The organism is Ruegeria sp. R8_1, assembly GCF_017743815.1.
Lineage (GTDB): Bacteria > Pseudomonadota > Alphaproteobacteria > Rhodobacterales > Rhodobacteraceae > Ruegeria > Ruegeria lacuscaerulensis_A.
Genome location: NZ_JAGHRL010000012.1, coordinates 1 through 57,671, shown reverse-complemented (window position 1 = coordinate 57,671; position 57,671 = coordinate 1). Strand labels below are relative to the sequence as shown.

General features: G+C 55.9%; 54 protein-coding genes and 3 tRNA genes (1 of these 57 running past the window's edge). 31 read left to right on the top strand and 26 right to left on the bottom strand.

Annotation, left to right across the window (positions count from 1 at the left end; genetic code table 11):
- Window positions 1–204, top strand: a protein-coding gene (locus J7380_RS19845; RefSeq protein WP_247742669.1) for an IS5 family transposase; it begins 551 nt to the left of the window's first position. Within the gene, window positions 1–204 belong to an annotated coding region that runs on past the window's edge; the region does not span the whole gene.
- A gap of 339 nt (window positions 205–543) precedes the next feature.
- On the opposite strand, the gene J7380_RS19840 is transcribed toward J7380_RS19845, so the two are convergent.
- Window positions 544–618, bottom strand: a tRNA-Thr gene (locus tag J7380_RS19840).
- 83 nt (window positions 619–701) lie between these two features.
- Here J7380_RS19840 and J7380_RS19835 point away from each other — a divergent pair.
- From J7380_RS19835 to J7380_RS19790, 10 genes are all read left to right on the top strand, one after another.
- Window positions 702–857: a hypothetical protein gene (locus tag J7380_RS19835; RefSeq protein WP_170353278.1), complete on the top strand. Its 156-nt coding sequence runs from the start codon at window positions 702–704 to the stop codon at window positions 855–857.
- Between the two features lie 6 nt (window positions 858–863).
- A complete protein-coding gene (gene murA, locus J7380_RS19830; RefSeq protein WP_170353277.1) occupies window positions 864–2,132 on the top strand; it encodes a UDP-N-acetylglucosamine 1-carboxyvinyltransferase in 1,269 nt (422 codons plus the stop codon).
- A complete protein-coding gene (locus tag J7380_RS19825) occupies window positions 2,132–2,608 on the top strand; it encodes a DUF2948 family protein (protein ID WP_209198451.1) in 477 nt (158 codons plus the stop codon). The genes murA and J7380_RS19825 overlap by 1 nt, the downstream gene beginning before the upstream one ends.
- A 46-nt stretch (window positions 2,609–2,654) precedes the next feature.
- Complete coding sequence (locus tag J7380_RS19820; RefSeq protein WP_247742668.1) at window positions 2,655–3,158, top strand: GNAT family N-acetyltransferase; 504 nt, start codon at window positions 2,655–2,657, stop codon at window positions 3,156–3,158.
- A 23-nt stretch (window positions 3,159–3,181) separates the two neighbouring features.
- A complete protein-coding gene (hisD, locus tag J7380_RS19815; protein ID WP_209198449.1) occupies window positions 3,182–4,483 on the top strand; it encodes a histidinol dehydrogenase in 1,302 nt (433 codons plus the stop codon).
- A gap of 120 nt (window positions 4,484–4,603) precedes the next feature.
- Window positions 4,604–5,401 (top strand): hypothetical protein, encoded by a 798-nt coding sequence (locus J7380_RS19810; protein ID WP_209198447.1) that lies wholly within the window; start codon window positions 4,604–4,606, stop codon window positions 5,399–5,401.
- An 86-nt stretch (window positions 5,402–5,487) separates the two neighbouring features.
- Complete coding sequence (locus tag J7380_RS19805; protein ID WP_209198445.1) at window positions 5,488–5,967, top strand: UPF0262 family protein; 480 nt, start codon at window positions 5,488–5,490, stop codon at window positions 5,965–5,967.
- A 3-nt stretch (window positions 5,968–5,970) separates the two neighbouring features.
- A complete protein-coding gene (locus J7380_RS19800; protein ID WP_170353273.1) occupies window positions 5,971–6,423 on the top strand; it encodes a low molecular weight phosphatase family protein in 453 nt (150 codons plus the stop codon).
- A gap of 2 nt (window positions 6,424–6,425) precedes the next feature.
- The gene (locus J7380_RS19795; RefSeq protein WP_209198437.1) at window positions 6,426–6,824 is read left to right on the top strand and encodes a ketosteroid isomerase-related protein; all 399 of its coding nucleotides are present in this window, start codon (window positions 6,426–6,428) and stop codon (window positions 6,822–6,824) included.
- Entirely contained in the window at window positions 6,817–7,416 is a 600-nt protein-coding gene (locus tag J7380_RS19790; protein ID WP_209198430.1) for a GNAT family N-acetyltransferase, read from the top strand. Before J7380_RS19795 ends, J7380_RS19790 begins: the two co-directional genes overlap by 8 nt.
- 15 nt (window positions 7,417–7,431) lie before the next feature.
- Here the strand turns inward: J7380_RS19790 and J7380_RS19785 are convergent, their stop codons facing one another.
- Entirely contained in the window at window positions 7,432–7,647 is a 216-nt protein-coding gene (locus J7380_RS19785) for a hypothetical protein (RefSeq protein WP_209198423.1), read from the bottom strand.
- Between the two features lie 137 nt (window positions 7,648–7,784).
- On the opposite strand from J7380_RS19785, the gene J7380_RS19780 reads away from it, so the two are divergent.
- The 7 genes from J7380_RS19780 (at window position 7,785) to J7380_RS19750 (ending at window position 11,462) form a co-directional block, all read left to right on the top strand.
- Window positions 7,785–8,663 (top strand): carbon-nitrogen hydrolase family protein, encoded by an 879-nt coding sequence (locus tag J7380_RS19780; protein ID WP_209198422.1) that lies wholly within the window; start codon window positions 7,785–7,787, stop codon window positions 8,661–8,663.
- A gap of 87 nt (window positions 8,664–8,750) precedes the next feature.
- On the top strand, window positions 8,751–8,969 hold the full coding sequence (gene infA, locus J7380_RS19775; protein ID WP_005978431.1) for a translation initiation factor IF-1: 219 nt from the start codon (window positions 8,751–8,753) through the stop codon (window positions 8,967–8,969).
- Window positions 8,970–8,980: 11 nt separating this feature from the next.
- Entirely contained in the window at window positions 8,981–9,559 is a 579-nt protein-coding gene (locus J7380_RS19770) for a Maf family protein (RefSeq protein ID WP_209198420.1), read from the top strand.
- Window positions 9,556–10,578 (top strand): ribonuclease E/G, encoded by a 1,023-nt coding sequence (locus J7380_RS19765; RefSeq protein WP_209198418.1) that lies wholly within the window; start codon window positions 9,556–9,558, stop codon window positions 10,576–10,578. Before J7380_RS19770 ends, J7380_RS19765 begins: the two co-directional genes overlap by 4 nt.
- Window positions 10,575–10,757 (top strand): DNA gyrase inhibitor YacG, encoded by a 183-nt coding sequence (yacG, locus tag J7380_RS19760; protein WP_209198417.1) that lies wholly within the window; start codon window positions 10,575–10,577, stop codon window positions 10,755–10,757. Before J7380_RS19765 ends, yacG begins: the two co-directional genes overlap by 4 nt.
- A gap of 80 nt (window positions 10,758–10,837) precedes the next feature.
- A tRNA-Phe gene (locus tag J7380_RS19755) sits at window positions 10,838–10,912 on the top strand.
- A gap of 136 nt (window positions 10,913–11,048) precedes the next feature.
- Entirely contained in the window at window positions 11,049–11,462 is a 414-nt protein-coding gene (locus tag J7380_RS19750) for a hypothetical protein (protein WP_209198415.1), read from the top strand.
- Between the two features lie 36 nt (window positions 11,463–11,498).
- On the opposite strand, the gene J7380_RS19745 is transcribed toward J7380_RS19750, so the two are convergent.
- From J7380_RS19745 to J7380_RS19735, 3 genes are all read right to left on the bottom strand, one after another.
- Window positions 11,499–11,717 (bottom strand): hypothetical protein, encoded by a 219-nt coding sequence (locus tag J7380_RS19745; protein WP_209198412.1) that lies wholly within the window; start codon window positions 11,715–11,717, stop codon window positions 11,499–11,501.
- A gap of 92 nt (window positions 11,718–11,809) precedes the next feature.
- A complete protein-coding gene (locus J7380_RS19740; RefSeq protein WP_209198411.1) occupies window positions 11,810–12,106 on the bottom strand; it encodes a hypothetical protein in 297 nt (98 codons plus the stop codon).
- Window positions 12,107–12,319, bottom strand: coding sequence for a helix-turn-helix domain-containing protein (locus tag J7380_RS19735; RefSeq protein ID WP_209198407.1), 213 nt, complete (start codon window positions 12,317–12,319; stop codon window positions 12,107–12,109).
- 124 nt (window positions 12,320–12,443) lie between these two features.
- On the opposite strand from J7380_RS19735, the gene J7380_RS19730 reads away from it, so the two are divergent.
- From J7380_RS19730 to J7380_RS19710, 5 genes are read left to right on the top strand one after another with little or no spacing between them, the layout of a single operon-like run.
- Entirely contained in the window at window positions 12,444–12,872 is a 429-nt protein-coding gene (locus tag J7380_RS19730) for a helix-turn-helix transcriptional regulator (RefSeq protein WP_209198406.1), read from the top strand.
- A complete protein-coding gene (locus J7380_RS19725) occupies window positions 12,872–15,199 on the top strand; it encodes a class I SAM-dependent DNA methyltransferase (RefSeq protein ID WP_209198404.1) in 2,328 nt (775 codons plus the stop codon). The genes J7380_RS19730 and J7380_RS19725 overlap by 1 nt, the downstream gene beginning before the upstream one ends.
- Before the next feature lie 3 nt (window positions 15,200–15,202).
- The gene (locus tag J7380_RS19720) at window positions 15,203–17,038 is read left to right on the top strand and encodes a DUF262 domain-containing protein (protein ID WP_209198402.1); all 1,836 of its coding nucleotides are present in this window, start codon (window positions 15,203–15,205) and stop codon (window positions 17,036–17,038) included.
- Complete coding sequence (locus J7380_RS19715; protein ID WP_209198399.1) at window positions 17,038–18,342, top strand: restriction endonuclease subunit S; 1,305 nt, start codon at window positions 17,038–17,040, stop codon at window positions 18,340–18,342. Before J7380_RS19720 ends, J7380_RS19715 begins: the two co-directional genes overlap by 1 nt.
- Window positions 18,343–18,357: 15 nt before the next feature.
- A complete protein-coding gene (locus tag J7380_RS19710; protein WP_209198396.1) occupies window positions 18,358–21,315 on the top strand; it encodes a DEAD/DEAH box helicase family protein in 2,958 nt (985 codons plus the stop codon).
- A gap of 363 nt (window positions 21,316–21,678) precedes the next feature.
- On the opposite strand, the gene J7380_RS19705 is transcribed toward J7380_RS19710, so the two are convergent.
- The 11 genes from J7380_RS19705 to J7380_RS19655 form a co-directional block, all read right to left on the bottom strand.
- Window positions 21,679–21,903: a hypothetical protein gene (locus J7380_RS19705; protein ID WP_209198394.1), complete on the bottom strand. Its 225-nt coding sequence runs from the start codon at window positions 21,901–21,903 to the stop codon at window positions 21,679–21,681.
- A 100-nt stretch (window positions 21,904–22,003) separates the two neighbouring features.
- The gene (locus J7380_RS19700; protein WP_209198392.1) at window positions 22,004–22,561 is read right to left on the bottom strand and encodes a hypothetical protein; all 558 of its coding nucleotides are present in this window, start codon (window positions 22,559–22,561) and stop codon (window positions 22,004–22,006) included.
- A complete protein-coding gene (locus J7380_RS19695) occupies window positions 22,561–22,965 on the bottom strand; it encodes a hypothetical protein (protein WP_209198390.1) in 405 nt (134 codons plus the stop codon). Before J7380_RS19695 ends, J7380_RS19700 begins: the two co-directional genes overlap by 1 nt.
- Entirely contained in the window at window positions 22,946–27,022 is a 4,077-nt protein-coding gene (locus J7380_RS19690; protein ID WP_209198388.1) for a caspase family protein, read from the bottom strand. The genes J7380_RS19695 and J7380_RS19690 overlap by 20 nt, the downstream gene beginning before the upstream one ends.
- Before the next feature lie 567 nt (window positions 27,023–27,589).
- Window positions 27,590–33,133 (bottom strand): AAA family ATPase, encoded by a 5,544-nt coding sequence (locus tag J7380_RS19685; RefSeq protein ID WP_209198385.1) that lies wholly within the window; start codon window positions 33,131–33,133, stop codon window positions 27,590–27,592.
- Window positions 33,126–34,439, bottom strand: coding sequence for a tryptophan 7-halogenase (locus J7380_RS19680; RefSeq protein WP_209198383.1), 1,314 nt, complete (start codon window positions 34,437–34,439; stop codon window positions 33,126–33,128). Before J7380_RS19680 ends, J7380_RS19685 begins: the two co-directional genes overlap by 8 nt.
- A complete protein-coding gene (locus J7380_RS19675) occupies window positions 34,436–35,758 on the bottom strand; it encodes an FAD-dependent monooxygenase (protein WP_209198381.1) in 1,323 nt (440 codons plus the stop codon). Before J7380_RS19675 ends, J7380_RS19680 begins: the two co-directional genes overlap by 4 nt.
- Window positions 35,759–35,763: 5 nt before the next feature.
- Entirely contained in the window at window positions 35,764–36,285 is a 522-nt protein-coding gene (locus tag J7380_RS19670) for a hypothetical protein (protein ID WP_209198373.1), read from the bottom strand.
- Between the two features lie 24 nt (window positions 36,286–36,309).
- Window positions 36,310–38,505 (bottom strand): TOMM precursor leader peptide-binding protein, encoded by a 2,196-nt coding sequence (locus J7380_RS19665; RefSeq protein WP_209198371.1) that lies wholly within the window; start codon window positions 38,503–38,505, stop codon window positions 36,310–36,312.
- A gap of 86 nt (window positions 38,506–38,591) precedes the next feature.
- The gene (locus tag J7380_RS19660) at window positions 38,592–38,822 is read right to left on the bottom strand and encodes a hypothetical protein (RefSeq protein WP_209198362.1); all 231 of its coding nucleotides are present in this window, start codon (window positions 38,820–38,822) and stop codon (window positions 38,592–38,594) included.
- 167 nt (window positions 38,823–38,989) lie between these two features.
- Window positions 38,990–40,276, bottom strand: coding sequence for a cytochrome P450 (locus J7380_RS19655; RefSeq protein WP_209198359.1), 1,287 nt, complete (start codon window positions 40,274–40,276; stop codon window positions 38,990–38,992).
- 26 nt (window positions 40,277–40,302) lie between these two features.
- On the opposite strand from J7380_RS19655, the gene J7380_RS19650 reads away from it, so the two are divergent.
- Window positions 40,303–41,619: a SagB family peptide dehydrogenase gene (locus J7380_RS19650; protein ID WP_209198349.1), complete on the top strand. Its 1,317-nt coding sequence runs from the start codon at window positions 40,303–40,305 to the stop codon at window positions 41,617–41,619.
- A 458-nt stretch (window positions 41,620–42,077) separates the two neighbouring features.
- On the opposite strand, the gene J7380_RS19645 is transcribed toward J7380_RS19650, so the two are convergent.
- Together J7380_RS19645 and J7380_RS19640 are read right to left on the bottom strand one after the other, a co-directional pair.
- A tRNA-Val gene (locus tag J7380_RS19645) sits at window positions 42,078–42,153 on the bottom strand.
- A 62-nt stretch (window positions 42,154–42,215) separates the two neighbouring features.
- Complete coding sequence (locus J7380_RS19640; protein WP_209198339.1) at window positions 42,216–43,469, bottom strand: aminotransferase class V-fold PLP-dependent enzyme; 1,254 nt, start codon at window positions 43,467–43,469, stop codon at window positions 42,216–42,218.
- Between the two features lie 225 nt (window positions 43,470–43,694).
- Between J7380_RS19640 and modA the strand changes: the two genes are divergently transcribed.
- The 5 genes from modA to J7380_RS19615 all read left to right on the top strand — a co-directional run bounded on the left by modA (window position 43,695) and on the right by J7380_RS19615 (window position 47,310).
- Window positions 43,695–44,474 (top strand): molybdate ABC transporter substrate-binding protein, encoded by a 780-nt coding sequence (modA, locus tag J7380_RS19635; RefSeq protein WP_209198337.1) that lies wholly within the window; start codon window positions 43,695–43,697, stop codon window positions 44,472–44,474.
- Window positions 44,475–44,477: 3 nt separating this feature from the next.
- Complete coding sequence (gene modB / locus J7380_RS19630) at window positions 44,478–45,170, top strand: molybdate ABC transporter permease subunit (protein ID WP_209198335.1); 693 nt, start codon at window positions 44,478–44,480, stop codon at window positions 45,168–45,170.
- Complete coding sequence (gene modC / locus J7380_RS19625) at window positions 45,167–46,264, top strand: molybdenum ABC transporter ATP-binding protein (protein WP_209198332.1); 1,098 nt, start codon at window positions 45,167–45,169, stop codon at window positions 46,262–46,264. The genes modB and modC overlap by 4 nt, the downstream gene beginning before the upstream one ends.
- 84 nt (window positions 46,265–46,348) lie before the next feature.
- On the top strand, window positions 46,349–46,756 hold the full coding sequence (locus tag J7380_RS19620; protein ID WP_209198330.1) for a hypothetical protein: 408 nt from the start codon (window positions 46,349–46,351) through the stop codon (window positions 46,754–46,756).
- A gap of 140 nt (window positions 46,757–46,896) precedes the next feature.
- A complete protein-coding gene (locus J7380_RS19615) occupies window positions 46,897–47,310 on the top strand; it encodes a hypothetical protein (protein ID WP_348539133.1) in 414 nt (137 codons plus the stop codon).
- On the opposite strand, the gene hemF is transcribed toward J7380_RS19615, so the two are convergent.
- From hemF to clpS, 4 genes are read right to left on the bottom strand one after another with little or no spacing between them, the layout of a single operon-like run.
- On the bottom strand, window positions 47,311–48,195 hold the full coding sequence (gene hemF, locus J7380_RS19610) for an oxygen-dependent coproporphyrinogen oxidase (RefSeq protein ID WP_209198328.1): 885 nt from the start codon (window positions 48,193–48,195) through the stop codon (window positions 47,311–47,313).
- Between the two features lie 4 nt (window positions 48,196–48,199).
- Entirely contained in the window at window positions 48,200–48,997 is a 798-nt protein-coding gene (locus J7380_RS19605) for an SDR family oxidoreductase (protein WP_209198326.1), read from the bottom strand.
- A gap of 37 nt (window positions 48,998–49,034) precedes the next feature.
- Window positions 49,035–50,000, bottom strand: coding sequence for a class I SAM-dependent methyltransferase (locus J7380_RS19600; RefSeq protein WP_209198324.1), 966 nt, complete (start codon window positions 49,998–50,000; stop codon window positions 49,035–49,037).
- A gap of 24 nt (window positions 50,001–50,024) precedes the next feature.
- Complete coding sequence (gene clpS, locus J7380_RS19595) at window positions 50,025–50,366, bottom strand: ATP-dependent Clp protease adapter ClpS (RefSeq protein ID WP_170356801.1); 342 nt, start codon at window positions 50,364–50,366, stop codon at window positions 50,025–50,027.
- Between the two features lie 93 nt (window positions 50,367–50,459).
- Here clpS and J7380_RS19590 point away from each other — a divergent pair, with 93 nt between their 5' ends.
- Both J7380_RS19590 and J7380_RS19585 read left to right on the top strand, forming a co-directional pair.
- Window positions 50,460–51,161: an HAD family hydrolase gene (locus tag J7380_RS19590; protein ID WP_209198315.1), complete on the top strand. Its 702-nt coding sequence runs from the start codon at window positions 50,460–50,462 to the stop codon at window positions 51,159–51,161.
- Window positions 51,162–51,442: 281 nt separating this feature from the next.
- Complete coding sequence (locus J7380_RS19585; protein WP_209198306.1) at window positions 51,443–52,819, top strand: D-alanyl-D-alanine carboxypeptidase family protein; 1,377 nt, start codon at window positions 51,443–51,445, stop codon at window positions 52,817–52,819.
- A gap of 151 nt (window positions 52,820–52,970) precedes the next feature.
- On the opposite strand, the gene J7380_RS19580 is transcribed toward J7380_RS19585, so the two are convergent.
- From J7380_RS19580 to J7380_RS19565, 4 genes are all read right to left on the bottom strand, one after another.
- Complete coding sequence (locus tag J7380_RS19580; RefSeq protein WP_209198304.1) at window positions 52,971–54,218, bottom strand: hypothetical protein; 1,248 nt, start codon at window positions 54,216–54,218, stop codon at window positions 52,971–52,973.
- 150 nt (window positions 54,219–54,368) lie between these two features.
- Window positions 54,369–55,130, bottom strand: coding sequence for a 5-oxoprolinase subunit PxpA (locus J7380_RS19575; protein WP_209198302.1), 762 nt, complete (start codon window positions 55,128–55,130; stop codon window positions 54,369–54,371).
- 13 nt (window positions 55,131–55,143) lie between these two features.
- Entirely contained in the window at window positions 55,144–56,142 is a 999-nt protein-coding gene (locus J7380_RS19570) for a biotin-dependent carboxyltransferase family protein (RefSeq protein ID WP_209198300.1), read from the bottom strand.
- Complete coding sequence (locus J7380_RS19565; RefSeq protein WP_209198298.1) at window positions 56,139–56,894, bottom strand: allophanate hydrolase subunit 1; 756 nt, start codon at window positions 56,892–56,894, stop codon at window positions 56,139–56,141. The genes J7380_RS19570 and J7380_RS19565 overlap by 4 nt, the downstream gene beginning before the upstream one ends.
- Window positions 56,895–57,671 lie beyond the last annotated feature (777 nt).

Sequence of the window (57,671 nt, the reverse complement as noted above, 5' to 3'; positions counted from 1 at the left end):
GGCATCAATGCGTGTATTCCGCCACGCCGAGGACGACGGAACCCTGCCGATCATGATGCCAGGCTGTATCGCAAGTGGCACCGGGTTGAGAACTTGTTTGCTCGACTAAAAGACTGGCGTCGTATCGCGACCCGCTATGACCGATGTGGTGAACTGTTCCTGTCGACAATCTGCATCGCCGCGACCGTCATATTTTGGTTATGAGTCCTGACCCTAGCACGGCATCTGAGGCAGGATGAATGCGGCACCGAACGGTAAAAACGCGGGTGAAAATGTACCATTTGAGGCGGCAGGTATCTGGGAACGCTGGAAAAACCCCTCAGTACTCAGCACCTGCACCCGGTTTATGCTGCGTTTGGGGTTTTGGGGCTTGGGGCAAACGGCAAAACGCGGGGTGACACTGCCAGTTGAGGCGGCGCATGTGGCTGGGATTGCTAGGGAAAGCGCCGAGGGCGGAACCCTCATTTTTTTGGCGTGGTGTTACCCCGGTGTTACCCCAACGGCGCTGGGATTTGGCGGGCGGTGTATAAAGCATTGAAAAGATGGTGCTGCTGGAGAGAATTGAACTCTCGACCTCTCCCTTACCAAGGGAGTGCTCTACCTCTGAGCTACAGCAGCGCTGTGGGCGGGTGATTAGACTCAAACGAAACGCGGCGCAAGGGTATCTGGACGGTTTTTTTCGCCTCCTGTAGAGAAAGATCATGGCAGACAAAGATACACCAAAAAAACACGGCAAATCCGGCGATCCGCGCGAGGAGCGACTGAAGGCTGCGCTTAAGGCGAATATGGCGCGACGTAAGGCGCAAGCCAAGGCGCGGGCGGTATCCGGAGAGAAGACCGACAAGGACGAGGGATAAGAGCACATGGATTCGATTCTGGTTACGGGCAATGGTCCGCTGAACGGTCAAATACCGATTGCGGGGGCCAAGAACGCTTGTCTCACGTTAATGCCCGCGACGCTGCTGAGCGAAGAGCCGCTGACGCTGACAAACGCACCGCGGTTGAGCGACATCAAGACAATGACGGCCTTGCTGCAATCGCTGGGGGCCGAAGTGTCGGCGCTGCAGGACGGGCAAGTGCTGGCCATGTCCAGCCACAACCTGACCAGCCATACCGCTGATTACGAGATAGTGCGCAAGATGCGCGCCTCGAATCTGGTGCTGGGTCCGCTGCTGGCGCGCTTTGGTGAGGCCGTGGTCTCGTTGCCTGGCGGCTGCGCGATTGGTGCGCGACCTATGGATCTGCATGTTGAGGGGCTTGAGGCGCTGGGCGCTGAGATCGAGTTGAAGGACGGGTACCTGCACGCCAAAACGTCGGGTGGGTTGAAAGGGGCCGTGCATGAGATGCGGTTTGCCTCTGTCGGCGCGACCGAGAACATCGTCATGGCTGCCACGCTGGCCAAAGGCACTACCGTGCTGAAAAACGCCGCGCGTGAGCCCGAGATCGTCGATCTGGTAGAGTGTCTGCGTAAGATGGGTGCGCAGATCTCGGGCGAAGGGACTTCGACAATCGAAATTCAAGGCGTCGACCGGTTGCACGGTGCAACCCATCAGGTTGTAACGGATCGGATCGAATTGGGTACCTATATGCTGGCACCGGCGATCTGTGGCGGCGAGGTTGAACTCCTGGGCGGACGGATGTCTCTTGTCGACTCGTTCGCCGCCAAGCTGGATGCTGCAGGCATTGATGTCACGGAAACAGCAAACGGGTTGAAAGTTGCGCGCAAGAACGGACGCGTACGGTCTGTCGATGTTGTCACCGAACCCTTCCCCGGATTTCCGACCGATTTGCAGGCACAGATGATGGCGCTGATGTGCACTGCCGAAGGCGTGTCCGTTCTTGAAGAGCGGATTTTCGAGAATCGGTTTATGCACGCTCCTGAACTGGTACGTATGGGGGCCAATATCGAGGTCCATGGCGGTACCGCTACGGTAACGGGCGTCGAGCGTCTGAAAGGTGCACCGGTGATGGCGACGGACCTTCGCGCCTCGGTCTCGTTGATTCTGGCCGGTTTGGCGGCCGAAGGTGAGACGACTGTAAGCCGGGTCTATCATTTGGACCGGGGATATGAACATGTGGTGCGCAAGCTGGAAGGCGTGGGTGCAAAGATTGAACGGATCAAGGGCCAGTAATGACAGACGCAAGTTTCCACGACGGTCGTGAGGCCCCGCTGAACCTGGGGGCAGAGGATGCGGATGACCTTCAGGTGATTTCGACCCTGACGCAGGACGCGGTGTTCCCCATCACCGAGATGACATGGCGTCCGTCGGAGCGTCGATTTGGTCTGTTGCTGAACCGGTTCCGCTGGGAAGACAAAGATGCTGCAAGCCAACGCGACCGTCCGTTTGAACGGGTCCAAGCGCTGCTTGTTTTCGATTCCGTCCTGTCGGTTGCCAGCCAGGGGGTGGACCGCAGCGACAAGGACATGGTCATGTCCCTGCTGTCGGTTGATTTCGAGCCCGACGAAGATGGCGCGGGTCATATTGTTTTGACGCTGGCCGGGGACGGAGCGATCCGTTTGACGGTCGAGGCTCTGGACGTCACCCTCAAGGATGTGACCCGGCCCTATCAGGCGCCTTCTGGTCAGGCTCCGCATCATCCGGAATAAACGGGGCATAGCACAAGCCTTTGCCAGACCCTCAACGGGTCTGGTTTTGCGTCCGGCGACCGTGTTTGACGTGTTTCAGATCAGTCAGGTGTTGATCCGGTCGATTACCTACCTTGGTGCAGCAGATCATCGGAAAGATCCCGATCTGCTGGCGGCGTGGAGTGCGAACAAAGACCCCCAGACGATCCGACGCTGGTTGCAATCGGGAACCGAGCTTTGGTTGGCCGAAATGGACGGCCAAGTCTCGGGCGTCGGGGCTTTGCGTTTCGGGTCGGAAATCACGTTGTTGTATGTCGATCCGGCCTATGTTCGGCGCGGTGTCGGGTTGGCCCTGCTGGTTCGAATGGAGCACGAGCTTGCGCAGCAAGGCTGCACGATTGCGCATCTGAACGCCACCGCAACAGCGCGTGCATTCTATCGCCGATATGGTTGGCAGGATGCGGGTGGCCCTGAACAATGGTGCGGAATGCGACATTATCCTATGCGCAAATCGTTGCACCCACCCGACGAAGGGTTGAGACCATCTGCTGCGGGCGATATGTCCCGGTAAAATCCCGTTCGGAGTGCCTGCTCATGCCCGTTTTCCTTGATACGACCTCGCCCGAGTTCGAGCTCGCCTTTCAGGCGTTGTTGTCAGCAAAACGCGAGGACAGCCCGGACGTAGACGCGATTGTGGCTGAGATCATCGAAGATGTTCGCAATCGCGGCGATGCTGCGGTGATCGAGCTGACCACGAAATTCGACCGGCTTGAGTTGACGCCTGACACTCTGGCCTTTTCTGCCGAAGAAATCGCGGCTGCGGTGGCGCAGGTCTCGGATGAGGATCGCGCCGCGCTGGAGCTGGCCGCCGCGCGCATCCGCGCCTATCACGAAAAGCAGTTGCCTGAGGATCACGAATGGACGGATGAAGCCGGGGCGACTTTGGGCTGGCGCTGGTCGGCGGTGTCTGCTGCGGGGCTTTATGTGCCCGGCGGGCTAGCGTCCTACCCGTCCTCGGTTTTGATGAATGCGATTCCGGCTAAGGTGGCGGGGGTTGAAAGGCTGGCCATTGCGGTGCCGACGCCGGATGGGGTGGTGAACCCGCTTGTCCTGCTGGCGGCGCAGCTTTCAGGTGTGGATACGATCTATCGCATCGGTGGTGCTCAGGCGATTGCAGCGCTGGCTTACGGCACTGACTCGGTCGCGCCGGTGGACAAGATTACCGGCCCCGGCAACGCCTTTGTCGCTGCTGCCAAGCGTCGCGTGTTCGGCAAGGTGGGCATCGACATGATTGCGGGCCCGTCCGAGATTCTGGTCATCGCCGACAAGGACAACGACCCCGACTGGATCGCGCTGGATTTGCTGAGTCAGGCGGAACATGACGAAAGTGCACAGTCGATCCTGATCACCGATGATGCGGCGTTCGGGCAGGCTGTGGCCGAGGCCGTGGACAAACGGCTTGAGACAATACAACGCCGCGCAATAGCCGGCTCCAGCTGGCGTGATTTTGGTGCGGTGATCACTGTGTGTGATCTGGACGAGGCAGCAGCCCTGTCCAACCGGATCGCCCCGGAACATCTTGAGCTTTGCGTGGGCGACCCTGTGGCGCTTAGCAAGAAAACCGTTCACGCGGGCGCAATTTTTCTGGGTCAATACACTCCTGAGGCCATCGGCGATTATGTGGGTGGTCCTAACCATGTTCTGCCCACGGCGCGATCGGCGCGGTTTTCTTCGGGGCTCAGCGTGATGGACTTTCTCAAACGCACAACACTCAGCCAGATGACACCTGCTGCGCTGCGGGCCATCGGCCCTGCGGCCGAACAACTTGCGAAATCGGAAAGCCTTGAGGCACATGGCTTGTCGGTCACTGCAAGATTGAAACGCTTGAACGACTAATCGGCTATGGTTTGAGGGTCACAACGCCCTGCACCATTCTTATTCAATAAACAATAGGTCTTGATCTTACTCACGGAACTGAGGCGACTTTCTGACGTGACAACGTCGGAAGAAGTAAGTTTGGAACGTGTAGCAACATTGTGGATCGGCAAGCGGTTCAGCTATCTGGAGCACCTTTGCCTGAAGTCCTTTGCGGATGTCGACCAGACGCCCATTGTTTACCACTATGGCGAGCTTGAAGACATTCCGGACTATGTCGAAGCGCGTGATGCGCGGGAAATCTTTGATGTTTCTGAAATCTACCGTGACCCGATCACGCGATCAGTTGCCGTTCATGCCGATCTTTTTCGTCTAAAGCTCATGCAACAGACCGACTATATCTGGGTCGATGCGGATGCCTATGCCCTTCGGCCATTCGAAACCAACGCAGGATATCTTTTTCCAAAAGCGAATTTGGCGCGGCAGCGCATGATGAACGGCGTTGTCGCGTTGCCGCGCGACAGTTCTGCGCTGCAAAAGATGTGTCGCTTTGCCTTTGAAAGCGATCTTGTTCCATTCTGGTGGTCGGAGGATCATCAGAAGGTGTATCGCGAACTCTACGGCCGCTCCTCATATTGGAGCCTCCCCTTGTCGACTCTGGGGCCACCACTTTTTTTCCATTGCATTTATGGCTCGCCAGAACACGACATGAGTTCGGCTCGAACCGAACTGTATGCTGTGCCTTTAAGGCATCGCAGGTTGTGGAATGACCCGGATATGTCAAAGCTCGATTTTTTAGAGTGGCAAAACAAAATGTCGATCCATTTCTTTGGTTCGTGGTTCCGAAAGATGTTTCGTGAAATGGAGATCAACCGGGGGTCTTTGGTCGATACACTCCTGTCAAAGCACGGGATTGACCCCTCCAAACATCCTTTGTGACGAATTGGCCTAGACCGATTTTCTGCGCGTTGCCCATTCACTTTTCTTAGGATATGGCTGTCTCAACCCTTATGGACCAGACACCCATGACCCGCATTTCGCATATCGAACTGGACGACCGAAACCTGCCTCCGCCGACGCCCGAGATCGAACAGGAGCGCAAGGTCGCGATCTATGATCTGCTTGAGGATAACAGCTTCGCGCTGCCCGCGCGCGACGACCGCGTGGTGCCTGACGGCCCCTATCATCTGCAACTGTCCATTCGGGACAAACGGTTGGTTTTTGACGTTGCCACCGAGGCCGAAGAAAAGGCGGCCGAGTTTCACCTTTCGCTGGGGCCCTTCAAGCAAGTTGTCAAAGACTATTTCCAGATTTGCGAAAGCTATTTTGATGCAGTGAAGTCGCTGCCACCCAGTCAGATCGAAACCATCGACATGGCGCGGCGCGGCATACACAACGAAGGCAGCCGGGTTCTGCAGGAAAGGCTTGATGGCAAAGCCGAAGTGGACACCGATACAGCCCGCCGCCTGTTCACGCTGATTTGCGTATTGCACTTTGGGGGCTGACGGGTGACGTCTCTGCCGCAGTCCATTCTGTTCTGTTGCGACCACAACTCGGTTCGGTCCCCGATGGCCGAAGGCATCATGAAAAAGTTCTACGGCACCGGTACCTATGTGCAATCTGCCGGTGTCCATAACGATCTGGAGATCGACGGTTTCTGCGTCGCCGTCTGCCAGGAAATCGGCGTTGAGCTTTCGCGACACAGGTCGCGTTCCTTCGACGAGATGCAGGAATGGGGCGATGACCTCAGCTCGTTCGACCTGATCGTCGCGTTGTCACCCGCCAGCCAAAGGCGAGCGTTGGATTTGACGCGGATTTTTCATCTGGATGTCGATTATTGGCCAATAATGGACCCTACCGGACTGGGCGAAAGTCGTGAAGACAAGCTAACTCACTATCGACAGACCCGCGATCAGATTATCAAACATCTGAAGGACCGCTGGGGCGAACCGACGGAGTGACCATGAACCAGACCGTGAAAACCTATTTCGATGCCTTCAACGCAGGCGATGTCGACGGCATGTTAGCCTGCCTGTCCGATGGCATTGCCCATCACGTGAATGAAGGGCAGATTCGTGTGGGTAAAGAAAAATTTGCTGCCTTCTGCGCCCATATGAACCGCTGCTACCGCGAGAACCTGACCGATATCGTGGTGTTCGACGCCGAAGGTGGAACCCGTGCTGCAGCGGAGTTCATTGTGAACGGTACCTATCTTGAAACAGACGACGGCCTGCCCGAGGCGCATGGTCAAACCTACCGCCTGCCCGCCGGGTCGTTCTTTGACCTCAAGGACGGCAAAATCACCCGGGTCACCACCTTCTACAATCTGGCTGATTGGACCAAGCAGGTCTCGAATGGCTGAGGTCTCGGCCGTCCACCCTCTGACCGGCGCGGCGCTTGAGGCCGTTCTGGACGATGTGGCCCGGTTGCGCATCAAGGTGTTTCACGCGTGGCCCTATCTCTATGATGGGGATCTGAGCTATGAGCGGAAGTACCTGCAAGCCTACCGCGACAGTGCCCGATCCATCGTGGTCGGGGCCTTTGACGGCGACCGTCTGATCGGGGCCTCGACCGGCGCGCCGCTGGCCGATCATGCCGAAGACTTTGCTGCGGCCTTTGACGGGTCAGGTGTGGATTTGTCGGATGTTTTCTATTGCGCGGAATCCGTTCTGCTGCCGGACTACCGGGGGCAGGCTGTTGGTCATAAATTCTTTGATCACCGCGAAGCCCACGCGCGCGCTTTGGGTTTTGCGAAATGCGCCTTTTGCAGCGTGCAGCGCCCTGTCGATCATCCGATGCGTCCAGAAAGCTACCGGCCCCTGGATGCGTTCTGGCGGGCACGCGGGTATGAACCTTTACCCGGTGTCGTGGCGCAGTTTTCGTGGAAGGATATCGGAGAAAACGGCGAGACGCAGAAACCGTTGCAGTTCTGGATCAGGGATCTGAACGCATAACTGCGCCGTTCGGTCTCAGCGTGTCTGTTTGCGGCTGAGAAGGCCGTACTTCACCGCCCATCCGCGAAAGGACCGGCGTTTGGGCTTTTCCAGACGAACTTCGGTTTTTGTTTGTGCCCCGCCTTTGCGATTGAATTCGAACACGTCAATGACACGTTCGGCGCAGCCGCAGGCCTCGCCCATACCGACCTTGGCGAAATAGAACTTTTCGAAGCTTTCGGGGTTTTGCATGGTGATCCTCCTGACCTATTGAACCAAGTCTGGGCCGGTAAGCCAATTCACTTTCCCGTCGGATCTCGGCCGGGTCTATACATATCGCGCGATCCTGTCTTAGGGTCGCGCCAATCCAATGCTGAAGGACGCAGCCCATGAAAGTCGCAACCGCCGCCTATGACCTCGACTGGCTCGACAGTTGGGCGCAGTACGAAGACAAGATGGACCACTGGGTGGCCGAGGCCGCCGGGCAGGGGGCCGAGTTGCTGGTCTTCCCCGAATATGGCGCGATGGAGCTGTCGACGTTGGACGGGACCGATGTGGCAGGCGATCTGGAACGTTCGATCCGCGCCGTGTCGGATCGGATGGTTGATGCGCAGGCCCTACATCAACGGCTGGCACGCGAATATGGCACCTATATTTTGGGCGCGTCTGCGCCGGTTGTGGATGGGCCGGGCCGCCCGGTGAACCGAGCGACGCTTTATGCGCCCGATGGCCAGAAGGATCACCAAGACAAGCAAATCATGACCCGGTTCGAGCGTGAGGCTTGGGATATCGCGTCCGGGGGCCCGCTGAAACTGTTCGACACGAAGTTGGGCAAGATCGGCGTTCTTATCTGCTATGACAGTGAATTTCCCCTGCTGGGTCGCGCGCTGAGTGAGGCGGACCTGATCCTTGTACCGTCATGCACCGAGGCGCTCTCGGGCTATTGGCGGGTGCGGATTGGCGCGATGGCGCGCGCGCTGGAAAACCAGTGTGTGACGGTCATGGCCTCGCTGGTCGGCAAGAACGAGTGGTCCGAGGCCGTGGATATGAACACAGGCACCGGTGGCATCTTTGGCCCGCCTGACAAAGGGTTCCCCGGCACCGGCGTGTTGGCCGAAGGACAATTGAACCAACCCGGCTGGACTTACGCCGATATCGACCTGTCGGCTATTGCCGAAGTCCGCGCCGATGGCCATGTGCTGAACCGAACCCATTGGGATGAGCAAACGCCCCGAGTCGAATCGGTCACAATCTCTGCTCTTTCGTGATTCCGGCCTTGAAATAAGCCCGAAATAGGCTCATTTAAGCGCACATCCTCGCAGATTCTGCGAGTGCAACGTAAATGTGGAGACAACATGGCCAAGGAAGATACGCTCGAATTTCCCGGTGTCGTGAAGGAACTCCTGCCTAATGCGACGTTTCGGGTCGAGCTGGAAAACGGCCATGAGATCATCGCACATACGGCGGGCAAGATGCGCAAGAACCGCATCCGTGTTCTGGCTGGCGACAAAGTTCAGGTCGAGATGACCCCTTATGATCTGACCAAGGGTCGGATCAACTACCGCTTCAAGTAACGCCTTATCTCATGGCGTTTATCCTCGGATCGGGCAGCCCAAGGCGGCTGGACCTGTTGGCCCAGCTTGGCGTGCAGCCCGATGCGATCCGCCCCCCTGACATCGACGAAACCCCGCTGAACGGCGAGTTGCCGGTACCGTACTGCAGCCGCATCACGCGCGAAAAAGTGCAGGCGGTGCAGGCGGATAGTGACGATATCACTTTATGCGCGGACACCACCGTGGCGTTGGGCCGCCGCATTCTGGGCAAGCCCGAAAATGCAGGCCAAGCGGCCGAGTTTCTGCACGCCCTGTCCGGGCGTCGTCACCGGGTGATCACTTCGGTCGCAGTGCGGCGCGGGGATCGGGTGCTGCAACGCGACGTGGTCTCGCAGGTCAAGGTCAAGCGCCTGTCGGATGTTGAGATCAACGCCTATCTGACAACCGGAGACTGGCAGGGAAAGGCGGGCGCCTACGCCATCCAAGGCCCCGCTGGCGCCTTCATCCCGTGGATTTCGGGCTCGTTCACCGGTATCGTCGGTCTGCCCCTGTCTGAAACCGCCGCCCTTTTGCAAGGTATCGGCTATCCCCTGTATCGTGAGGCATCATGAAGGGTCGCACCATCGTTCTGGATCACATCAACGACCGCGAGGCGGCCGCGTTGATGGTCGACGGCAAGCTGGATGATTTCCTGATCGCCGCCGATGCGCCCGCACCGGGCACGATCTACCGCGCCCGCGCAGATCGGCCCGTGAAAGGGCAGGGCGGCATGTTTCTGTCCACACCCGACGGCCCGGCGTTTCTGCGGCAGGTCAAGGGACTCGCCCCCGGAGCGCTGCTGCTGGTGCAGGTGACGGGCTATGCCGAGCCGGGCAAAGCCCTGCCCGTGACCGATCGTGTCCTGTTCAAAAGTCGCTACGCGATTGTCACCCCCGACGCGCCCGGTCTGAACATCTCGCGCTCGATCCGAGATGAGGATGAACGTGACCGCCTGCTTGAGATCGCGCATGAGGTGATGGAGGGCAGCGGTTACGGCCTGATCCTGCGCTCGTGTTGCGCGGGTGAGGACGCGGGCGAGATCGCCGAAGATATCAGCGCCATGCTGGCCCATGCCGATCAGGTGATGAATGATACAGGGACCGAGCCCGAATTGCTGCTTGAAGGCGACGGCCCTCATGTTCTGGCCTGGCGCGACTGGACAGACCCGGCCGAGGTCGTAACCCAAGCCGGAGGGTTCGAGACACAGGGCATTCTGGACGCTCTGGACACAGCGCGTGGGATCGCCGAGCCTTTGCCCGGCGGAGGGCATCTGTACATTCAACCCACCCGAGCACTTGTTGCGGTGGACGTGAACACTGGCTCGGATACGTCTCTGGCGGCGGGCACCAAGGCCAATTTCACCTGTGCCAAAACGCTGGCCCGCGCCTTGCGGGTACGCGGCTTGGGTGGACAGATCACGCTGGACCTAGCGCCGATGCCCAAGAAGGACCGCCGAGGGTTCGAGTCCGCCCTGCGCGCTGCCTTCAAGTCCGACCCGATCGAAACCACACTGGCAGGCTGGACGCCGCTAGGGCATTTTGAATTGCAGCGCAGACGGGCTCGGTTGCCGCTGAGCGAGGTGCTGAAATGACCTGTCCGATTTGTGCTGAAGACACTGTTCAGACGTACCGCCCGTTTTGCTCAAAACGTTGTGCTGATCTGGACCTTGCCAAGTGGTTGAACGGTTCATATTCGGTCCCGTCTCAGAGGGAGGAGGACGTTGACGCCGATGTCGAGACGGAAGAAACTGATCATTCTCGTCCGCATTGAAAAAATGTTGAAAAAGGCTCTGGACACTGCCAGTGGCAAGTCATAGAACGCCTCCACCCAACGATGAACATCGTTCCCATGCCCGGGTAGCTCAGGGGTAGAGCAGTGGATTGAAAATCCTCGTGTCGGTGGTTCGATTCCGCCCCCGGGCACCACTTCCTAGATTTAGATCAAATCTAGTGTTAGACGTTTCGAGAACATCCTTGAAAACATTGGGTTATCCATAACTAGATTCAATCTAGTTCTCCGAGGCGGGGTTGTCGATTACGCACGAACTCCCACATTTGCGCTATGGCAAGTATTTCAAAGCATAAGAACGGTTGGCGTTCTCAAGTCTACGTCAATGGGATTCGCCGATCCAAACTGTTCGACACCAAGACTGAAGCCAAGATTTGGGCGACCTACACCGAGGCGGAACTGCGGCAGCAGCGTGATGATGCACGTGATGGTGTGATCAAGTTTTCAGCTTTGCTTGATGAGTACGACAGGCGGGTAAGCGTCCACAAAAAGGGCCATGATTGGGAACTGAAGCAGTTCGTTGTTCTCAAGCGGACAAAGATATCCAGCATGATGGTCCATGACATTACTAAGGCCGACATCAGCCGGTGGAAGGACGACCGGCTAAGCGAGGTGTCAGGATCGACGGTAAACCGACAGATGAACTTGCTTTCACATATATTCACCAAAGCCGTGGAATGGGGTTAAGCGAAAGATGCATTCATTTGGTACTATGCAACGCAGTCAACGCTCATACGCTGCTGCCAGGTGCGGTTCTATGGCGGCGTGGTAACGCTGATCTTCAAGGTTCTGCACCTGCCGTGCATAGCTGGCTTTGATTTCTAAGGGCGGCAAACCCGTTTCACGTCGGATGAGATTGCGTTTGAGCAGCCTCTGGTAGATGGCCTGCTTTTCCTCATTGGTGACCTCGATATCCACCATGACTTCAACTTCATTTGTCACGAAAAAACGCTCCCTCGACTTTTTGTCACGAACGGTGACCCACCTCTATTTGGGGAAAGAGGTGGGCCGATGGGGTAGATTTCCGTAAGGGATCAGCAGCCAGTATTGGCGATCTGGGCCTGGGCATCACGCTCCAGCTTTTCCACCAGATCAGGATTGGCGTCTTTCCAGGCCACGTAGGCCAAATAGGCGGTCTGGTTTACTTCGACTTGTTCACGGGTGGACAATGCGTCGTAGTCATCACGGGTCACACCATCGACGAACAACAGTTTAACGTCGGTGTAGGTATCAACACAGGCTACGGCTTCAGCCTGGTTGAGAACTCGTATCTCGGCAGTTTTCGAGCACAGGAAATATGCGGCAATCAGGGCAAGGGCTTCAGCGGTCAATCAGGTCTCCTTCTTTGTCGGTTGATCGACTTGCACAAGGTCTTCAACGCTGATGTCACCACCACTCGCCGCGATGATGGCCTGCATTGTTTGGCGATGCGGCACCACCTGGCCACGCCTGATCCTGTAGATCGTGGCGGGATCGACATTGATCCGCTGAGCGAACTTTGGCCCAGAAATCTTGTTGGCGGTCAGGTAATCATCCAGCGTCATAATGTGCAATTTGCATATTATGCATGATTCGGAAATCCTTAAAGTTGTACTATTTCCCAGTTGCACTTCAATCTCATTGCATTTCGTGCATTATTAATGAGGCGCAGATGTTCTGGGGGTTTTGGTGCTTCACGATGATCTCAAAAAGGCGAGGCTGGATGCGGGCCTGACAACGGCTCAGGCCGCTGAAAAGCTTGGTATCAACCAAAGCTCGTTGAGCCGCATTGAGACCGGGGATACCGCCGTATCCTCGCAGCGGCTGATTGATCTGGCACGGCTTTATGGTGTGTCGCCATCGAAGCTCTTAGATGGGGCCGTTGTGAATGCACTTGCCGAGGAAGACCTGAACCGTCTGGGTCAGGTCATCACCTTCGTTGAAGACGTTCTTCAGGGCCAAGAAACCCGACCATCACCGGAAACTATACGCGATACCATCCTGGCAATCTTTCGTCAGGAATCTGAGGCGGCATGGGAAACCGGAGCCGAGTTCAATCCGGCACGGTACCGAGACCTCATCAGTATTTTAATCAAGAAAAGAATTGAGCGGGAATAATGGATCATACGTCTCACAACAAAATCGTCAGCTTCATCTGGTCCATTGCGGATGATTGCCTTCGCGATGTCTTTGTTCGCGGCAAATACCGCGATGTCATCCTACCAATGTTTGTGCTGCGTCGTCTGGATTGCCTGCTGGAACCAACTAAGCAAGAAGTCCGCGATGAGATGAAATTCCAGACCGAAGACGCCGGTCTAACTGAATTGGATTCAGCGGGTCTCCGTGAGGCTTCCGGCTATGTCTTCTACAACACCTCGGAATGGACGCTGAAGTCATTGCTGGGCAACCCTTCGCAGCTAGAAGCCAACATGGATGCCTACCTGAACGGTTTCAGCGACAACGTGAAAGAAATCATCGTCAACTTCGATCTGCGGACACAGGTGCGTAAGATGATAGCCTCTGACGTGCTCTTTGATGTGATTGAGAAATACGTATCTGAAGACATCAACTTAACACCCCATGACAAACGTGGTCCTGATGGCCGTATTCAGCCTGCCTTGACCAACCTCGGCATGGGGTATGTGTTTGAGGAACTGATCCGGAAGTTCAACGAAGAGAACAACGAAGAAGCCGGTGAACACTTCACACCACGTGAGGTGATCAAGTTGATGACACACCTGTTGTTCGATCCGGTTAAAGACGATTTGCCACCCGTTTTGACGGTCTATGACCCGGCTTGTGGTTCCGGAGGTATGCTGACCGAGGCACAGAACTTCATTACTGATCCCGATGGCGGGATCAAATCCACTGCCGATGTCTACATCTATGGCAAGGAGGTAAACCCAGAGACTTTTGCTATCTGTAAGTCGGACATGATGATCAAGGGTAACAACCCAGAGAACATCAAACTCGGCTCCACACTGGCGACCAACGACTTCTCCACCATGAAGTTCGACTTCATGCTGTCGAACCCGCCCTACGGCAAATCTTGGAAGACCGACCAGAAGTACATCAAGGATGGTAAGGACGTTCTGGACCCCCGCTTCCAGGTCGATCTTGCCAACTATGACGGTGAAATCGAAACCTGTGATGCCACGCCACGCTCCTCGGATGGCCAGCTTCTGTTCCTGATGGAGATGGCCGATAAGATGCGAAAGCTGGCCAACAACCCGCAGGGTTCGCGGATCGCCTCGGTTCACAACGGATCGTCCCTGTTCACCGGTGATGCAGGTGGCGGAGAAAGCAACATCCGCCGCCACCTGATCGAAAAGGACATGGTTGAGGCGATAATCCAGCTTCCCAACAACCTATTCTACAACACCGGCATCACCACATACATTTGGGTCGTGACCAACAACAAACCCGCCCATCGCAAGGGTAAGGTCCAACTGATCAATGCGTCTGAGATGTACACCAAGCGACGCAAGAACCTGGGTGAGAAGAACTGTGATCTGAGCGATGATCACATCGAAACGATCACCGATCTTTACATGTCACTGGCCGATGAAGGCGTATCCAAAGTCTTCGACAATGCCGCCTTCGGCTACCACAAAGTCATCGTCGAACGGCCTCTGCGGAAGAAGGCTCAGTTCACCCCAGAACGCATCGCTACCCTCCGCTTCACCGGCGGCATGCAAGAGGTCATGGGGTGGGTCTATGAAAAATATGGGAATGAGGTTTACACCAATCTCAAAGACCACAATCAGGCCATTCAAGACTATCTGGAGCGGGAGGAGATCACCTTATCGCCCAAGAACCGCAAAGCCCTGCTTGATCCCAAGACCTGGATCGCTCAGCGGGACCTGATGGAAGAGGCCGACCGGTTGATGGCCTCCATCGGGCAGGACCTCTATGATGATTTCAACATCTTCAAGGCCAAGGTCGATGCTGATCTCAAGGCCCGCAAGGTAAAGCTTGCCGCTGCACAGAAAAACCAAATCCTGAACGCGGTATCATGGCGGGATGAGGGTGCCGCCAAGGTCATAAAGAAGGTGCATAAACTCACCGGCTCCAAGCTGGATGACCTGCTGACCAAGCTCGACACCACCGCAGCAGAATTGCGCGATCACGGATACTGGCCCACCAGCAATGCGGGTGAATACATCGAGTATGAAGCCGACAGCGACCTACGTGACAGCGAGAACGTGCCGCTGAAGGACGACATACACGGTTACTTCCTAAGAGAGGTGCGTCCGCATGTAGATGATGCCTGGCTGGATATATCCTCGGTCAAGATCGGCTATGAGATCAGCTTCAACCGCTATTTCTATCAGCACAAACCGCTACGTGATCTGAACGAGGTCGCCCAGGATATTCTGGAGCTTGAAAAGGAAACTGAAGGTCTGCTGAAGCGACTGGTCAGCCTCACTGGTGAGGAGGCTTGATCGATGCAGAACATTGAAGGCGACGACAAAACACTCGAAGTCCTGCTGTCAGGTGCTGCATTCGGCATCGACTATTACCAACGCGAATACCGTTGGGAACGCAAACAGCTTCAGGAACTGGTGGACGACCTACACGGCCAATTTCTTCAAACCTGGAACCCAAACAAACCAGACACGCCCCTGGAGGAGCAGTCCCGATACTTCCTTGGTTCCATAGTGATCAGCAAAGCAGGCGATGTGCGTAACATCGTTGACGGTCAGCAACGCATTACCACGCTAACGTTGCTGCTGATCTATCTGAACCACCTACAAAACGACATGGCCAAGAAGGTCAAAAAGATCGAGTCTCTGGTGTTCGACGAGGACCCCGGCGGTTACAAATTCAAGCTCGACATACCGGAACGCAATGATTGTATGTCCGCTCTTCTGAACGGCGAAGGGTACAACCCCGAAGGCAAGTCAGACTCCGTCCGTAACCTGGTCGAACGCTACGATGACCTTGGTGAAATCTTCCCCAAGGATATGACCGACGACGCCCTCCACATTTTCATTTGGTGGATCATCCGCAACGTGAAGCTGATAGAAATCACCGCCCATGATCACGGTGATGCCTATACGATCTTTGAGACCATGAACGACCGTGGCCTGTCACTTTCGCCAACAGACATGTTGAAGGGCTATCTGCTGGCCAACATCGAGGACCCGGCTAAGCGGCTGGAAGCAGACACACTCATCAAGAAATATCTGGGTAAGCTCGCGGAGTATGGCAAAGAGACCGAAGCCGACTTCTTCAAGGCTTGGCTACGATCACAATATGCCACGGATATCAGGGCCAGGAAGAAAGACGCCAAGCCCGAAGACTTCGACAAGATCGGCACGGAGTATCACCGCTGGGTGCGTCACAACGAACAGGCCCTGGGCCTTCAATCCAGTTACGATTTCTATCAGTTTGTGGTCCGCGACATGCGTGTCTTCGGTGATCTCTATCTGAAGCTGCTTGATGCGTCCGCCACCCGCACCAAAGGCTTGGAGAGCGTCAAATACAACGCGGATGCAGGGTTCACCCTCCAACACCACGTGATCCTGTCTGCGATCTCGGTCGAGGATGATCCTGCCACCATCAGCATCAAGATGGCCGTTGCCGCCGACTTCATCGACAGTTGGTTGAACCTCCGCTTCTGGAACTACAAATCCACCAGCTACTCGCAAATGCAGTACGCGGTGTTCACGGTCATCCGTGATATTCGCGGCAAGTCCCTGGCTGAAATCCGCACCGTTCTTCACAAACGATTGCTGGAAGAGATGGACGAGATCGACTTCTCCATTCCGGTGGGTCTGAACCAGTTCACCTCCAAGGCCATCCACCGCCAGTTGGCCCGCTTCACCGACTGGTTGGAACAGCAATCCGGTGAACCCGGTCACTACGAGAATTACATCGTTCGTTCAGGCCAAAACGCCTATGAGGTCGAGCACATCTGGGCTGATCACTACGACCGGTTCATGGATGAGTTCGACCAACAGAACGCCTTTGATCAGCATCGCAATCGCATTGGCGGGCTGCTGCTGTTGCCCAAGAAGATCAACGCCAGCCTCAACGATATGACCTATGATGAGAAGCTGCCGCACTACCTGAAACAGAACGCGCTGGCTCAGTCGCTGCACGAGGAATTCTACAGCAACAATCCCGGCTTCCGGCAGACCATTACCAAACACGACCTGCCGTTTCATTCCCATGATAGCTTCGCCAAGGCCGATCTTGAGGAACGTTCACGGCTTTATTGCCAACTGGCCGCACTGATCTGGTCTCCTGATCGCCTTCTGGATGGGGAGGCTGCGTGATGTTGGATCAAGAACCCCGGTATGAGAGCTACAAGGACAGCGGTGAAATCTGGTTGGGAAAAGTACCAACCGATTGGTCGCTTGAGAACATACGAGCGGTTACAGAGCTAAAGAGCAAACGCGGTGAACCCGATCTACGGGTGCTTTCGGTGTACCGCGACTACGGTGTCATTCCGAAAGACTCCCGTGACGACAACCACAATGCCACTTCCTTGGATACTTCCAACTACAAGGTCGTGGAGCCCGGTGATCTCGTCGTCAACAAGATGAAAGCCTGGCAAGGCTCTATGGGGGTGAGTGAGCACCGTGGGATTGTTAGCCCCGCATACATCACCTGCAAAACAGACGCCGACAAAGTTGTGCCTCGCTTCTTGCACTACTTGCTGCGATCTCAACCCTTCATAGCGGTCTACAACTCGCTTTCCTACGGCGTCCGCATTGGCCAGTGGGATATGCACTACGAGGATTTCAAGAAAATCCCGCTGGCCTACCCCGACCTCGACACCCAGAACCGCATCGTGAGTTTTCTTGACGAAAAAACCGCTGAGATTGATGCGGCGATTGCCAAGAAGCGGCGGTTGATTGATCTGCTGAACGAACAAAAGGTCATCCTGATCAACCGTGCCGTGACCAAGGGCCTCAACCCCGACGCCCCCATGAAAGACAGCGGCGTGGACTGGATCGGCGAGATACCGGCTCATTGGGAAATCAAACAGCTTAGATACATCAGCAGCAAAGTGGGTAGTGGCGTTACTCCCACCGGTGGGTCAGCAGTGTATCCTGATGAAGGAATTTTCTTTCTGAGGAGCCAGAATGTTCACTTCGATGGGCTCCGGCTTAAAGATGTTAAGTTCATCTCCGAAAAAACAAATCGAGAGATGTCAAACAGCCAAGTCTGCAAAAATGACGTTCTGCTAAACATCACAGGAGCATCCATCGGAAGAAGTTGTGTCTACGATTTGGATGACGCGGCAAACGTCAATCAGCACGTCTGTATCATTCGTCCGAAAAAAGGCATTTCCTCACAGTTTTTAAGCTCCTTGTTTGAGGCACGGGTAGGTTCAGAACAAGTATGGTTGGCACAGAATGGGGCAAGTCGCGAGGGCCTCAACTTTGCGGACCTACGTGGCTTTGTTCTTCCGATCCCACCCGCCGAAGAACAGTTGCAAATTCAAAATTTCTTGTCTGCTACTCAAGCGGAATATCGTGCTGCTTTTGATGCAGTCGAAGCAGAAATTTCCACACTTAATGAATTCAAACAAACTGTGATCGCCAACGCGGTCACTGGGAAAATCAAGATTTAATCAGAGGTATTGGGCATGGTCAGTGAAACGAGTGAAAAAGCCTTAGAGGACTTAATCGAAGCGGCGTTTCTGTCGGCTGACTATGTCCAAGGCAGCAACAAGGATTTCGATGCGGACCTGGCCCTAGACACCAAACAGTTCTGGGCCTTCCTTGAGGCCACGCAATCAGATGAACTCGACAAGCTGCGGCCCTATGCCGATTGGCAGGCCCGTGTCCTCAACCGTCTCAACAACAAGATCAAGAAGGATGGTATCCTCACAGTTCTGAAGAAGGGCTTGAGCGTTGAGAGTGCTCATCTCAAGCTGCTCTACCGTCTGCCCTACAACACCCTGAACCCCGAGGTGGAGCGGCTGTTTGACGCCAATATCTTCTCGGTCACTCGGCAGGTGCATTTCTCCAACTCTACACCGATGGACTCGGTTGATATGGTGCTGTTCATCAACGGTCTGCCCATCGTGACCATGGAGTTAAAGCAGCCGTGGAAGGGCCAAAACGTCCATCACGCCCGCAAGCAGTACCAGGACCGGAACCACCGTGAGCCGCTGTTCGAATTTGGTCGCTGTCTGGTGCATTTCGCCGTGGATACCCATGATGTGTCGATGGCCACCAAGCTGGCAGGTAAGAGCACATTCTTCCTGCCGTTCAACAAAGGTGATGGCCACGGCAAGGGCAACCCGATCAACCCAACGGGCCACAAGACCGCATACCTTTGGGAAGAGGTGCTGGAGAAGCGATCCCTCACCAACATCATCGAGCACTTTGCTAAGATGGTGGAAGAAGTGAACAAGGAGACCGGCAAGAAGACCAAGACCCTCTTCTTCCCTCGTTACCACCAGTTGGACGTGGTGCGGCAGGTGTTGAACGATGTGAAATCCAACGGTGTGGGGCAAAGGTATCTGATCCAGCACTCGGCGGGTTCAGGTAAGTCGAACTCCATCACCTGGCTCGGGTATCAGTTGATCGAAACCTACAATGCCGTAGGCACCGCCAACATCTTTGACAGCGTGATCGTCGTCACGGATCGGCGGGTGCTGGACAAGCAGTTGAAGGATAACATTCGGGCGTTCTCTGAGGTGAAGAACGTCGTGGCCCATGCCTACAACTCGGCTGAACTGAAAAGTGCGTTGGAGAATGGTAAGAAGCTGATCATCACCACGATCCAGAAGTTCCCATGGATTTTGGATGGTATCTCGGACCTGTCCGACCGGAAGTTCGCAGTGATCATTGATGAGGCCCATTCCTCACAATCTGGTAGTGCGGCAGACAAGATGAACGAAGCCATCAGCGGTGGTGGTGACGAGGAAGAGCCGGAGGACCTGCAAGACAAAATCCTGGCGGCGATGGCCCGCCGGAAGATGGGCAACAACGCCTCGTTCTTTGCCTTCACCGCCACGCCGAAGAATACCACCTTGGAACGCTTTGGTCGGCAGAACGCCGAAGGCAAGTTTGTGCCGTTCCATCTCTATTCGATGAAGCAGGCGATTGAGGAACAGTTCATCCTCGATGTGCTGAAGAACTACACCACCTATAAAAGCTACTACGAGCTTCAGAAATCCATCGAGGATAACCCGGAGTTCAACACCAAGAAGGCCCAGGGCAAGCTGCGGGCCTACGTCGAAGCACATCCAGACACGATCAAGACCAAAGCTGCGATCATGCTCGACCATTTCCGCGACAACGTGGTTCGCCCCAAGAAACTGAAGGGCAAAGCACGGGCTATGGTCGTCACCCGCAACATCGAATCCGCCATTCGATACTTCCTGGCCATCAGAGAGACTCTGAACGCCGCAGGGAGCCCGTACAAGGCCGTGGTGGCCTTTACTGGCAAGAAGATGGTCGATGGCGTTGAGCACACTGAGGACAGCCTCAACGGCTTCCCAGGCAACGATATCGCCAAGAAGTTCAAAGACGATGAGTACCGCATCCTGGTCGTAGCCAACAAATTCCTGACAGGCTTCGATGAACCGATGCTCACCACCATGTATGTGGATAAGAAGTTACAGGGCGTATTGGCGGTACAGACGCTGTCCCGGCTTAATCGTGCCAACAAGAAGCTGGGTAAGGAAGAGACTTTCATACTCGATTTCCACAACACGGTTGAGGACATCAAGGATGCTTTCGATCCGTTCTACACCTCAACGGCCTTGAGCCAGCCGACCGACGTGAACGTCCTGCATGACCTGAAGGATCACCTTGATGACACGGGCATCTATGAGTGGGACGAGGTGGTTCAGTTCAATGAACTGTTCTTTGATGGTGTGGAGGCGGATCAGTTATCGCCGATCCTTGATACTGCGGCTGGCCGGTTTGATGAACTTGATGATGACGATAAGATCGGCATCAAGATCAAGGCCAAACAGTTTGTGAAAATCTACGCCCAGGTGGCCTGCATCATACCGTTCGAAAACGCCGAGTGGGAGATGCTACACTGGTTCCTCAAGTTTCTAATCCCGGAGATGAAGGTCAAAGACAAAGACCAGGATGAGATCGACGGTCTCTTGGACAGCGTGGACCTGACCACCTATGGGCTGGAGAGGGTTAAGATTGGGCATACCATCGGTCTGGACGACAGTGACAGTGAGATTGATCCACCCAATGCAAACCCTAGAGGCGGTCATGATGACCCAGAAACTGATCCATTGGACATGATCATTGCCGCGTTCAACGAACGATATTTCAATGGTTGGGATGCAACACCGGAAGAACAGCGGATCAAGTTGATCAACATCCTGAACCACGCCATGAGCGATCCTGCATTCCAGGATAAGGTGGTGGCGAACCCTGATCAGCAGAACCGCCGGATCGCCAGTGAGGCTCTATTTGAAAAGGCCATGCGTAACGAACGTCGTAGAGAGATAGATCTCTATAAGAAATACGCATCAGACGATGACTTCAAATCTGGATTGCACGAAGCCCTAATGCGGATGATGGAGCAGATGCTGAAGTCTAATTCTAGGCCAGGAGCGATGTAGTGTTTCTTCGTGCCGGTTGGTGCTAGTGAGACCACCGCTTACACACTATTTGAAGAATCCTTATAAACCAAGGGAGATGGTGACCCTGCCGGGGTCACCATCTCGCTCAGATTGTAGTTCTAGAGTCTCACCAAGTGGTGGGAGGTTGTCAGATAATTTCCGATGCTGTCGCTGTCTGGCGAAAATCCAAAGTTTACCCACAAATTACGCATTTGGACAAAACGACCATAAAAATAATGTGTTTTCGATTCCGCCCCCGGGCACCATTTAATTTTATGAAAATATTATATTTTCTCGAAATCTGGTCTAGTTCCTTGCTTTGATTTTTGTCGCTGTACCATCTCTGTACCATTTCACTTCACTTTAAAGTTGCCCGATGGTTTTGGTGCTTTGCTTGTATTTTGCAAGCCAGACGGCGCGATGGCCTCGCACGCGCAACAGCAAGCCCAGCTTACCGTAGTCTTTGAAAGTGTAGGTGCCGTTGTATCCGGCTTCAGCCATCTTCTCGGCCCTATTTACAATGCGTCTGTCAATTTCGCACGCTTCTGTCGGCATGATTTGTCCTTCAAATAATGATGTGAAGGGCATTTCATGCTCCAGGGCCTATGTCGTTAAAGGCTGGTTAATCGAACACTTAGGGCTGCTCTAAGACGGGAGAGGTCCAAAGCACATAGCTTTTTGGCAATAATCAACGTCTGTCTATTATCTTTTTCAGTTTAGACAATCCTGACCCATAGCCATGATCAGGTCCGACCATGCCGCCGAGTGGTTCGTCAAAGTACTCCATGAATTGAGCAACGGTCCCTCCGAAGAATATTTGAACTGTCTTTCTGTCACATATTCTCCCTTCCAGGCAGAGGCCCAGGCTGTTGAAGAAGTAGGTGACTGTATCAAAGGCATTATGGTTTTCAGAATCCGCGAGGATGTTCTTTGTAACGCGCGTTAACAGCAATTTGCGAAACGCACCGTTCTCGCGGGCATTTTGGATTTCGTTGGTCGGTATCTTTTCAAACTCGAGAGCAAGGGCTCTGGCCAAAAGATCATATGCATCTTTTGCCCCATCGCTCTCCCATCTTTCGATATAGGTGAGCGTTCTCTCGACACGCAAACCCTTGGCATCACTAACATATTGAAAAGCAGCGACGACGATCCCAAGCGATCCGATGATCGTCAAAAGCGCAGCGAGCCCGTCAAGGAATGTTATCGAAATCCCAAAAAGCTTGGGATCATCTTCGGCTTTGGACATTAACAGCTCTCAAACAGGTCAAAAGTGACTGTTGGATCGAATTCCCCGCTGTGGCTCTCGATCAACTTTTTCAGGCAGTTAAGGCCGAATTCGTCCAGTATGTAGACGGTCTTCAGGTTCGAGCTTTCGCGAGCATGTCCGAGTTCCGGCAGAGACGAAAGCGCCCGGTTTTTCACCCCGTCTTTCGCGGATGCACTACATGCTGCCAGATCAATGGTTGATCTTCCGTTCTCGCTCCTCGAAACTTCGTTCGCGATGCTTTCGTATTCTGATATCAAGCAGTCCGCGATCACGTCATTTACTTCGACAACCTCATCGCAAATGTAGCAGCTTCCCATCGCTATCGATGGTGCAAGTGTTATTGAGACAAGAACTGCGGCTGATTTAAAATAGTGAGTAATCACCAATGACTCTCCCTCTCGTCATCCAGGGCACTTGACGGCCTTCGCTCTGGGCGCGAACGATGGATTTGACCCCCTTGGCCAATTCTGAAGACTCGATGCGCCCGTTCGCGTTCAAATCGTATGCGTCCCTCTGGGTGTTAATGACCCGCTCCACGGCAACTGAAAAAAGCCCTCCCTCCAGTTCATCGGATTCAATGGAAAACTGGCGCCCTTTCGCGGCTGCAAGGATGGTGATGTTTTCCGGAAGGTTCGTTAGGCCGTTCAAAGCGCCGTCGTTGGTCGCAAACATGCCGGACCCGGCGTCCCCTGAATGACACGCATCGATGAGTATTGTAATGCGCGCCTCGGTCTGCCGAAGCATCGCCGCGACATCTTCGAAGTTGAGGGCCGTATTCTTAAGATCACTTGGATCCGTGTCGTGCATTGCAAGATAAAAGGAACCGTCGTCGCCTTGAAGCCCGTGACCGGCAAGAAACAAAACCGCATTTCCGGTCTTGTCCAAACCGTTCAACAAATCTCGAATTCCCGTGAGCGCCTCATCCGGCTTCGCACGCCGTCCACCGATGAAGTTGGCCTTGTCAAAGGCAAGGTCCCTGTCCGGAATTCCGGTCAAGCTTGTCAAGATCCGGTCGGCATCCGCTTTGGCGTAGTTCAGGTTTTCTAACCGAGGGTGCTTGTATCGGTCGACGGCTATTGCCAGGGCCCTGTTTTCAGCCGCAACTAGAGGCTTACCCAAATCGACGGTCAGAGGGGTGCTGGCCAGCCCTTCCTTTGACACGGCAATGATTGATGCATGTTGCGCACCTGCAAGCCGGTCAAACGTTGTGTCGACGAAATAGTCCGTTTCCTTGATCTGAAGTTCATTGGTCAAAATCCCATCCTGAAAGACTTGAAGCAGGTTGGCTTGTCGATCCGGTTGCAGTTCGATTTCTGCGTGGATTTGTGCCCCATCGGCCGTAAGCTGGCCGGACACCGCAGGCGGAATTGAGATTTCCACAGGTGCAAACTCGCGAGCCCCCAGAAGTGATCGCAACAACCCGTCCCGGTAAAGCTTGGTGCTGAACCGGTCCAAGCTGAACTGCTCATCCAACCCGGGAAATCTGAGGTCAATCAAGCTGGCGGCTTCTGCCGTCGCGTCAAAGAAATACTCAGGCGACCATACGGCTATTTCGTCCTCAACCACCCTGCCTGCAAAAGCTTGTTCGCCAGATGAGATACTCCACCCATAGAAACTGCCGTCGCTGTTTATCTGGATGATATGAGAGCCGTCGGCGGTCAGGGCCACGTCGACCAAAAGGTCGCCGGAAGGCAAATTTTCGAACTCGCGCACTACTTTGCCAGACTTAAGGTCGTAGGCAATCATCCGGCCATTTCCAGGTGCCAGCAATACAAGTGTTTCCCCGAAAAGAACCGCGTCGAAAACGTTCTCTTCAAAACTGCGGACGTAGTTTGCCCCCAAGAAGTGGCTTTGCGAAATCGAAGCGTCTTTGAGAACCTGAACGTGCATTTCATCTGTTGTGTTCAAAACAAACAGATGCGCGCTGCCTCTTAGCGATCCACCGGTCGCACCCGAAACACAATACGCCCGCCCGACCAGAACACTTCCACCCCGGAAGCGGATTTTGTCCAATTGAGCAATGTTCTCTGGAATTGCCAAGTATCCCGGAGTCGGCAAAACCGTTTGCTCAGTTATGTCAGCCTCTACAGGCAAACTGAGCGAGCCATCCTTTCGGCGTGAGCCCAGGTAATCGAAGCACGAGCTCGCATACAGGTTGTTGTCCGGTTCAGGAAGCAGTTCAATGCGCCAGTTCGTATCTTCGGTCACATCCCGGAGGGCCGATTTAAGTGTCGTCAACTCTTGCGCATTTCTGTACGTCGACGCTTCGGCACCAAGAGGGGTCTCTTCCGGTTCAACAAGTCTTTCGCCTCTTGCTCCTTGCGCCAAAGAGATCCCTATCCTCTCGAAAGCACCAGCAGCGCCCGCTTCTGCACCGCCGGCGCCTCTGAACAAAGAAGCCATCTGGATTTTTTCGTCAGCAACCTGATTGTTGACCGCCACCCCAATCTCGACAATCGGCTTCTGCTCGGCTTTGACAAGGTTCGTTGCACTGAACCCTGGCTCGGCAGAAACCGGCGAAACAAGCCCAACACTTCGCAACAAGGTCACTTGCAAAGCTGGGGACCAATCTTCTGAGGACAGGTAACCCGTACCAACGCCCTCGCGCGCGAAAACACTTCCATGCAATGGGCTTAGGGCGTAACCCAAAGACCCCCTAACCTCCAATAAAGCGTTTTCAGTGCTGAAGTGGACTTGCGTTTTATCCGGGTTGGCAGCACAGCAGGCGGGACCTGTGAGTTGGTTTTCCACCACCTTTCGGTTGCTAAATGTAAGTGCCGCCTCAACTTTTCCCCAAGGCGCGTTCGAGCCGAATACAAAACTGTCGGCGGCGCCCCAATAGAGCGTGTCTTTAAAGATTTTGAGTTTACTGACTGTTTCCCCATCGACAACATCTATCAATTCGTGGTGCTCGTCATGCAACACGATCAAAAACCGCCCAGTCGGAGACAAGGTTGCTTTCGAACCTGCTCTCTCAACAATCTCGGACCCAGTGGAGGAACTTATGATGCGAAACCTGTTCTCTCCCGCAAGGACTCTTCGGTCAAACTGTGGAATATCGACGTAATGGGTCAGGTCTTTTTGGCTTTCCGCTGTTCCGACAACCAATTGTGCCGGCTTGGGATTGACTGGCATTACATGTGACTGCGTGTCCAGAACGACCTCTTTGCCACACGCACGCAGGTAAGCGACCAGAGCAACATTCAGCTCCAGCTTTCCCGCTTTGAGTGGTTCGATGACGACTTGACCTGATGTCCCAGTGCCTCTGGCCCACAAGGGCACGAAGGTGCGGGTGTGTTCCTTTGCGTGACTTAAGCCGAATGGGCCAAGGGCCTCGGGGCCAAGCGTCATTGCTCCCAGACCCCTAGTTCGAAAATAGTCTGGTGAACTTGCTACGATCCAGACAGGAATGCGGTCTTCCAGCGAATTGCCGGACCACTCTACCTCGACCGGCGTCCCCACGCGCTGGGTCTTCTGTGGGACACTGATCTGAACCGATGAAGCCAGACGTTCCAAGGCCTCCATTTCGGCATTGCACGACCGCCCCAGCCCTGCCGATGCTTTTCGCACGCGCGACACGAAACCTTCTTCTGTGTCCCCTTCTTTCCAGGTGACCGTTGCGTCGACTTTCGGCAGCGGTCCACGTGTTGGTGGGTATGGTATCGACTTGTTTTCTATCTGGATATGAGAGGAAACGGCGCCTTTGAACGAAACCATTTTTCCAGCCCGGGACTTCAACAAACAGACGCGTCCGGCGTCCTCGTTCCAGGTGTACCCACGGCAATTCTCTGTCCAGGTGCAAAGAGCCTCGCACTGATTTCTGGACAGATCACGCATCAAACTCCGATCAAAAGGGGTTCGAAGGTCATTACCCGGGATGTCAGCCGCAAAACGCTTACCGAACGCATTGAAGGACCCCGGATCCATGTCCAGCTCAAACGTGGGCTCATCGGTTCTGCGCTTGTACCCCGCTGACCAGCCCGAACTTGCGTCTTTCGCTTGGCCTGAGCCCGAGCAAACCGCCTTAAGGGACTTGATGGCCGCAGAGGACCCGCGGAGCGAGACAGTGACAGCCCGAAATCCGAAACTCGCGCGCATCTTGGAACCTCTGCGCATATCGGAAACGACGCCTGAGTTGCGATCCACAAGAATCGAAGCGCCACCGCGGTCCTCGACGAACTCGCCCCGGCCTGAGCGATATCCATCGACTGAAATCTGACCGATGCCCTTTCGAATTCCATCGCCCGTTACATTGAGCACGTAATTGTTGCCGGATGCGCACCGAAGGGCAATGCAGTTGTCCGGGCGATTTGGGTCGCACGTACGCGCTTCATCGTTTTGGACAGTCCAACTTGAGCCCTGAGCGACAGCTGCTGAAGAACAAGGAAGCAAAAACGCTGAAGCGACAGCGAGCTTGGATAGGTATTTTTTTGAAATCATTAGCTTCTTTGGGTCGTTTCAATCTTGAGGAGAAACCTAGTGACATCACTATCGGCTTGATTAAAAGTTTCTAGACAAAATCTCCTTTATCACCCCAATTGTTGCAAAACTAAAACAGCACTTAGAACAGTGAACTCGGTATCCACTGCTCGTAACCCGTTAGTTTCATCATGTTGCTCCGCCTTTTACCCTCACGTCATGCCAGTGCTAGTGAAACGCCCAGCACTAAAGTCCGATCTGTCGAGGCTATAGCGCCAAACGGCCCAAGAACGATCCGTGCCGATCTAAACTGAGTACGCAAGGCCCCGGCGCTTCAAGCGTCCTCTAATTGATGGGAAATTGGATCCCAAGATCAAAGCGGAAACCACCCGCACAGCGACCTGCAATGGAGACCGCCGCGCAAGTTCATAGAGCCAAAAACCAATACCGCTTAGTTGTCCGGTGAAGCGGGACTGGATCACACACAAAACAATGCCTCGCATTCGTCTGGGTGGAAACTCAACGAGTCCTCCGCCAGTGAAGACTTGTTTTGTCGCGCCAACACAATTGAATGCGAAGCGTTGGGGTTTAGGTCTCCCTAGCGAACTTCTGAAGCGACGCTCGAACGTCAGGGGGTACGGCTGTAAAGCGAACCGTAAAGCATCCGTCCTGATCGTTTTGATCCAGTACTTTCGCAAACACCGTCAGGGGTTCGGTAGAGCCGTTTGCTTGCGTGATTTGAATTTGCAGATCCGTAAGGGGGCTGGGCGCATCTGTCGTCGTAATACAGGCTTCCGACGGTGAGAGTTTAAAAAGCTGGCCCTCCTGAACTTCGCCAACGACTTGCTTGCCCACGACGGTCCTAAAGTGAACGGGTAGAGGTGGATTTATCTCGACCAATTCGACCGGTTGAGCGGACAGGCTGATTTCATAAGTTCCACCCACGCCAAAAAGTTCGTGCAGCACCAGCGGCTTGCCAGCCCCCTTGGGTTCGACTGTGCGCTTGCTGCCAAGTTCCAGGGGTGCTCTTGACGACTTGAGTGTCTCATCTGCAATCAGAATTTGCCCACCGACAGTATAGCTTTCGATCCGCGCCGCCAGATTGGTCGTGCTACCGACAACACTGTATTTTGCGCGCTTGTCTGAGCCGATGTTTCCGACCACAACTTCACCCGTGTTCACCCCGATTCCCATCTCGATTTCAGGGAAACCATTCGCGGTGTTCCATTCGTTCACCCGCACCATCCGCTGCTGCATTTCCAAAGCACAGGCCAGGGCGCGTTCGGTGTCGTCGGGTCTTTGCAGGGGGGCGCCAAACACCACAAGGATTGCATCACCGATAAAGGCATCAATCGTGCCGTTGTATTTCTGAATGACGTTTGTCATCTCACTGAGATAGCTGTTCAGCATAGCCACGATGTTTTCTGGCGGCAGTGTGTCGGACAGGGTCGAGAAACCCCGCAGGTCTGACATCAATACCGTGACCGTCGTCTTCTTGCCGCTAAAGTCGATCCCGTCCGCAGATTTCAACAGTTGATCGACGACTTCGCTGGCCAGAAACTGGCCAAAGGTCTGTTCTAGGAACTTGGCGTGAACCTCAAGTTGTTCGGTGCGCTCGCGGACTTTGTCTTCGAGATGTTCAACGATCTCGGCATTGCGCATAGATACCGCAATCTGACCCGAAAGCAGTGAAAGCAAATGAGCGCGTTCAGGTTTAAACGCTGCACTGACCAGATTGTTTTCCAGAAATACAAGGCCGATCAGTTCGTTCTGGTGCAGGATCGGCTGACACAGAACCGAACGTGTTTCGTTTTCCTGGACATAGGCGTCCACCATGAACCGCTCATCTATCTGAGCGTCGTCCACGAGAACAACGTCATGCGTACGCGCCGTATAGTTGATCACGCTGGCCGGGACCAAACGTGCGCCTTCAGCCGAGTCGAGCCGAACGGGTTCCTGAACGCCAGTTCCGTCGGAAATGACGCTAACCTCGGTTTCGATCACCAGATCGTCCCCGCGCGCCAGTAATAGAACGCCGCGCTGCGCACCGGCGTTCTCGATCAGAATTCCAAGCAGCCGATCCAATAGGCGCCCCACAACCACTTCGGCTGAAATGGTTTGCGCGGCCTTAAGTAAGGTGTTCAGGTCAAGATCTTGCCCAAGCAAGTGATTGGTCGCGACTTGCGTACTCGCAGAAATGCTTTCTGTCACAGGCTGGCTGGTGGCGCGACGCTCGCGATGTTCGGCAAGCAGTTGCGGGAACTCCAGCTCAAGCTCTTCGACTTTGCGTTGAGCCCCCCAAAGGCGGTAGGCATGTCGTGCATCCCGCAGATACATCATCCCGATCCGGGCATTCGGTCGTGGGGTCATGATGTACCGCGCGGCCAGTTCGCAGGCCAACGCTTCGTCCTGAAGGAACCGACCTTTTTGAGCCGCCTCAATAGCCCCGTCAAACAGATCGAGGACTTCGACATCTTTGCCATCCAGACGTGCAACTTCAGCAGCGACCATTAGGCGTTTGGCTTCAAAGTTATCTGGGCCGGACTCAGCCCATTGGCCCAACCTTTCAAGATTTGCATCAAGCTGGGCTCTGAGATCCGGGTCGGGGTCACCGTGCTGCAGAATAGCCGCAATGGACAGGGACTGATAAAGCAGGTGATCGGCAAGACAAGGATGGTTGATCACAAAGCTCAGAAGGGGCTCAACGAGTTTTGTCTCGAGCAGTGCGTCATGTGGGCGTCCAAAGACATACAGAGCCTGCGCTTTCAAAATCCGATAGAAACAGATGGCCATGGACATCTGGTTCTGCTCGCACGCTGACAGAAACGCGGCTTCGTCCAGGTCGTCAGTAGAGAAATCGGCACTGGATTGCGTGCGCCCGGCCAGAGTCGAAAGCCCCAGACGATAGGCGTTGATACCTGCGGCTGCCCCATGGTTCTGGGCTTTGTGCAGAGCGTCCAGTTGCGCGGGCATCGCATCCAGAACCTGGTCCAGCGGTTTGCCGGCAAAACTGTCTATCACGACCCGATACATGACCAGATAACCGGCCCACAAGATATCGCCCGAGTTCATTCCCTCGCGATAACCCCGTTCGATCACGGGTACCGCATTGCGAACATGCTGGACCCACGGGATCAACTCGACACCTGTGACCAGGCAAACGGTTGCAGTCGGTGCACGCGCTCCGAACTTGTCACACAACCGCAGGGCCAATTCCCCAAAGGCCAGACCTTCGCGGTACTTGCCCATGAATGCACCGATGATCAGGCCAAAATTGGCAAAGAACAACGCGGATTCCGGTGCGTTGCCATGCTTGAGCGACAGTTGAACCGAGGTGCCGACGATCTGTGGGAAAAGTTCCTGCCTGTTCAGGAAGGCCGCAATGGTCAAATGCCGCAAACAACGTTGGGCCAGCGCGATTTCGGGGCTGTCCACGTCCGGGTTTCCGAAAAGATCTGCAGGGTTGCCCTCGCCCAGCATACCGGCTGCCTGACCGATAGCGTTTTGCCCAGCCTCTTCGAGATTCTCGAGGCTCATCTGAACCCCGACAAGATCCAGCGCTTTTATCCCTGCGTTGATGGCTTCGTCGAACTCCATCAAAAGGGTGTGCTGGGCTATCCGTGTAAAGTAGATTTCGGCTTTCTCTAGGTCGGTGCGCGCATGTTCAAGGGTTGCGTTTACGATTTCGGTGCAACGTTCGAAATTACCAGTTAGATATTCCAGAGATGCTGACAGGTTTTGGGCCTCGAACATCAACTCGTAATTCTGGTTCCAGCCGTCCGACCCCAAAAGCTCTGAGGCGGTGTTCACGAAAGACAGCGCGGCACCGTAAGCGGCCGAGTCAAAGGCCTTTCGGGCGGCGATCAGGTCAAGATGGGCAAGATCAAGCTGTTCTGCTCGGTCCTCCATATCATCCCGGCCGATATTCAACTGATCGACCACCTCGAAGATACGGTCGTTTATCTCATCTTCCGTAAGCCGGGCTCTCAGTTGGCGTCCGATTGCAAGGTGCACGCTGCTGTGGCCGTCTGTTTCGATTAGGCCATACGCCGCCTGTTGCACTCTGTCGTGCTGAAATGCGAAATCCCGCACGACAAGCGGCGACAGCGCGTTGTCCATTTCCGTCACCACAAGATCGGACAATGGCTGAATCATCTCTTCCCTAATTGCGGGCAACAGACATTCAAATGCTTGTTGAGGTTCGATCTTGAGGATCAGTGCCAGTGTTTCAATATCGAAACGGTTGCCAATACAGGCCGCAATTTGCAGGACGTTCTGCGTATCCTGTTGAAGGCGCCGCAGTTTTTCAAGCAACAGATCAACCACGTTGTCGGTTATTTTGGCAGCGCGGATCGCCTGGATGTCCCAAACCCATTTCGCGGGTTCACCGTTTGACTCGGATTGCTGGGTGATCAGTTTTTCATGGTGCAGATCCGTAAGGAACTGACGCACGAATAGAGGATTACCCTGCGTTTTTTGTACCACAAGTTGCGCTAGGTCGATCAGTCGTGATGCGTCGGCGTGTAGCGTATCTGCAATCAGGCTGGCGATATCCGACATACCCAATGGGGCAAGGGACAGGCTGGACAGACGTCCCCCGGCTTCTTTTACAGCATCCAGAGCGCGGGTCATCGGATGCATCGCGTCCACTTCGTTGCTGCGGTACGCGCCGATCAGCAGAAGGCGCCCGATTTCTTCATCGGTCAAAATCACGGACAACAAACCAAGCGTTGCGCTGTCGGCCCATTGCAGGTCGTCCAGGAAAAGCACCACAACGCGGTCGTGTGCACACAAAGCACGCAAGAACCGCCGAACTGTTTGATTGAAACGGTTCATCGACTCGGCGGCATCCAGTTCCGGAGCTTCCGGTTGCGGGCCGATGATCAGTTCAAGTTCTGGCACAACGTCCAACAGAACCGAGGCGTTAGGCGCCAGGGCTTCGTTCAGTTCTTTGTGCCAGGTCGCGTGGCGTGTCTGGCTTTCGGTCAAGAGCTGCCGTACAAGGTCTTTCAGCGCGACTGTCAGCCCCGAATACGGGTCGTTTTTCTTGAACTGTTCGAATTTGCCTTTGATGAAATACCCACGTTCACGGGTGATCGGTTTGTGGACTTCGTTGACCAGCGCGGTTTTACCAACGCCTGAATACCCTGAAACCAGCATCATTTCAGCCGGTCCTTGCCGAACGCGTTCAAAGGCCTCGAGCAAGGTGCGCACTTCGCGGTCGCGACCGTATAACCGCTCGGGCACGGTAAAGCGTTCTGTCTGGTCCCGACGTCCCGGTTCAAACCGGTCCAGGTTCACGCCAAGGCGAACGGCTTCGAGATCGGCAATAATTCCTGCGGCGCTCTGGTATCGGTCTTCAGCCTTTTTGGCCATCATGCGCCCGACAATCTTCGACAGGGGCAGCGATACATCTGGATTGCGGCGATGCGCCGGAACCGGTTCACGCGCTACGTGGCAATGCACCAGTTCCAGCTTGTCTTCGGCCTCAAACGGGGGCACGCCGGTCAGCATTTCGTAGAAAGTCGCACCCATGGAATAAAAGTCGGTGCGATGATCAAGGGTCCGGTTCATGCGTCCGGTCTGTTCCGGCGAGATATAGGGAAGCGTACCCTCCAGAACCTCGGGGCTTTTCAGAACAGGATGTTCGGTCGAAAACTGCGTCGCAATTCCAAAGTCGATCAGTTTGACCTCTCCCGTGCCGGGATTGATCAATACGTTCTGAGGCGAGATATCCTTGTGAATGACGTTGGCTTGGTGGATGCCCTCTACGGCGCGGGTGATCTGCAGGGCAGTCTCAAGGAATTCGTCATGTGACAGCGCCCGGTTAGAGAGCAGTTCACCGACTGAAATGCCATCGAAGTCTTCCAGCACCATCATCAGCGATTTGTCGTGACGGCTGAGTTGAAGGGCACGGATCACGCCCGGCAGGTTCAGGCTGTTGGTAATCTCAAACTCGCTGCGGTATCGCGCAAGTCGGCTGGCGCTGGGGAAGTCGTTCTTGAGGATCTTGATGACCACATGTTCCCCATCCGAGTCCCGTGTTGCGCGAAACACAAAGGAGTTGGTGCCTTCATAGAGACGTTCGGACAATTGGAAGCCCGGGACGAAGGACATATTGATATTAGACATGTGTGCCGTTACCCGCCGACGTATTGTTTGCGTTATAGTAGCCTATACCATGGCCAACTTGTGCAAAATTTAGTTCCGAGAAGTTTCCGAACGGGATGAATTTAGTCAGCTTGGGCAAGATGTCCTGCTCCCAAATATCCTGTTTCGTGCAAGCGCCGATTTCCGTGCCTGGTAAGTCGCGTCCGACATCCAGAAAATCACTCATGGCACCGATATGCCCCCTCAGGTACGCGTGTTTTCCAGCGTACTCAAGACTGCGCGCAGCCAAATCCCAGAACGGGCTGTTCCAGCGTGAACCACGCACATAGTGCCAGGCGATAAACAACGAGTTGCGCAGGACATAAGCCCGCATTGTTCTGTTGGCATGATCGACGGCTTGGATATCTGTTGTGCTTTGGGGGTGATGGTCCGTCATCCAGCGCTGCGCAATACGGACCTGCATGATCGTTGCGCCAATGGCGGTGGCCTCAAGCGGTTCAACGAACGAGGCCGCGTTACCGATGGTAAAGACGCGCCCATCAAACCACGTGCGCCGCATGAAATTCGGAAAACTGACCCGAACGCGAATCTCGGCCAGTTCCGCACCTTCTTCTTTGAGGAAGCTGTCGAAATCCGCCAATACGTCCTCATCGCTGCTTATCGAGGGATTGAACACATATCCGCACGATGTCCATTCCCTGAGCGGTATCTGGAAGATCCACCCGTGTGGCCGGGCAACGATGCGGGACATGCTTGTGTCCGGGCTGGGCGGAAGGCGGCGCACCATCGCGCGGCCTGTCGGGATCCAATCCATTCGGATTATGTCAGGGTCTGCCGGTGCTTGATCCCACGCCCCCGAAGGAAAACCGCGCGCGTCCAGAACATAGTCGCACTGCAGATGGCTGCCATCCTCAAAACCAATGTTCACGCCGTCGGGCAAGCTGTCCAACGAAACCACCTTCGCATCCATCTGGGTCGCGCGCACATGGTCTCGGATAATGCCGGTCACGCGACCGGCGTCAAAGTGGTATCCGAACAGACGCGGTGGCTGGAATCGGTTCACGAAATCCACGTCCCGCGATCCCCAGCCTTCATAATAGGACCCCGATTTGACTGTCGCGCCGCACCGTTCCGCGATTTCATCCGGGCCGACGCCGGTGACTTCGTCTAGCCACAACGGGAACCGCGGTGTGGTTCCCTCACCAACGCCGATCGTCGGAATGCGGGAATCGTAGATATGCCAAAGTTGCGCCTTTGGGAAATAGCGGGTCATATGGGCCGCAGCGATGAATCCGGCGGTGCCTCCGCCCAATACAGCAACTTTCATGCTACGGCCTCGTTCAAAAAGGATTCGGGTGCGCGTAGCATATGCTGAAACTCCAGCAAAACTATGGCCAACGCTGGGTCAAATGGCGCGGCTTGAACAAGACTTTCGATCTGAGGTGTCAAGTTGGTATTTGCTTCAGGGTCTGTCCATATTCCGGTGGCAATGCGCCACGGCCATTCATTGTGCCGGGCCAATTGAGACTGGAAAGATCGCGCGTGTGGTTCTGGCTGATCCAACCATCGCGAAAGCAGCTGGACCCCCCGCGCGGCCGCAGTCATTCCTAGCCCGGCATAGGGATCCAGCGCGCAAACACTATCGCCAAGAGCAAACAGGTTTTCGGGCCAAAAGGGATAGTCCTCATACCGACGTTGACGGTTTGCCGTGCGCCCAAACAAATGCGGCGGCGCGACTGTTTCGGCGTGTTCCAATATGTTACTCAAGGTGGGGTCGGACAAACCAGCCGCCAGCTTCAGTACACCCGGCCCATCAGTGGGCAGAGGTTCAGTTTCGGGCGTTTGCAATACCACGCCCCAAAGGTCGTTTTCAGCACGCATCATCATTCCCGCACGTCCGCTCGATTGGCGGGTAGGGGCTAGCGCAAGCCCTTGCCAGTCAGGGGCTTTATCCGCAGGCAGGCGAACCCAAAGTGAAACGTATTGCCGACCGGGCGCGATCTCGGTTCGGGTGATGTGATGCGTGTCTCCGAAGTGCTGGGCTAGCCACCGCGGCAGGCGCGAGGCCGCACCGCTAGCGTCGATGACAAGGTCGGCAGTGTCCAAGACCTGAACAACGCCCGTGGTCGTCTGAACCCGGACACCAGAGACGCGCGATGCGTCTGGCGTGAGCGTCAGACCCATGACGCGATCGCCTTGGCGGATGCGTATATTCCCGGCGCGGCTCAGTAATCGGGTCAGCGCCGTTTCAATCAGGCACCGCGAAGCGCCGTACAGGGTTATGCCAGTTTCAACCCGCGGGAGCCATCCCGAAGTTACCCGCATCGCGACATCCGCGCCCGCATCGTATGGCACTGCACCCAGCGCGATCAATTCCGCGCGCCAACCGGGCACCAGATCGTCAAACGCGCGGGCCCCGGCACCCATAAGCATGTGCAGGCAATGGCTTTGCGGTACGGCTGAGCGGGCCGCTGGGGCGCTGCTGTTTGGTTGGGCATATTCAGACCGTTCAAGCACCGTGACGCGCGTAAACCGGTCTTTCAGCATATGGGCGCACAGCAGCCCTGCTATGCCGCCACCAATGACCAGCGCATGTGCGCTTTCCTTGGCTGGCGTAAAGGGCTGAGAGGCTGCTGGCGTGACCATGTGTGTCAGAATGCGTCCTTCGGCACATCATAAGAGATGCGTTCGAACGTCTGCGACACGACAAACTGAAAACCATCGGTTTTGCCTTCCTCATCCCGCGGGACAAAGGGTCCAATAATGCGCCGTTGGTTGGGGTTCAGGAAATACTGGTTGTTGTAGTAGTCCCCGGTCGGAAAGTTGAGGTGGAACAGATACGTCCCCGGTGAGCTTTCGACACCGTGGACCTTGACCGCGCCAGTAATCGATTGGCACGATTTGCCATCAACCTGCAGTTCAAATTCTCGCAGCACAAAAAGGTCTTCTAGGGCTTTTCCGTGTTCGTGTTCCTGGATCAGTTGGTCAAGGCTGCCAAGGTCTTCCTGCCGGTAGTGCATGACCTTCCCGGGCTCTTTCCAGTCGATGGTCAGGATGCTCGGGCCAGTGTACAGGTATTCACCCTTGTTATCGTAGACGATCGAATGACCGGTCCACATCCCGATCATAATGTCGAAAGGGCGGGCATAGTCAAAAGGGGTAGGGCTGATCATATCTGAAATCCTATTTGGTTGCGGTCAAAACTGTATCACATGCGGGTTCAGGTCATTCTCTTGCGTCCGCTCAGCAAGCCAACCCTGCTCTACGGGAACGTCATAAAGCCGTCCGGGGCCGAACCGGGCCCAGAAGTGGCGCAAGCCCGGTGCAACGACCCGCACAACCGGGAAATTCACGTCCGGTCGGGTCTGATCCAGTACCAGAACGTCGATGTTCTTTGCTTTCAAACGTGAGAGGCAGGTCTGGATATCCACAAGCACGTCGTCAGCTGCGAGGCTGTGCGTACTGTCCAGCGCAAGCATGGGCTGCGTTTCGTCAGGCACAAGGTAGCGCGCTTCATGTAGCCGTGTTGTGCGCCACCAATCTATTGCATCCGGACTGCCAAGATAGCTCTGCTGCATGGTTGTACCAAACGTTTTAGGAACGGCTTCAAGGGATTGGTTTATTTCCGTCAAAGCTCGCGACAGGGCCACCTCTGGGTCGAGGTGACAACCAAAGCCGTAGATGATGTCTTCTTCTTGTTTGTCTGTTCGGGCCGAGATCGCTGCGAACGTCGGGATGCCGATATCGCTTGTAACGTCTACCACCGTGAGGGTTCGATGCAGTTGGGTATAGTGCGCAGACAGGTCACGACCGTAAGAGTCGCGCGCAGCAGCCAGGTCGACGCCTGGCCGGTTCAGCCGGTTGTACCACCAGATCGCGACAGCGTCGCGTTCGATCAGCTCCAATAGCCCCTGCAGAATGGCTTCTTCCAATGTTCCGCCGGCGGCACAGCCGTTAGAGTCGGCGCGGCCGAAACTTGCGCCGGGTCCTCGATAGCCAAAATAGCACATGGATGTCGGCAGATGGCGTATGCGCGCTTCTCCCAATGACCAGAGCGGTGTCCATTCGATTTGTGCCTCAGGGTCGAAAGGTTCAGGCACCCAATAGGCCTTGTGCGCCTTGCGATTAAGCTCGGCCCGATCCGCAAACTGCTGGGCGCTATAGCCCTGACACGCGTTTGGCAGGATCGCGGTGTCGAGGTCTCGGTACCGGGCAAGATGCCGAGGTTCCGAGCCGTCGAACACTCCGCAGTACCGTTCCAATGACTCAGCTATCGCGCTGATGCGAGCTTGTTCCGGGCTGCGCCCCTTGCCGCCAGACCGTCGCCGCAGACCCTCGCGCAGGAAGAACTTGTTGTCGTGTAAATCCGAGAAGTTGTGATCGGCTGAATAAGTCGGTGTGATCCACTCGGGGCTGCCATCGGGCCCGCTGCGGATACCTGGTTCCAGCGCGCCGACAATCCCGGTGATCGGACTGACATGCCTGTCCAGAGCAGCCAGAATTTCGGCAGGGCCGCGCGATCTGTGCCCGCCATCTGTTCCTTGCAGCTTGGGGCGTGGTTGCAAAGCCGGTGAATGAGGCACGGCCGTGTTTTGGGCAGGGTCGCCACATATCGGACATTGCGGTCGGCGGGTCAGAATATGAGTCTTTCGCTCCATCGACATATGATCGGTACTGATCACTCGGTCGGCTAATGTCGATGGGCCGCCTGTTCCGATCCAGCGTGCAACTTCTGTCGCGATTTCGGCGAGGGCCGCAAATTTTGACGCGGCAAGACTACCTTGCGGAGCCAGCCGAGCTTTGCCCAAGCCATTTAACCGACCAATGTGGGTATCGACCCTGCGATGCCACCGAAGGCGCTGCGTCAAACATTCAAGACATGCGGTTTCGCCCGGAACAAACGCCGGGCCCAGCCAACTTTCCATTCCGCCGGGGCTGACCAGTATCCACGGCCTCTGTTCTGCGACGGCCATTTTGTTCCACTCGGCCAAGTCCCGGTGTAGGTAATCGTCTGCAACAACGACACTCAGTTCGCCGCGATCCGCGACACAAAGCCCGTTCCTTTCAAGCAACATGCGCAGATCTTCGGCAATTCCATCGTCGCAGATTACATCGACCGTTGCGTTTGCTAGACGTTTTGCCGCTTGCGACGGCAATGCCCCAGCGCATTCCCAGAAGGCTTGCTGCTCGCGGGGGATGGGGGCCGTATCTTCGGCTAGAAAGCCGCGCTGTTTCAGAATGTCCAACGCTGAGAATATGTCGGCACTGACATAGCGCCGGCACAGTTGGTCAAATATGTCGTCAACCAGAAAAGACCCGTCCAGCAATGGTGCCAGATCCGAGAAAATTGGGCTGGTCAGGCAAACATGGCCCTTGTGGCTGAAAAGGTACAAGCCCTCTTCCGGGACAACAATTGCCTCTAGGCTTGATTTAAACCGCGGTGCCGCAATGGCACTGGCATACATTGGGGCCTATGCCCTTAGCAGCACGCCGGCGGAGCGACTGCGGTGCTATGCTCATGCAAATCATCCTCATGCACGCCGTCTGGCCGGTCGCCGACGTTTACGATCTGAGTGAAGGTTTTGCCGATTTCTTCGCCATACGCCTTGACCGCTGAGGTCGGGTCCTGCTCTAGCAGCGTCCGGAACTCTGGGTCTTTCCAAGCCTTGGCGTGCATCTTGCCCCAGTCTTCATTTGTTGGTGCTGTCATGGAACATCCCTCCCTATTTTAGGTCGCCTTCTGCTAAACTGCATTCGGCCTTAGCGTTTTGTTAACCTTTTCACAGGCTAAGGAGTCGATCAAGGTGCGAGTTGGGTTTCTGTTGTCTTGTTCACAACCGGTTCATCTACACAACCGGTTCATCTACATGTCTAAATTCAGGTTTGGTTTCTGCTTAGAACTTCAAACTGACCTTCTGTCCCAGCTATCGGGCGAAGGCTGCATTTTTGCGCAATTACTTGAATGATAACGGCCATCTGCAAAAGTGACTGAGCGGCCGCGACGCAAACTCTTGGACCTGCCCCGAAAGGAATATAAGCTTTGGCTGAGTTGGGCTTTACGCGGCCCGCGGCAAAGCGGTCGGGTTGAAACTGGGATGGCTGAGCAAAATAACGAGGATCCCGATGCAGCAACTCCGGGCTGATCCAAACCCCAAGACCTTCAGGCAGTTGATAGTCTTGCAGCGTAAAGCTTTTGGCGATTTCTCGGTAGAGAATAGGCGCAGGGGGCGACAGGCGCATCGACTCGCGAAGGATTGCCACCGTTTCGCTTGCGCTAAGGGTCGCAACGTTCAGGCGTTTCGCTTCATCAACAGCCGTCGCCTCGGCATGCAGCCCTTCATGCAACTTGTGGCTGGCGACATCGCGCCAAAACTGGGTCAGGGCAAATGGAATCGTGAGATGCCCGGCAAACAGCATCTGAACAATCTCGCCAATAACATCTTGCCTAGACAGAATTTCAGGCGCGTTGCGCTGGGCCGCAACCAATGCCGACAGAATGTCACCGCGATCGACAAACTCGTCAAACCGCGCATGGATAAGGGCAACCACATTGTCCATGCGCGCGGGCGCACGAGGACGCGTCATCTGCAGTGCTCCTGTGGCATGTCTCAGGGTTGCGGTGAAATCCTCGCCATAGGCTTCCTGCATGGTCACAAGTCCACTGCGCTGGTGGTCCGTACCAAAGCCCTGAACGTCGGCATCCAACACGCTGCGCATTGCGAGGCGGCTGATCAGCAACCGAACCTCGTGGGGCAGGTCAATCTGTTCACCGCCTTTCCAGCGCGCTGTGGTTTCATGTGCAAGCTCAGCCGCCAAAGCCAGCCGAGGTCCGCGCAGACTGCTGCGAAACAACGGCAGCAAAACCTGTCGTCGAGCTCGCCAAGTCTCGGGGTAATTCAGTGTTGTCAGGCCGTCGCCCCAATAGCCTGTATTCGAATCTCGCAAAAAGTCGGGCTTGCGCAGGTCGGCCTCGTGGAATCGAAGCAACGCTCGCACCAGATCGGCGTCGTGCACAAAGACGATCGGGCCAGCACCCAGGTCAAATTGCGACACGCTACCGAACGTGTCGAACAGGTATTCCAGAAACGTCAGCGGGCCGCGCTGGAAGAACTGTGCGTTCAGACGCGCGTGTTGAGCCCCAACCGGGCCGGGCGGCAAAGTCACGGCCATAGCCTGGCAGGAGGAATATGATGGAGCGACCGACTATCTGGGCCTATGGGCTGGCGCCTGATGTTATGCTGGAAACTATAGCGGGGGAAACGAGGCTCAATAGTCCGATGGGGTCGATCAACCTGACAGACGATGCCCATGTGACGCTTGCCCAGCAGCTTGCGCTGGGCTTTATGAGTGAAACAGACCTCATGAATTGCGTATCCGGAAACCCTGAGGCCGAGGATGTCTGTGCATCGTTTTTGTTTCGTCTGGATCAACGCGGGTTTCTCTGTCGGTTCGTTATGCAGGATGACAAGCCTATCGCGGTTTGTGTTCCGCAACGCTCCCCTGTCTCGGGCCTTCCGGATTTCACGCCCAAAAACAGTCTCAGGCTGTCTCGTGAAACACTGTTGTCTCCGAAAAAGCAAGGGTTGCAGGCGCGGGTACCAGGAAGCTGGGCTTCGATGCAACTTTTAGACGCCAAACTGTCGCCGCTGCTTTTCGAGCTCTCTGCCGGATCAGATTCCGCAAATGCAGCAAACAGTGTGCCCGAGATTGAGCCGGAAGTTTTCGAGGCTGTTATCCGCCTGTTTGCCTGGTGCGGTTTGCTGGAATGTGGCGAAATACCTGCTGCGCCGGTTCACGAAACCCTGTTTGTCGAGCGCACCCGCCTAGGCTTCACCCGCGCGCATATCGGCAAAACCGGAGCAGCGCAGCGCCCAACCCAAGCCCCAGGCAATGATCCGGAAATAGTCCTGCCGAAACATGATGTAGACGCCCTTGCCGCAGGTGATCCTCCGTTCGCGGAGGTGTCCCGCAATCGCCAGAGCCGCCGTGAACAAGGGCGAACACCAATAGCGAAGGACCAATTGAGCGAGTTGTTGTTCCGGTGTTTCCATCCGTTGGGTCAACACCATTCTTATCCGAGCGGAGGCGGCCTTTACGCGTTGACCGCGTATCTTTTGGTCAATCGTTGCGAAGGTCTAGAAGCCGGTCTGTACGTCTATGACAGTGCTGGGCATGGCCTCAACATGATCGCAGAAGTCAACGCCCTTATGTGTAGCATGCTGAAGGACGCCGCCGCGTCGGCAAACCGCTCGGAACATACGCAAGTTCTCCTACTGCTCTCTGCGGATATGACTGCCGTCCGAGCGGCCTATGGCGATTTGGCCTACGCGTTGGTTTTGAAAGAGGTTGGCGCGGTTTATCAGAGCATCCAACTTGCGGGCACGGCGATGAAACTGGCGACCTGTCCTCTGGGAACGGCAAACTCGGTTGCATTCTCGGCTGCTAGCGGCCGTGACCTACACAATATGCCTTTGGTTGGTGAAATGATGATTGGATCAATCGACTAAGCGATCGACGACCCCAGCAGATTTTGGCTGGCCACGTCTGTTGTAAGCCGCCTATCAGCTCCTTTAACTGAAGCAATTCTGATCAGCCGATGCAATCGATGCGGCCCTCTCCTTTGAAAAAACGGTTAGCGCGATGAAATTATCCAGTGAAACACCGGCACTGATGTGTGTCAGATAATTTGACCCTTGAGGGCCTCTGGCGCTGCCAGAAGAGCACATCCAAAGCAGATACTACCGTAGGTCCTGAGCTCCTAATCCTCTGACAATCTCTCGTTTGCCAACAATATCTTGGTACTCAGTCGGTACAGCTACCCTAAGAGCGTACCCTTTATCTCTAAGGAACAATCCTCTGGGTAATCCAAAACGGTTTTGATGTTTCGATTCCCTTACATTCATCCTCAAATAGCCTCCAAGTTCTCGTTACAAGAATCTGAGTAAGCCATTGAAAATAAAGGAAATGGTGGGTGATGAGAGACTCGAACTCCCGACATCTTCGGTGTAAACGAAGCGCTCTACCAACTGAGCTAATCACCCGTGACGGTGCATTTAGCCAAGCCAGCGTCCGGGTGCAAGAGGGTCTGGAAGAATTTATTTGATCAAGCTGTCATCTCGTTCACTGCGGCCAGCAACTGGGCGACTTCTTGTTCGGTGTTGTAGTGACAAAGCGATATGCGAATGCAGTCGTTCAGGCCCAGCGGGGTCAGAACGTTGCCGCTGTAGTGATCGGCTTTGCGGATGTGGGTACGGATGCCCTGATCATTCAGACGTGTCACAACATCGGCAGAGGGGATATCCCGCACGACAATTGAAACCATCCCTTCGCGGGCAGGGTTGTTTGCGCCGCCCAGAATTGAAACGTGCTCCATATCGCGCAAGCCCGGCAGATTGCCGGTGCCGTTGATCATTGCATCTGTCAGATGCGCTTCGTAGGCGTGAATGGCGCGGCCAGCAGCCTCGATCCGGGCGCGGCGGTCCGTGTGGTCCGAGACCCGGTCGCCCAGCCACTCGAAATAAGCCACCACGTCGGACATGGTCGCGTAAGCACCGGTGTCGCGGGTTCCGAATTCCCACCCTTCTGACGGGGCGTCGATCAATTGGTCGTGGGGAAGGGCGGTCAGCCGGTCCGATATCCATGCAATGCCATACCCGTGGCGCGAGAACACTTTGTAGGGTGAGATTGCATAACCATCGACGTCGTAGCTGTTGATATCCAACTGCCCGTGAGCCGCATGCTGAATGCCGTCCACAATGATGAAACACTCGGGCGAGACCTCACGAATGGCCCGCGCGATGGCTGCCACATCCATACCCATACCTGTGACCGGCGAGGCGTGCACGATCGTGGCGACACATACGTCAGGAGTCATCGCTGCCCGGAATGCCTCGGCGGTGACGAGACCTGTATCGTTGTCGTGCTGGACGTTGACATACTCCAGCCCAGCAATGTCAGCCCAGCGGCAGGCGGCGCTGCGACTGGCGGGATGTTCGATGGAACTGCCGATGACCTTGCCGCCTTTGGGCGCGTTCACGCAGGCGGTGCGGATCATACGAAACAGCAGTTCGGTCCCGCTTTCACCAACAAAAAACTGACCTGACGGCGCATTCATGAACACAGCCAGATCAGCCTTGGCGGTGTTGATGATGTCGACAAGCGCATGGCTGGCGACGTTGTCGCGCCCCTGATTGTCAGGGATAGCGGCGAACTTGGCCGACGTCTCGACCACGGAATTCAACGTCAGGGCCCCACCTGCGTTTTCAAAGAAAATCCGGGGCCCTTGAAAGGGACAGCTGTCGACATGGGCAAAACGCGCGCGCACCGCGTCGATCAAACCTGGGATAGTGTGCAACATGTCGGCTTTCCTGTTCCTGACTCGCGCGCAGCATCCCCGTGACACGTATCAGGATCAAGATCGTTTGCGACATTGTCGCTGAGTCTGTTGACGAAAATGGTTTGGGGCAAGAATTTTCCAGCATTCTCTGCCCTTTGGGTGAACCTGCGGCGCATCGGCGCTTGCACGCCCCCCGGTGCCTCAGATATCCCCAAGAGGACCTTAACCCCGAGGGGCGGGAATGAGATGATCCTGTCACGTCTGCTTCGTGTATTTCTTGCGGCCATTACTCTGGCTATGTTTACACTGGCTCCGCTGCGCGCGGGGGCAGACGGCGTACTGGTTTTTGCAGCAGCCAGTCTGAAGAATGCTCTGGACGAGATCGCTCCGGCGTTCGAGGCACAGACCGGACAAGAGATTACGGTTTCCTATGCGGCTTCCTCGGTTCTGGCGCGTCAGATTCAGCTGGGCGCACCGGCGGATGTGTTCATTTCGGCGAATGTCGAATGGATGGATGTCCTGCAGGGTAAGGGCCTGATCGAAGCAAAAAATCGGGTCGATCTGCTGGGCAATGGGCTGGTTCTCATTGGCGGCACCTCGGCCCCCGACATGCAAGAGGTGACCCCCGAAACCGATCTGGCGGGGGCTTTGGCCGGTGGGCATCTGGCCATGGCATTGGTCGATGCTGTACCCGCTGGGATCTATGGCAAGGCGGCGCTGCGCAGTCTGGGCCTGTGGGATAGTGTTCAGGGGCAAGTGGCGCAAACCGATAATGTGCGTTCAGCGCTTGCTCTGGTTGCGGCAGGAGCAGCCCCCTTGGGCATTGTGTACCGATCGGACGCCGTGGTCGAAGACCGCGTTCGCGTACTCGCTGAGTTTTCGTCTGATTTGCACCCTGCAATCATCTATCCGGCTGGTGTGACAACGTCTGCCCGACCAGAGGCACTTGCGTTTTTAAAGCATCTGCAATCGCCCGAAGCGCAAGACATCTTTGAAAGGCAGGGCTTTTCCCTGCCGGAGCAATAAGCGATGGGATGGTTGGGTCCGGAAGAGCTTGAGGCCCTGAGGCTGTCATTGCGCGTATCCTTCTGGGCCACGCTGGTAACTTTGCCCTTTGGAGTTTTCACTGCCTATGCATTGGCCCGCTGGCGATTTCCGGGGCGACAGGTCTTGAACGGGCTCGTGCACTTGCCGTTGATCCTGCCGCCGGTTGTCACTGGATACCTTCTCTTGCTGACCTTTGGCATTCAGGGTCCGTTGGGTCGCGCCCTGTCCGAAGTCGGAATCGTGTTCGCATTCCGTTGGACCGGTGCAGCGCTGGCGGCGGGGATCATGGCATTCCCTTTAATGGTGCGCGCCATCCGGCTGTCGATCGAAGCGGTGGACCCCAAGCTAGAGCAGGCCGGTGCTACATTGGGGGCTTCGCGCGTTATGGTGTTTGCGACCGTCACTCTTCCGATGATCCTGCCGGGCGTTATCGCCGGGGCTATTCTGGCCTTTGCCAAGGCGATGGGCGAATTCGGCGCCACCATTACCTTCGTGTCCAATATCCCCGGGCAGACCCAAACGCTGCCGTCAGCGGTCTACGCCTTTCTTCAGGTTCCCGGCGGCGAAGCGGCCGCCACGCGGCTGGTTGTTATATCGGTTGTTATCGCCCTAAGCGCGCTTTTGCTATCAGAGTTCATAGCCCGCCGTGTCGCAGCAAGGGTGGCCGGGTCATGAGCCTTTCTGTCCGATTGCAGCATGATCTGCCCAACATCAAACTGGATCTCAATTTTGACGCACCCTCCGGCGTGACTGTTCTGTTCGGACGCTCGGGCTCGGGCAAGACGACGGTTGTGAATGCCGTCGCTGGATTGCTCAAACCGACTTCGGGCCGTGTCGCGGTCGATGGATGGGAGCTGTTCGACACCGAGAAACATCTGTGGCTTCCGCCGCACAAGCGGCGTTTGGGCTATGTCTTTCAAGAGGGACGCCTGTTCCCCCACCTGACGGTGCGCCAAAACCTGTCATACGGCCGTTGGTTCGCACCCAAGGGCGCGCCGCGTGAGAACCCCGACAAGGTGATCGAGATGTTGGGGATCGGCCATCTGCTTGACCGCCGTCCTGCTGGCCTTTCCGGGGGCGAGAAACAGCGCGTGGCGATTGGCCGGGCCTTGCTGGCCAGCCCGCGCCTGATATTGGCCGATGAGCCGCTGGCGGCGCTGGACGATGCGCGCAAGGCCGAGATCCTGCCCTATTTCGAACGCCTCAGGGATGAGGTTTCGGTGCCCATTCTGTACGTCACCCACTCTGCCGCCGAGGTGGCGCGCCTGGCGACGTCGGTTGTGGCGTTGCAAGACGGAAAGGCAGTGCGCCACGGGCCAGCCTCAGAAGTTCTGGCCGACCCATCGGTTGCGCCTGCAGGTATCCGCGCGGTCGGGGCGGTGCTGCAAGTGCGGGTTGCCAAGCACCATTCCGATGGTCTGACCGAGTTGAACGCGGGCGGGACAAGCCTGTTCCTGCCGCGTATTCCGCACCAGATTGGCGATGATCTTCGAATCCGTATTCCCGCCCAAGAGGTCATCTTGTCCAACAAGCGGCCAGAGGGCCTGTCGGCGCTGAATATGCTGGAAGGTACGGTTGACACCATTCGCGCGGGCGAAGGTCCGGGGGCGATCGTTTCAGTGAAAACTCCGGCGGGATCTGTTCTTGCTCGCATCACTCGCCGTTCGGTCGACGCGCTGGGCCTGCAACCGGGCCAGCTTTGCTATGCGGTAATCAAGACGGTTGCCCTGGCACCACAGAATGTGGGCGGGCGTGTGCTGAGCGAATAGCACGTTGTGGTGCAGGAACTTTACTAGACTGTGATGTTGTCTATGCTTTGTTCTGCGGTGCTTAGTGTGAAAGGGTAAGGGATTATGCGGTTTCGGAAAATGCCTGCCGTTGCGGCGATTGTATTGTTGCCAGGGGTCGCTCAGGCGATCGGTTTCGGAGTGAATCTTAACCCTGCGGTCCGGGTTGACGTGGCGGACAAAGGCAATGGCATCTACGAGGTATCAACCCGAGGGACCTCAGCGCCGGTCGCGTATTGGTGCGGTATTGGGGATTATGCGATCCGAACACTCAGAACCAAGGCGACCCAGCGGATTTACATCACGCGTGCCTATGAAAAACAAACCCGGACGGTTCAGTTTTCACTGACCGCACCAGAAGGGGTGGATACCACTCCGGGATACTCGGTCACGGTCAAACGTGTGGGCGAGAACCTGTCGGCGGGGTCCGCGCAGACTTATTGCTATGACAATTTCCTCGATTTCGGATTCTGAAGGCCTGGACGCTCTGCTGGGATTCATCACGACTGAATGACGCTTTTGTGTTTTGCCAGCGCTTCGCGGTTCAACAACGCTGCGGAGTCAAGGGATGCGGCCAATGAGGGCTGCTGTGACTTGCGCAGAGGTAATCGACCGTGAAACTCTTTAAATGTATGCCTTTAGCTTTGACGCTGCTTCTCTGTGCGGAAGCTCAGGCGGATCAGCCGGGTATTGGTATATTCCCCACCTTTCAAGTTCACGTGACGCCATTACAAACGGGCAATTTTGAAGTGAACGTAGTCGGGTCATCAGTTGCGCTGGCGTATTGGTGCGGGATTGGGGACTATGCGATCAGGACACTGGGAACTGACTCAACCCGGCGCATCTATCTTTCAAAACCATATGAGCCGGGTATTCGAACCGTAGAGTTTTCCTTGGACCCGCAAGTTGAGCCCGACACGACATCCAAACATTCGATCACCGTGAAGTATGTGGGCGAAAATTACTCGGCATCCAAGGCTGAAAGCTATTGTTACGACGCTGTTCTGGATATCAGGATGAAGAAGTAATCACACCCATTTCGCCAGTGGAGGCAGGCTCATCAAAACGGCATCTGGGTCGTGGCCGGTTTCCAGTCCGAACTTGGTGCCTCGGTCGTAGACAAGGTTGTACTCGGCATACAGACCACGATGCACCAGTTGAGTGTTTTTGTCTGCATCGTCAAACCCCTGCACCCGGCGCTTTTCGACCAAGGGCAGGAAGGCGGGCAAAAAGGCGCGGCCGATGTCCTGCGTCAGTGCGAAATCGGCACTCCAGTCGCCGGTACAGTAGTCATCCATGAAGATGCCGCCCACACCGCGCGCGCGTTTGCGGTGCGGGATGTAGAAATACTCATCCGCCCAATCCTTGAGGCGCGGGTAATGCGCAGGCCCATGCGGGTCCAGATGCGCCTTTTGGGTGGCGTGGAAATGGGCGGTGTCGTCCTCATATTCGATACACGGGTTCAGGTCAGACCCGCCGCCGAACCACCACGCATGAGGGGTCCAGAACATACGGGTGTTCATATGAACCGCTGGCACGTGCGGGTTCTGCATATGCGCCACCAGTGAAATGCCCGAGGCCCAGAAACGCGGGTCTTCGGTCATGCCCGGAATGCCCTTGCGCGCAGCCATTGCCTGCTGCGCGCGATCGCCCAGCGTGCCGTAAACGGTCGATATATTGACGCCCACTTTCTCAAACACGCGTCCGCCGCGCATCACCGACATCAAACCGCCGCCCGCATCTGATCCGTCGTCTGATTGGCGGGTGGTTTCCTTCACTTCGAAGCGGCCGGGGGTGGCGTCGGAAAACAGCCCGGTGTCGTGGCTGTCTTCCAGGGCTTCGAACGCAGTTACGATCTGGTTGCGCAGGGTGCGGAACCACGCGGAGGCGGTGGATTTTTCGGTGTCAAACATGGGGTCAGTGCGCCGGTGCTGCAACGGGGTCCAGCAGGGTGCGGCCTCCGTCAATGGTCAGGATTTGCCCGGTGATGAACCCCGCCGCGTCCGAGGCCAGAAACTGTGCCGTCTCGGTCAATTCGGTGGGGGCGGCAATGCGGGCCAACGGGGTGTGCTTTTCGATATCGTCTCGGAAATCGCGGTTTTCCTTGAGCGTGGACTGCAACGAGGCGCTCATGACCGAACCCAGCGCGATCGAGTTCACGCGGATGCGGTTCGGGGCGAAAGCCACGGCCAGCGACCGCGTCATCTGATCCAGCGCAGCAGTCGAGACGGAATAGGCCATCAGATCCGGATGCGTTCGACGTGCGGCAATCGAGGACAGGTTGATGATCGATCCGGCAGGGCTGTCTCCTTCTCCGGATTGTTTGATCATGCGTTTGGCGACGGCCTGGCTGAGACGCAGGGCTGGCATCAAATTCTGGTTCAGCAGGGTCTTGACCGAGTCGTCATCTGTATCCAACGGATCGGACGGGATAACCTGCCGCGACCCGTTGACCAGGATATCCACCTGATCAAAGGCGTCTATCGTGGCGGAAAGCAGGTTTGCGATGGTCAGCTTTTCCCGTAAATCGCCCGCGAAAAAGCGGATATTGCTGTCGTCGGCCTGCTCGCCCAACTCGTCGGTCAGCCGCTTTTCATCCATGTCGGCAAACATCACATTGGCACCCGCATCCGCGAAATGCCGCCCGATGGCCAGCCCGACGCCATTGGCGCCACCGGTGACGATGGCGGTCTTGCCTGCTATGGAAAAGGACATGCGTTGTCTCCCTGAGTTGCGCGCAGGTTAACCGGGATCACCGCCGAGGGCGAGAGGCGTGGAACACCTTGAACCGGTTATCGCCAGCGACTTCGTCGACGCGCAAGAAAGCTTCGTTCAGCGTGGTTTCGTAAGGCAGGTGGCGGTTGGCCACCATCCACAGCTCACCATGTTTTGCCATATTACGTGCGGCGGATTGGATAAAGCCCTGACCCAGCGCGGGGTCTGCGCTGCGCGAGGTGTGAAAGGGCGGGTTCATAACGACCGCGTCCAGCCCCTCGGGCGCGCGCCACGTTACCGCGTCGGCCCAGTGAAAAGACGCCCGGTCATCGGTTATATTGGTCTTGGCACAATTCAGGGCGATGTGGTCGGCCTCAACCAAGTACAAGGCGCGTAAGCCCTGTTTTTGCAACACGTTGGCAGACAGATACCCCCAGCCCGCGCCCAGATCGGCCACCCGTGCGCCCAAATTCGCGGGCAGGGCGCCCAGCAACAGGGCCGAGGCCGGGTCCACCCCATCTGCCGAAAACACGCCGGGGGCCGTTTTGAACCCGTCCACAACCTGTGTTCCGGGTGCGGCCCAATCGGCGAAGGCCTTTGGATCAGACCCAAACCAGAATATCTTGCCATGTGCTTTGGAAATCGGTCCCTCGACCTGAACGCGTTTGCGAATGTCCTTTAGTAGGCTGTCGACGCCGTCAGTTTTGGCCCCGTCCACAACGACAACTCCCTTGGCGCGAGAGCAGGCCTGTTGCACAAGGCTGCGCGCCAAGGCTTTGGCGCGGGGCAGGATAACCACGGCATCCTGACATGCCTCATGCGCTTCGGCTGTAGCGGCAAATCCCAGCGCCTTGAAGTGGTCGTGAAACGGCTTGAAGGGCTGCACCACCTGCGTCTCGCGTGGCAGCTCGGACAAGTCATGGGCTGGTGTCGGCCCGATCACCGTCAGCGGCTGTGACAGCGCAAGGCCGCTGTTCAGGGCAAGATCAAGGCGAGGGGACATACGCGTTCGTTGGAAGAGCAGACGCTACTCTTCGCGTTCCATTGTGCATTGCAGGGGGTGCTGGTGTCGGCGAGCAAAGTCCATCACCTGACCCACTTTGGTCTCGGCGATCTCGTGGCTGAATACGCCAACCACGGCGACGCCTTTCTTGTGCACGGTCAGCATGATCTCGAACGCTTCGGCGTGGGTCATGCCGAAAAAGCGCTCCAGCACGTGCACAACGAACTCCATCGGGGTGTAGTCGTCATTCAGTAGCAGCACCTTGTACAGCGGCGGGCGCTTGGTTTTAGGGCGCGTTTGAATCAGGACGGACGAGTCGCCGTCGTCGTCCGAATTGTCAGACATCATCCAAGGGTTTTCAAACATTGCGCGCAAAAGTCCGATTCAGGCTTCGGTTTATCTGAGCGGTTATATAACGTCCTAGGGGCCAGAGAAAAGAGCCAGCAGGACGTAATCGCAATGGAAGACAAGCTGACCATCGTTGGGTTCGATGCTGATGACACGTTGTGGCACAACGAACGGTTCTTTCAACTGACGCAGGCCTATTTCGCCGATCTGCTGGCGGACCATGCCGATCGGGATCATCTGATGGATCGTCTGCTTGCTGCAGAAAGACGCAACATCCGGCACTATGGGTATGGAATCAAAGGCTTCATTCTGTCGATGATCGAAACCGCGATCGAGGTCACCGAAGATCGTGTCCCGGCTTCGGTCATTCGTCAGTTGATCGACGCGGGGCAAGAGATGTTGGCCCATCCGATCGAACTGCTGCCCCATGCCCGCGAAGCGGTCGAAGCAGTCGGGGCGACTCACAAGGTTGTGCTGATCACCAAAGGCGACCTCATTGATCAAGAAAGGAAGCTGGCGCAATCCGGTTTGGGCGAGCTTTTTGACGAGGTCGAGATCGTTTCAGAAAAGACGGCTGAAACCTATCATGAAATATTTGCGCGCCATGGGACCGGCCCTACCCAAGCGATGATGGTTGGCAATTCGATGCGATCCGACGTCGTGGCTCCGATCGAGGCTGGCTGCTGGGGGGTCTACGTCCCCCATGGGCTGGTCTGGGAGATCGAAAAAGCCGAGGTCCCCTTCCGTTCGAACCGGTACAAGGAATTGCGGGATCTGGGTGAGTTGGCGAGCCTTGTTCGCACGCTTGCATGATGTTGCCGAATGGTCCCAGTTACAAAAAATTGAATAGGCTATGTGCGGCGGCACCAAATCAGAGGACGATTTAGTGGCTGAGGTGTGCAACTCGACCATATGTTGCGGGTGACTGCGCGCCGAAAGAAAGATCGAATTTACCAGCTTTCGGTTTATTTCGGACGTCCTCTGTGTTAGCCTTACGGGTAATAAAATAAATTAATTGCTGACCGGGAAAACCCGGCGGCCCGAGGTAGACAGAGGCAAAGATCGTGCAGGTTCGGCGGACAGTTCCGGCCCGAATGGGCTTATTTATTATAGCATTCGTGTGGCTGCTTTCTTTTGCGCCGTTGCAATCGGTTGCCGCGCCCTATGCGGCGATGGTGATTGACGCGCGCACGGGTGAGGTTTTGCATTCGCGCAACGCAGATACCCGACTTCACCCGGCTTCTCTGACCAAGATGATGACGCTCTATATTGCGTTCGAGGCTGTTCGGAATGGTGAGATCGAGTTGGATACGCAAGTACGTATCACCAAGGCAGCTGCGGCAGAGCCTCCGTCCAAGCTGGGGTTGCGCTCGGGGCAGCGGATTGCGTTTCGGTACCTGATCCGCGCGGCCGCCGTGAAATCCGCCAATGACGCGGCGACCGCCATCGGGATTGCCATTAGTGGATCCGAGGCCGCGTTTGCACGCCGTATGACGCGCACCGCCAAAGCCATGGGTATGAGCCGCACAACCTTCAAGAATGCGCATGGATTGACCGAGTCCGGCCACTTGTCGACCGCGCGGGACATGACGACGCTGGGTCGGCATCTCCTGTATGACTATCCGCAGTATTACAACCTGTTTTCACGTCAATCGACTCATGCAGGGATCAAAACGGTTCCGAACACCAACCGCCGCCTTTTGGCCGCCTATAAGGGTGCCGATGGGATCAAGACAGGATACACACGAGCGGCAGGTTTCAATCTGGTAGCCTCGGCCAAGCGCAAGGATGAGCGGATCATCGCGACCGTCTTCGGCGGAAAATCCGGTGCGTCGCGCAACGCCAAAGTGGCGGAGTTGCTGGATATGGGCTTCCGTCGCGCTCCATCCCGTGCGCCTATCCGCAAACCTGCCCGTCCGGCTTACGCTGGAAATGCGGGCCTGAATGCGCAGGTCGCGCGCCTGACCACTGCACCAACGGCCAGCCTGCGGCCCGTGTTGCGCCGTGCAACTGCAGTTCAAGTCGCCGGAACAGTTGCCGCGACAGCGGCAAAAGACGAAAGCAGAATTCAGGATGGAATCGCTGCGGCAATCGCAGCGGCTGATATCCAGACCCCGGATGACGGAACGGTGCGCCCGGCGCCTCGTCCTGATGATCTGGTTCTGGCGTCGACCAACCCAGCTGCTCAGCCAGAGCCGGAACGGGAGATTGTGACCCGTCTTTCTACCTCGGGCGGGCATCTTTGGGGCGTCAATGTAGGTCGCTATACTACGCGCTACGAGGCCGAGAAGGTGCTGCTGAAAACCGCTTTGGCCGAAATGACCACTCTGGAAGGAACCTTGCGCAAGGTGAATCAAAGCTCACGAGGTTTCGATGCGACGTTCCAAGGCATGACCCGCGAACAGGCCGATCTGGCTTGCCGCAGGTTGCAGGCCCGAAATGTCACCTGTTTCATGATCGGGCCGTCATAAGACCCGACATTCTCTCTCCTGATTGGATGGGGCTGCGAGGGAACTCGCAGCCTTTTTTTCGGAGTTGGGCTAACGTGCGAACATCCCGTGACGCGTTTGCCATTTTCGGGACATTCGTGTCCCAGAGCGTTTCGGAAGTGCTTGCAGGGCTTTAGTCGAACACATGACCGTGCTGGTACTGCTCGTCCTGACCGGCGGCGGCGGTTAACGCGGCGACATTGTCCTTGGTGAAAAAGCCATCATATTTGTGGCAGCGTTCAATGTATTCCGTGATCAGCAGCGTGTTTTTTGAGTGTTTTGAGAAGATCTGCTTGAGGTTCGGATCGTCTTTGCACTCGCCTACTACATGGGCCAGAAACGGCACGCCTTTGTCTTTGAGGGTGTTAACCACAAAATCTACATTCTTTTCACCCGCGCCATGATCGCCATCCTGAATCTCGACCGCCATGTGATGCAGGCGACGGCCGAAATTGCGGACAAAATCCTCGGTCGGCATCGGCAGTTTGGCGAAGGAATTCACGAAGGACGGCGTGTTGTTGGCGGTGAACACTTTGGCAGGTGATTTCTTGTCGTCATCTACGTTTGGGTTTCGGTTCACATTGGTGGACGAGTTCATGTCGAAGATGTTGTACGCGGCCCAGAAGTAATAGGGCACCATGGTCAGGAACTCGAGGATTGCGTCCTCGCGTTCTCCGGCAAGAACACGCGTGGCGAGGTGATCAATACCTAGCATGAGCGGCGCGATATTGCTGTCGGTCCCAAACGCGGCAGCCTGATTCAGACGAGCTTGCTCACTGACGCTCAATAGAACACGGTCGCCCAGACCGAGGCTATCCGTGTCGTTGAAGTCCAGATTGGAATAGCCAACCCGATTGCAGGTGAAATCCGAAGGTGTAGTGAACTGAAAACCCTGCAGCGTATAGAACGGATTTTCGGTGTCGCCTGAATACTCGAACCGAATATTCTGATCCTCCAGTGCTTGGGTCAGCGCGGTTAGGTCCGACGCGCCGAAGACCTCTCCGACATATCGGGTTTGCGGAGTCTTTCGAGCCAGCGGATACATGCGGTTGATGCGGGGAATAAAGTCTTCGAAAGCGGGGCTGAGCGGCGCCATCACGATCAGGGCAGGGTAGTCGGAATGTGAATGCAGGACCGAGAATTTATGCGTGCGCCCCAGATAGCTGGCTGTGTGGCGATAGGGCGTCATTACGTAGAGCTCGACCAGTGTGTCAAACAGCGCATCGGATTCGACTTGTATCACGATGGCCTTCATCGCCCCGACGAGGTCGGCAACGCCCGAGCTGGCGCGGCGTTCGTAGATTTTTGGTAAATACTCGTTGAAGAACTCCGAGTTTTTCTTGTCGCCGCGGGGTTCGTAGGACATCAGATCAAAAGACATAAAGCTATCTCCTTGCTCCTGCGCTTTGCAGGTGGTGCAGGGTGTTGCCGGGATTGTGGCACTCAGAACATGAACTTGTGGTCATGCTAGGGGCTGAACCTGACCCCGGCAACACCAGCGGTATACGCGTGCTGTCTTAAGCCAATCTGATCAGCGGATGAATTTCGTCACATCGACCCCGCCAGTGATCAGGTTTTCCCGCACCGAAGTTGCGATTTGCACCGCCGTAGGGCCGTCTCCGTGCAGACATATTGTGTCGATCGAGGTTTCCAGTCGTTTCCCGGATTCAGTGATGATGGCCCCTTCGCGCACCATGTTCAGGATGCGTGGTCCGGCCAGGTCCGGGTCATGGATGACAGCGCCGGGCAGGCTTCGATCCACCAGCGTTCCGTCGTCATTGTAAGCGCGGTCGGCAAAGATCTCTCCGACCCATTTGCAGCCAAGGTCGCGTACAGCTTCTTCCTGTTTGGTGACGGCCAGCACCATGATGATGATATCGGGGTCCACGTCCAGCGCGCCCAGATAACACGCTCGTGCCATATCCACGTCGACCGAGCACATGTTGGCCAACGCGCCGTGTAATTTCAGGTGCCGGACCTGCGTTCCAACCGCCTTGGCCATACCTAAAGCTGCCCCCAATTGATACCGCACCAGATTGCGCAGGGACGCATGAGGGATTTTCATATTTCTGCGGCCAAAGCCCTGCAGATCAGGAAAGCCGGGATGTGCGCCGATACCGACGCCGTTTTCAGCGGCCAGCTTCATCGTCTGCGCCATCACATCCCAATCACCCGCGTGAAAGCCACATGCGATATTGGCCGAGGTGATGATCCTCAGCAGACTATCGTCATCGCCCATCTTCCAGGGGCCAAAGCTTTCCCCCATATCGGCATTCAGATCGACGCTGGGCATCGGCAAAACTCCTTTAGTCGGTGGCAGAGATCATTCCGCCGATCAATTGGTAGGACAACAGGTCCGGGATGTCATGAGGATTGCGCACCAGCGGTTCGATCTGACTGTTTAGCCGGATCAGGTCAGCCGAGTGGCGGGCCTGTAGCGTCGCAGCCTCCTCAAGCGTTACGAATTCGAACCGAATTTCAGCACCCGCTGGCGTTTGTGCCGCCCGAGGGATGTCGCAAGGCAAGACCGTGGCGATACGTGGGTAACCACCAGTGGTCTGGCATTCCGGCAGCAGGATAAACGGGTTTCCAGTGCCGGTCATTTGGATGTCGCCAGGTGTGATGATCTCGGACAGGATATTTAGCTGCCCTTTTGCCGCAAATCCGGGTCCGTCGCTTTCCAATTGCATCCCCATGCGGTTGGCCCTTGCACCGCGCGTAAAGCTGGTGGCGGCAAACCGGTCCAAGGTGCTTTGATCAAACAGTGATGTCTGAAAACTGGCGACTACATGCAAAAGTCCGCCCGAGAACCTGTCCTCTGGTCTTAACTTCCAACCAGCACGCCCCGCGCCCTTGGAGCTATTCAATATGTCATCTTGCTGAACAACTCGCCCAATCTTTGCGGTCAGATGCGTTGAGCGGGACCCCAAAAATTCTGGCACGTCTATACCGCCTCCAAGATGAAGGTAGCCATAGCTGCCACGCAGCGCAGCTCCGATCACCAATCGTTGCCCGGCCTCGATCTGATGAGAGGCATTCCACGGCACGGGACTTCCATCAATACTGGCCTGCATCGGTGCGCCGGTAAGGGCAAAGCATGTGGTTTGGTTCGCTTCGAACTCTCCACCCATGCCAGCCATTTCCAACGCCGCAAGTTCCGGGCTCTGGTCCAACAGCGCAGCCCCTTCGTGCAGGGCAAGGATGTCAGCAGCCCCGGATCTGGACAAACCTTGATCCAGATATCCAATACGTCCCTGGTCCTGAATTGTGCAGGCGGGGCCGATGCGCAGAACGGTCAGAGTCACTGCTTGATCTCCTGACAAGTTGCGCCGCCCGTGCCGTCGGCGTTGTTTGCGCGGATATCCTCCAACGCGTCTCGGGAAATCGGCACGAACTGCATTTCGTCGCCGGGGCGCAGGGCAAAGCTGTGTTCTGCTTCGGGACGAAAGCATCGGAACGCGGTTTGGCCGACATGCCTCCATCCCGTCGGAGTTGGGCCTGAAAAAAGTACGAACTGCGATATTGCCAGAACCAGCGCGCCCTCGGGCACCATCGGGGTTAAATCCTGAAGTCGGGGTATGTTGAACTCGGGTCCAAGCGGGCCCAGATATGGCTGCCCCGGCGCGAAGCCAATCGTCAGGACACGGACGCGCGTTTCCGACAGGCGACGGATAGCTTCCTCGACGTTTAACCCTGCTGCTTGTGCCGCGTCGCCAAGCTGGGGTGCAAGCTCACCGCCGTATACTGTTGGAACACGCCAGAACCTGCGTCCCATGGGCATGGGCGCAGAGTACCAGTCTTGGTGGTCCAAAGCCCCGCGCACCCTGGCATCGAGGTCGGCATGTGACAAACGTTTGGTATCGAACCGGATATAAGCGGATGCCAAAGTGGCCGAGGTTTCAAGTACGCCTTCCCAGTTTTCGCTGTCGATGAGATCGCGAAACGCCAAGGCTGCCCGGTTCGAGGATTCTTCCATTGTGTCACCAAAAGAAACCAGCAAACCGTCATATCCGACGGTGCGCACGCGCGGGAATTTATGATCGGGCACTTGGGTCATGGAATTTCTTCAATTCAGCTTGGTTGCCGTGACCTGACCGCATCCGCAGTTGATACGCAAGCATTTGAGCGCGTGGATCCACTTTTGACACACTGTGGCTGCCGGAATCCCGCTTTTGCGCCGCAGGTTTCGACTCGCAAAGAGACGCACGAGTCGAGAGCTTCTAGTGCCTGTCGGCTTACTGCTCACTATATATAGGGTGTCGTTCGACCCGCCTTGTTTTCATCCCATATCTTGGGCTGTTGTTTGACGCTGAATTGGAGGGAAATGACGTCGATGGGTGGTGAGTAGATCGTTGTTTTAAAATGCAAAAATAAAAGAATGCAAAAAAAATGGCATTTTTCAAATTTTCTGCTTGCGGCTTTGTTGGGTAAACCTTAGAACCCCCTTCACCGGCGCTGCTGAGGTTGTGCTGGGGCGCTGGAGACGGTGCTGACGGACTGGAAAGACGGTTGAGACGCTCGGGAGAGACCGGGGGCATCTGAGGTTGTTGATTAGGCGGGCGCGCTGATTTGATTGGCGCAACGGTCTGGTTTTTGGCTCTGGGTGTTATGTTCTTTGACATTGATGGATAACTGAAGAGATATGTGGGCGGTTTGGTTCGTTTCGACGGATTGGATGTCTGTATATCGCGCTCTTAGGTTCGATGCCTGCGCTCAAGTAGCGTAAGCGGTAGCGCCGATTATAGAGTGTCAGCTTCACTGTTTGAGTGGTTCACTGATTTCTTAGGAAATCTGTGTACATCAAACAGATGACTTTTGGTGCGTTCCTTGACCT

Excerpts from the sequence above, each read along its gene's own strand:
- J7380_RS19835 (WP_170353278.1), top strand. The coding sequence starts at position 702 with ATGGCAGACAAAGATACACCAAAAAAACACGGCAAATCCGGCGATCCG.
- murA (WP_170353277.1), top strand. The coding sequence starts at position 864 with ATGGATTCGATTCTGGTTACGGGCAATGGTCCGCTGAACGGTCAAATA.
- J7380_RS19825 (WP_209198451.1), top strand. The coding sequence starts at position 2,132 with ATGACAGACGCAAGTTTCCACGACGGTCGTGAGGCCCCGCTGAACCTG.
- hisD (WP_209198449.1), top strand. The coding sequence starts at position 3,182 with ATGCCCGTTTTCCTTGATACGACCTCGCCCGAGTTCGAGCTCGCCTTT.
- J7380_RS19805 (WP_209198445.1), top strand. The coding sequence starts at position 5,488 with ATGACCCGCATTTCGCATATCGAACTGGACGACCGAAACCTGCCTCCG.
- J7380_RS19795 (WP_209198437.1), top strand. The coding sequence starts at position 6,426 with ATGAACCAGACCGTGAAAACCTATTTCGATGCCTTCAACGCAGGCGAT.
- J7380_RS19790 (WP_209198430.1), top strand. The coding sequence starts at position 6,817 with ATGGCTGAGGTCTCGGCCGTCCACCCTCTGACCGGCGCGGCGCTTGAG.
- J7380_RS19785 (WP_209198423.1), bottom strand. The coding sequence starts at position 7,647 with ATGCAAAACCCCGAAAGCTTCGAAAAGTTCTATTTCGCCAAGGTCGGT.
- J7380_RS19780 (WP_209198422.1), top strand. The coding sequence starts at position 7,785 with ATGAAAGTCGCAACCGCCGCCTATGACCTCGACTGGCTCGACAGTTGG.
- infA (WP_005978431.1), top strand. The coding sequence starts at position 8,751 with ATGGCCAAGGAAGATACGCTCGAATTTCCCGGTGTCGTGAAGGAACTC.
- J7380_RS19770 (WP_209198420.1), top strand. The coding sequence starts at position 8,981 with ATGGCGTTTATCCTCGGATCGGGCAGCCCAAGGCGGCTGGACCTGTTG.
- J7380_RS19765 (WP_209198418.1), top strand. The coding sequence starts at position 9,556 with ATGAAGGGTCGCACCATCGTTCTGGATCACATCAACGACCGCGAGGCG.
- yacG (WP_209198417.1), top strand. The coding sequence starts at position 10,575 with ATGACCTGTCCGATTTGTGCTGAAGACACTGTTCAGACGTACCGCCCG.
- J7380_RS19750 (WP_209198415.1), top strand. The coding sequence starts at position 11,049 with ATGGCAAGTATTTCAAAGCATAAGAACGGTTGGCGTTCTCAAGTCTAC.
- J7380_RS19735 (WP_209198407.1), bottom strand. The coding sequence starts at position 12,319 with ATGACGCTGGATGATTACCTGACCGCCAACAAGATTTCTGGGCCAAAG.
- J7380_RS19725 (WP_209198404.1), top strand. The coding sequence starts at position 12,872 with ATGGATCATACGTCTCACAACAAAATCGTCAGCTTCATCTGGTCCATT.
- J7380_RS19720 (WP_209198402.1), top strand. The coding sequence starts at position 15,203 with ATGCAGAACATTGAAGGCGACGACAAAACACTCGAAGTCCTGCTGTCA.
- J7380_RS19715 (WP_209198399.1), top strand. The coding sequence starts at position 17,038 with ATGTTGGATCAAGAACCCCGGTATGAGAGCTACAAGGACAGCGGTGAA.
- J7380_RS19710 (WP_209198396.1), top strand. The coding sequence starts at position 18,358 with ATGGTCAGTGAAACGAGTGAAAAAGCCTTAGAGGACTTAATCGAAGCG.
- J7380_RS19705 (WP_209198394.1), bottom strand. The coding sequence starts at position 21,903 with ATGCCCTTCACATCATTATTTGAAGGACAAATCATGCCGACAGAAGCG.
- J7380_RS19700 (WP_209198392.1), bottom strand. The coding sequence starts at position 22,561 with ATGTCCAAAGCCGAAGATGATCCCAAGCTTTTTGGGATTTCGATAACA.
- J7380_RS19690 (WP_209198388.1), bottom strand. The coding sequence starts at position 27,022 with ATGATTTCAAAAAAATACCTATCCAAGCTCGCTGTCGCTTCAGCGTTT.
- J7380_RS19685 (WP_209198385.1), bottom strand. The coding sequence starts at position 33,133 with ATGTCTAATATCAATATGTCCTTCGTCCCGGGCTTCCAATTGTCCGAA.
- J7380_RS19680 (WP_209198383.1), bottom strand. The coding sequence starts at position 34,439 with ATGAAAGTTGCTGTATTGGGCGGAGGCACCGCCGGATTCATCGCTGCG.
- J7380_RS19675 (WP_209198381.1), bottom strand. The coding sequence starts at position 35,758 with ATGGTCACGCCAGCAGCCTCTCAGCCCTTTACGCCAGCCAAGGAAAGC.
- J7380_RS19670 (WP_209198373.1), bottom strand. The coding sequence starts at position 36,285 with ATGATCAGCCCTACCCCTTTTGACTATGCCCGCCCTTTCGACATTATG.
- J7380_RS19660 (WP_209198362.1), bottom strand. The coding sequence starts at position 38,822 with ATGACAGCACCAACAAATGAAGACTGGGGCAAGATGCACGCCAAGGCT.
- J7380_RS19650 (WP_209198349.1), top strand. The coding sequence starts at position 40,303 with ATGGAGCGACCGACTATCTGGGCCTATGGGCTGGCGCCTGATGTTATG.
- J7380_RS19640 (WP_209198339.1), bottom strand. The coding sequence starts at position 43,469 with ATGTTGCACACTATCCCAGGTTTGATCGACGCGGTGCGCGCGCGTTTT.
- modA (WP_209198337.1), top strand. The coding sequence starts at position 43,695 with ATGATCCTGTCACGTCTGCTTCGTGTATTTCTTGCGGCCATTACTCTG.
- modB (WP_209198335.1), top strand. The coding sequence starts at position 44,478 with ATGGGATGGTTGGGTCCGGAAGAGCTTGAGGCCCTGAGGCTGTCATTG.
- modC (WP_209198332.1), top strand. The coding sequence starts at position 45,167 with ATGAGCCTTTCTGTCCGATTGCAGCATGATCTGCCCAACATCAAACTG.
- J7380_RS19620 (WP_209198330.1), top strand. The coding sequence starts at position 46,349 with ATGCGGTTTCGGAAAATGCCTGCCGTTGCGGCGATTGTATTGTTGCCA.
- hemF (WP_209198328.1), bottom strand. The coding sequence starts at position 48,195 with ATGTTTGACACCGAAAAATCCACCGCCTCCGCGTGGTTCCGCACCCTG.
- J7380_RS19605 (WP_209198326.1), bottom strand. The coding sequence starts at position 48,997 with ATGTCCTTTTCCATAGCAGGCAAGACCGCCATCGTCACCGGTGGCGCC.
- J7380_RS19600 (WP_209198324.1), bottom strand. The coding sequence starts at position 50,000 with ATGTCCCCTCGCCTTGATCTTGCCCTGAACAGCGGCCTTGCGCTGTCA.
- clpS (WP_170356801.1), bottom strand. The coding sequence starts at position 50,366 with ATGTTTGAAAACCCTTGGATGATGTCTGACAATTCGGACGACGACGGC.
- J7380_RS19590 (WP_209198315.1), top strand. The coding sequence starts at position 50,460 with ATGGAAGACAAGCTGACCATCGTTGGGTTCGATGCTGATGACACGTTG.
- J7380_RS19585 (WP_209198306.1), top strand. The coding sequence starts at position 51,443 with ATGGGCTTATTTATTATAGCATTCGTGTGGCTGCTTTCTTTTGCGCCG.
- J7380_RS19580 (WP_209198304.1), bottom strand. The coding sequence starts at position 54,218 with ATGTCTTTTGATCTGATGTCCTACGAACCCCGCGGCGACAAGAAAAAC.
- J7380_RS19575 (WP_209198302.1), bottom strand. The coding sequence starts at position 55,130 with ATGCCCAGCGTCGATCTGAATGCCGATATGGGGGAAAGCTTTGGCCCC.
- J7380_RS19565 (WP_209198298.1), bottom strand. The coding sequence starts at position 56,894 with ATGACCCAAGTGCCCGATCATAAATTCCCGCGCGTGCGCACCGTCGGA.